Origin of the sequence: Nocardia sp. NPDC056564 (genome assembly GCF_042793755.1) — a bacterium.
In the GTDB taxonomy this organism is placed as follows: domain Bacteria; phylum Actinomycetota; class Actinomycetes; order Mycobacteriales; family Mycobacteriaceae; genus Nocardia.
In genome coordinates, this window is sequence record NZ_JBHTUR010000024.1 from 1 (window position 1) to 55,211 (window position 55,211).

General features: G+C 68.5%; 60 protein-coding genes (1 of these 60 running past the window's edge). 33 read left to right on the top strand and 27 right to left on the bottom strand.

The genetic code is table 11. The annotated features are described in order from the left end of the window. From ACFQ9K_RS38665 to ACFQ9K_RS38700, 8 genes are all read left to right on the top strand, one after another. The coding region (locus ACFQ9K_RS38665) for a thioester reductase domain-containing protein (RefSeq protein WP_378984313.1) at positions 1-1,790 on the top strand (1,790 nt) is incomplete at its 5' end. Then, entirely contained in the window at positions 1,787-3,547 is a 1,761-nt protein-coding gene (locus ACFQ9K_RS38670; RefSeq protein ID WP_378722588.1) for a fatty acyl-AMP ligase, read from the top strand. The genes ACFQ9K_RS38665 and ACFQ9K_RS38670, both read left to right, overlap by 4 nt. After that, a complete protein-coding gene (locus ACFQ9K_RS38675) occupies positions 3,544-4,503 on the top strand; it encodes a hypothetical protein (RefSeq protein WP_378722589.1) in 960 nt (319 codons plus the stop codon). Before ACFQ9K_RS38670 ends, ACFQ9K_RS38675 begins: the two co-directional genes overlap by 4 nt. Before the next feature lie 2 nt (positions 4,504-4,505). Beyond that, complete coding sequence (locus ACFQ9K_RS38680; protein WP_378722590.1) at positions 4,506-6,242, top strand: HAD-IIIC family phosphatase; 1,737 nt, start codon at positions 4,506-4,508, stop codon at positions 6,240-6,242. Continuing rightward, positions 6,235-6,483 (top strand): acyl carrier protein, encoded by a 249-nt coding sequence (locus ACFQ9K_RS38685; RefSeq protein WP_378722591.1) that lies wholly within the window; start codon positions 6,235-6,237, stop codon positions 6,481-6,483. Before ACFQ9K_RS38680 ends, ACFQ9K_RS38685 begins: the two co-directional genes overlap by 8 nt. Next, entirely contained in the window at positions 6,480-8,027 is a 1,548-nt protein-coding gene (locus ACFQ9K_RS38690; protein WP_378722592.1) for an SDR family NAD(P)-dependent oxidoreductase, read from the top strand. Before ACFQ9K_RS38685 ends, ACFQ9K_RS38690 begins: the two co-directional genes overlap by 4 nt. Then, complete coding sequence (locus tag ACFQ9K_RS38695) at positions 7,990-8,949, top strand: ABC transporter ATP-binding protein (RefSeq protein ID WP_378722593.1); 960 nt, start codon at positions 7,990-7,992, stop codon at positions 8,947-8,949. The genes ACFQ9K_RS38690 and ACFQ9K_RS38695 overlap by 38 nt, the downstream gene beginning before the upstream one ends. Continuing rightward, positions 8,936-9,724, top strand: coding sequence for an ABC transporter permease (locus ACFQ9K_RS38700; protein WP_378722594.1), 789 nt, complete (start codon positions 8,936-8,938; stop codon positions 9,722-9,724). The genes ACFQ9K_RS38695 and ACFQ9K_RS38700 overlap by 14 nt, the downstream gene beginning before the upstream one ends. Positions 9,725-9,729: 5 nt before the next feature. Here the strand turns inward: ACFQ9K_RS38700 and ACFQ9K_RS38705 are convergent, their stop codons facing one another. The 4 genes from ACFQ9K_RS38705 to ACFQ9K_RS38720 all read right to left on the bottom strand — a co-directional run bounded on the left by ACFQ9K_RS38705 (position 9,730) and on the right by ACFQ9K_RS38720 (position 12,442). Continuing rightward, complete coding sequence (locus ACFQ9K_RS38705) at positions 9,730-10,212, bottom strand: hypothetical protein (RefSeq protein WP_378722595.1); 483 nt, start codon at positions 10,210-10,212, stop codon at positions 9,730-9,732. A 425-nt stretch (positions 10,213-10,637) separates the two neighbouring features. Beyond that, a complete protein-coding gene (locus ACFQ9K_RS38710; protein ID WP_378722596.1) occupies positions 10,638-10,880 on the bottom strand; it encodes a hypothetical protein in 243 nt (80 codons plus the stop codon). Positions 10,881-10,995: 115 nt separating this feature from the next. Further along, positions 10,996-11,436 carry a YybH family protein gene (locus ACFQ9K_RS38715; protein ID WP_378722597.1) on the bottom strand — a complete coding sequence of 147 codons (441 nt, stop codon included), beginning with the start codon at positions 11,434-11,436 and terminating at the stop codon, positions 10,996-10,998. A gap of 166 nt (positions 11,437-11,602) precedes the next feature. Next, positions 11,603-12,442: a helix-turn-helix transcriptional regulator gene (locus tag ACFQ9K_RS38720; RefSeq protein WP_378722598.1), complete on the bottom strand. Its 840-nt coding sequence runs from the start codon at positions 12,440-12,442 to the stop codon at positions 11,603-11,605. Positions 12,443-12,544: 102 nt separating this feature from the next. Here ACFQ9K_RS38720 and ACFQ9K_RS38725 point away from each other — a divergent pair, with 102 nt between their 5' ends. Further along, positions 12,545-13,261 carry an SDR family oxidoreductase gene (locus tag ACFQ9K_RS38725; protein ID WP_378984316.1) on the top strand — a complete coding sequence of 239 codons (717 nt, stop codon included), beginning with the start codon at positions 12,545-12,547 and terminating at the stop codon, positions 13,259-13,261. Between the two features lie 100 nt (positions 13,262-13,361). Continuing rightward, positions 13,362-14,228, top strand: a complete 867-nt coding sequence (locus ACFQ9K_RS38730; RefSeq protein WP_378723874.1) for an LLM class flavin-dependent oxidoreductase — start codon at positions 13,362-13,364, stop codon at positions 14,226-14,228. Positions 14,229-14,283: 55 nt separating this feature from the next. Here the strand turns inward: ACFQ9K_RS38730 and ACFQ9K_RS38735 are convergent, their stop codons facing one another. After that, entirely contained in the window at positions 14,284-15,711 is a 1,428-nt protein-coding gene (locus ACFQ9K_RS38735; protein WP_378723877.1) for an FAD-dependent monooxygenase, read from the bottom strand. Positions 15,712-15,777: 66 nt separating this feature from the next. Between ACFQ9K_RS38735 and ACFQ9K_RS38740 the strand changes: the two genes are divergently transcribed. After that, positions 15,778-16,410: a TetR family transcriptional regulator gene (locus tag ACFQ9K_RS38740; protein WP_378723880.1), complete on the top strand. Its 633-nt coding sequence runs from the start codon at positions 15,778-15,780 to the stop codon at positions 16,408-16,410. Between the two features lie 36 nt (positions 16,411-16,446). Here ACFQ9K_RS38740 and ACFQ9K_RS38745 read toward each other — a convergent pair whose 3' ends face one another. Further along, positions 16,447-17,691: a cutinase family protein gene (locus tag ACFQ9K_RS38745; protein WP_378984319.1), complete on the bottom strand. Its 1,245-nt coding sequence runs from the start codon at positions 17,689-17,691 to the stop codon at positions 16,447-16,449. A gap of 88 nt (positions 17,692-17,779) precedes the next feature. Then, positions 17,780-18,268 carry a DinB family protein gene (locus ACFQ9K_RS38750; RefSeq protein WP_378723885.1) on the bottom strand — a complete coding sequence of 163 codons (489 nt, stop codon included), beginning with the start codon at positions 18,266-18,268 and terminating at the stop codon, positions 17,780-17,782. Positions 18,269-18,623: 355 nt separating this feature from the next. On the opposite strand from ACFQ9K_RS38750, the gene ACFQ9K_RS38755 reads away from it, so the two are divergent. The 3 genes from ACFQ9K_RS38755 (at position 18,624) to ACFQ9K_RS38765 (ending at position 20,921) form a co-directional block, all read left to right on the top strand. Next, positions 18,624-19,589 (top strand): ADP-ribosylglycohydrolase family protein, encoded by a 966-nt coding sequence (locus ACFQ9K_RS38755; protein WP_378723888.1) that lies wholly within the window; start codon positions 18,624-18,626, stop codon positions 19,587-19,589. A 98-nt stretch (positions 19,590-19,687) separates the two neighbouring features. Further along, positions 19,688-19,897 (top strand): hypothetical protein, encoded by a 210-nt coding sequence (locus ACFQ9K_RS38760; RefSeq protein ID WP_378723891.1) that lies wholly within the window; start codon positions 19,688-19,690, stop codon positions 19,895-19,897. Positions 19,898-20,045: 148 nt separating this feature from the next. Continuing rightward, on the top strand, positions 20,046-20,921 hold the full coding sequence (locus ACFQ9K_RS38765; RefSeq protein WP_378723893.1) for a sterol desaturase family protein: 876 nt from the start codon (positions 20,046-20,048) through the stop codon (positions 20,919-20,921). A 72-nt stretch (positions 20,922-20,993) separates the two neighbouring features. Here ACFQ9K_RS38765 and ACFQ9K_RS38770 read toward each other — a convergent pair whose 3' ends face one another. From ACFQ9K_RS38770 to ACFQ9K_RS38820, 11 genes are all read right to left on the bottom strand, one after another. Continuing rightward, entirely contained in the window at positions 20,994-21,416 is a 423-nt protein-coding gene (locus ACFQ9K_RS38770; RefSeq protein ID WP_378723896.1) for a hypothetical protein, read from the bottom strand. After that, positions 21,413-22,357: a metallophosphoesterase family protein gene (locus ACFQ9K_RS38775; protein WP_378723899.1), complete on the bottom strand. Its 945-nt coding sequence runs from the start codon at positions 22,355-22,357 to the stop codon at positions 21,413-21,415. Before ACFQ9K_RS38775 ends, ACFQ9K_RS38770 begins: the two co-directional genes overlap by 4 nt. Next, positions 22,354-22,827 carry a cupredoxin family copper-binding protein gene (locus tag ACFQ9K_RS38780; RefSeq protein WP_378723901.1) on the bottom strand — a complete coding sequence of 158 codons (474 nt, stop codon included), beginning with the start codon at positions 22,825-22,827 and terminating at the stop codon, positions 22,354-22,356. Before ACFQ9K_RS38780 ends, ACFQ9K_RS38775 begins: the two co-directional genes overlap by 4 nt. A gap of 85 nt (positions 22,828-22,912) precedes the next feature. Then, the gene (locus ACFQ9K_RS38785; protein WP_378723904.1) at positions 22,913-23,599 is read right to left on the bottom strand and encodes a ubiquinol-cytochrome c reductase iron-sulfur subunit; all 687 of its coding nucleotides are present in this window, start codon (positions 23,597-23,599) and stop codon (positions 22,913-22,915) included. Then, positions 23,596-24,159: an RNA polymerase sigma factor gene (locus ACFQ9K_RS38790; protein ID WP_378723907.1), complete on the bottom strand. Its 564-nt coding sequence runs from the start codon at positions 24,157-24,159 to the stop codon at positions 23,596-23,598. Before ACFQ9K_RS38790 ends, ACFQ9K_RS38785 begins: the two co-directional genes overlap by 4 nt. A 182-nt stretch (positions 24,160-24,341) precedes the next feature. Next, on the bottom strand, positions 24,342-24,809 hold the full coding sequence (gene msrA / locus ACFQ9K_RS38795) for a peptide-methionine (S)-S-oxide reductase MsrA (protein WP_378723930.1): 468 nt from the start codon (positions 24,807-24,809) through the stop codon (positions 24,342-24,344). A 44-nt stretch (positions 24,810-24,853) separates the two neighbouring features. Further along, on the bottom strand, positions 24,854-25,309 hold the full coding sequence (gene msrB / locus ACFQ9K_RS38800; protein WP_378723910.1) for a peptide-methionine (R)-S-oxide reductase MsrB: 456 nt from the start codon (positions 25,307-25,309) through the stop codon (positions 24,854-24,856). A 97-nt stretch (positions 25,310-25,406) separates the two neighbouring features. Next, on the bottom strand, positions 25,407-26,177 hold the full coding sequence (locus ACFQ9K_RS38805) for a 2-phosphosulfolactate phosphatase (RefSeq protein WP_378723912.1): 771 nt from the start codon (positions 26,175-26,177) through the stop codon (positions 25,407-25,409). A 22-nt stretch (positions 26,178-26,199) separates the two neighbouring features. Then, a complete protein-coding gene (locus ACFQ9K_RS38810) occupies positions 26,200-26,499 on the bottom strand; it encodes a hypothetical protein (RefSeq protein WP_378723914.1) in 300 nt (99 codons plus the stop codon). 91 nt (positions 26,500-26,590) lie between these two features. Continuing rightward, on the bottom strand, positions 26,591-27,256 hold the full coding sequence (locus tag ACFQ9K_RS38815) for a peptidylprolyl isomerase (RefSeq protein ID WP_378723917.1): 666 nt from the start codon (positions 27,254-27,256) through the stop codon (positions 26,591-26,593). A gap of 57 nt (positions 27,257-27,313) precedes the next feature. Continuing rightward, positions 27,314-28,099: a DsbA family protein gene (locus ACFQ9K_RS38820; RefSeq protein ID WP_378723920.1), complete on the bottom strand. Its 786-nt coding sequence runs from the start codon at positions 28,097-28,099 to the stop codon at positions 27,314-27,316. A gap of 172 nt (positions 28,100-28,271) precedes the next feature. Between ACFQ9K_RS38820 and ACFQ9K_RS38825 the strand changes: the two genes are divergently transcribed. Next, the gene (locus tag ACFQ9K_RS38825) at positions 28,272-28,670 is read left to right on the top strand and encodes an NUDIX domain-containing protein (protein ID WP_378723923.1); all 399 of its coding nucleotides are present in this window, start codon (positions 28,272-28,274) and stop codon (positions 28,668-28,670) included. A gap of 67 nt (positions 28,671-28,737) precedes the next feature. Here ACFQ9K_RS38825 and ACFQ9K_RS38830 read toward each other — a convergent pair whose 3' ends face one another. The 3 genes from ACFQ9K_RS38830 to ACFQ9K_RS38840 form a co-directional block, all read right to left on the bottom strand. After that, on the bottom strand, positions 28,738-29,361 hold the full coding sequence (locus ACFQ9K_RS38830; RefSeq protein WP_378984323.1) for a DUF6636 domain-containing protein: 624 nt from the start codon (positions 29,359-29,361) through the stop codon (positions 28,738-28,740). A 139-nt stretch (positions 29,362-29,500) separates the two neighbouring features. After that, positions 29,501-30,580: an ADP-ribosylglycohydrolase family protein gene (locus tag ACFQ9K_RS38835; protein WP_378718273.1), complete on the bottom strand. Its 1,080-nt coding sequence runs from the start codon at positions 30,578-30,580 to the stop codon at positions 29,501-29,503. A 43-nt stretch (positions 30,581-30,623) separates the two neighbouring features. Further along, positions 30,624-31,766, bottom strand: coding sequence for an LLM class flavin-dependent oxidoreductase (locus tag ACFQ9K_RS38840; RefSeq protein WP_378718272.1), 1,143 nt, complete (start codon positions 31,764-31,766; stop codon positions 30,624-30,626). Positions 31,767-31,953: 187 nt separating this feature from the next. Here ACFQ9K_RS38840 and ACFQ9K_RS38845 point away from each other — a divergent pair, with 187 nt between their 5' ends. After that, positions 31,954-33,672 carry a DUF3556 domain-containing protein gene (locus ACFQ9K_RS38845; RefSeq protein ID WP_378718270.1) on the top strand — a complete coding sequence of 573 codons (1,719 nt, stop codon included), beginning with the start codon at positions 31,954-31,956 and terminating at the stop codon, positions 33,670-33,672. Between the two features lies 1 nt (position 33,673). On the opposite strand, the gene ACFQ9K_RS38850 is transcribed toward ACFQ9K_RS38845, so the two are convergent. Continuing rightward, positions 33,674-33,988 (bottom strand): NIPSNAP family protein, encoded by a 315-nt coding sequence (locus ACFQ9K_RS38850; RefSeq protein ID WP_378718268.1) that lies wholly within the window; start codon positions 33,986-33,988, stop codon positions 33,674-33,676. Between the two features lie 149 nt (positions 33,989-34,137). Here ACFQ9K_RS38850 and ACFQ9K_RS38855 point away from each other — a divergent pair, with 149 nt between their 5' ends. Both ACFQ9K_RS38855 and ACFQ9K_RS38860 read left to right on the top strand, forming a co-directional pair. After that, the gene (locus ACFQ9K_RS38855; RefSeq protein ID WP_378718266.1) at positions 34,138-34,299 is read left to right on the top strand and encodes a hypothetical protein; all 162 of its coding nucleotides are present in this window, start codon (positions 34,138-34,140) and stop codon (positions 34,297-34,299) included. Between the two features lie 145 nt (positions 34,300-34,444). After that, on the top strand, positions 34,445-35,380 hold the full coding sequence (locus ACFQ9K_RS38860) for an RDD family protein (protein WP_378718265.1): 936 nt from the start codon (positions 34,445-34,447) through the stop codon (positions 35,378-35,380). Positions 35,381-35,386: 6 nt separating this feature from the next. On the opposite strand, the gene ACFQ9K_RS38865 is transcribed toward ACFQ9K_RS38860, so the two are convergent. Next, the gene (locus ACFQ9K_RS38865; protein WP_378718263.1) at positions 35,387-36,055 is read right to left on the bottom strand and encodes a VOC family protein; all 669 of its coding nucleotides are present in this window, start codon (positions 36,053-36,055) and stop codon (positions 35,387-35,389) included. Positions 36,056-36,255: 200 nt separating this feature from the next. On the opposite strand from ACFQ9K_RS38865, the gene ACFQ9K_RS38870 reads away from it, so the two are divergent. The 7 genes from ACFQ9K_RS38870 (at position 36,256) to ACFQ9K_RS38900 (ending at position 44,015) form a co-directional block, all read left to right on the top strand. Further along, positions 36,256-37,437, top strand: a complete 1,182-nt coding sequence (locus ACFQ9K_RS38870) for an ROK family transcriptional regulator (protein WP_378718261.1) — start codon at positions 36,256-36,258, stop codon at positions 37,435-37,437. Between the two features lie 36 nt (positions 37,438-37,473). Then, the gene (locus ACFQ9K_RS38875; RefSeq protein WP_378718260.1) at positions 37,474-38,814 is read left to right on the top strand and encodes an extracellular solute-binding protein; all 1,341 of its coding nucleotides are present in this window, start codon (positions 37,474-37,476) and stop codon (positions 38,812-38,814) included. Positions 38,815-38,821: 7 nt separating this feature from the next. Continuing rightward, positions 38,822-39,781, top strand: a complete 960-nt coding sequence (locus tag ACFQ9K_RS38880; RefSeq protein WP_378718258.1) for a carbohydrate ABC transporter permease — start codon at positions 38,822-38,824, stop codon at positions 39,779-39,781. 31 nt (positions 39,782-39,812) lie between these two features. Further along, entirely contained in the window at positions 39,813-40,703 is an 891-nt protein-coding gene (locus ACFQ9K_RS38885) for a carbohydrate ABC transporter permease (protein WP_378718257.1), read from the top strand. Beyond that, complete coding sequence (locus tag ACFQ9K_RS38890) at positions 40,703-41,989, top strand: 6-phospho-beta-glucosidase (RefSeq protein ID WP_378718255.1); 1,287 nt, start codon at positions 40,703-40,705, stop codon at positions 41,987-41,989. Before ACFQ9K_RS38885 ends, ACFQ9K_RS38890 begins: the two co-directional genes overlap by 1 nt. A 44-nt stretch (positions 41,990-42,033) precedes the next feature. Beyond that, complete coding sequence (locus ACFQ9K_RS38895; RefSeq protein WP_378718253.1) at positions 42,034-43,086, top strand: N-acetylglucosamine kinase; 1,053 nt, start codon at positions 42,034-42,036, stop codon at positions 43,084-43,086. A 116-nt stretch (positions 43,087-43,202) separates the two neighbouring features. Next, entirely contained in the window at positions 43,203-44,015 is an 813-nt protein-coding gene (locus tag ACFQ9K_RS38900; protein WP_378718252.1) for an SAM-dependent methyltransferase, read from the top strand. Positions 44,016-44,029: 14 nt separating this feature from the next. Here the strand turns inward: ACFQ9K_RS38900 and ACFQ9K_RS38905 are convergent, their stop codons facing one another. Then, positions 44,030-44,770 carry an LGFP repeat-containing protein gene (locus ACFQ9K_RS38905; RefSeq protein ID WP_378718251.1) on the bottom strand — a complete coding sequence of 247 codons (741 nt, stop codon included), beginning with the start codon at positions 44,768-44,770 and terminating at the stop codon, positions 44,030-44,032. 96 nt (positions 44,771-44,866) lie between these two features. Further along, complete coding sequence (locus ACFQ9K_RS38910) at positions 44,867-45,595, bottom strand: LGFP repeat-containing protein (RefSeq protein ID WP_378718250.1); 729 nt, start codon at positions 45,593-45,595, stop codon at positions 44,867-44,869. 151 nt (positions 45,596-45,746) lie between these two features. On the opposite strand from ACFQ9K_RS38910, the gene ACFQ9K_RS38915 reads away from it, so the two are divergent. Next, a complete protein-coding gene (locus ACFQ9K_RS38915; RefSeq protein WP_378718248.1) occupies positions 45,747-46,766 on the top strand; it encodes an NADP-dependent oxidoreductase in 1,020 nt (339 codons plus the stop codon). Here ACFQ9K_RS38915 and ACFQ9K_RS38920 read toward each other — a convergent pair. Continuing rightward, positions 46,763-47,590, bottom strand: coding sequence for an SAM-dependent methyltransferase (locus ACFQ9K_RS38920; RefSeq protein ID WP_378718246.1), 828 nt, complete (start codon positions 47,588-47,590; stop codon positions 46,763-46,765). The two genes, ACFQ9K_RS38915 and ACFQ9K_RS38920, sit on opposite strands and share 4 nt — an antisense overlap. Positions 47,591-47,994: 404 nt before the next feature. On the opposite strand from ACFQ9K_RS38920, the gene ACFQ9K_RS38925 reads away from it, so the two are divergent. The 6 genes from ACFQ9K_RS38925 to ACFQ9K_RS38950 all read left to right on the top strand — a co-directional run bounded on the left by ACFQ9K_RS38925 (position 47,995) and on the right by ACFQ9K_RS38950 (position 54,256). Continuing rightward, positions 47,995-48,273, top strand: coding sequence for a hypothetical protein (locus tag ACFQ9K_RS38925; protein WP_150407093.1), 279 nt, complete (start codon positions 47,995-47,997; stop codon positions 48,271-48,273). A 199-nt stretch (positions 48,274-48,472) separates the two neighbouring features. Further along, the gene (locus tag ACFQ9K_RS38930) at positions 48,473-50,191 is read left to right on the top strand and encodes a thiamine pyrophosphate-binding protein (protein ID WP_378718245.1); all 1,719 of its coding nucleotides are present in this window, start codon (positions 48,473-48,475) and stop codon (positions 50,189-50,191) included. After that, positions 50,188-50,859 carry an SRPBCC family protein gene (locus ACFQ9K_RS38935; RefSeq protein WP_378718243.1) on the top strand — a complete coding sequence of 224 codons (672 nt, stop codon included), beginning with the start codon at positions 50,188-50,190 and terminating at the stop codon, positions 50,857-50,859. The genes ACFQ9K_RS38930 and ACFQ9K_RS38935 overlap by 4 nt, the downstream gene beginning before the upstream one ends. Further along, positions 50,859-51,875, top strand: a complete 1,017-nt coding sequence (locus tag ACFQ9K_RS38940; protein WP_378718242.1) for a 3-oxoacyl-ACP synthase III family protein — start codon at positions 50,859-50,861, stop codon at positions 51,873-51,875. The genes ACFQ9K_RS38935 and ACFQ9K_RS38940 overlap by 1 nt, the downstream gene beginning before the upstream one ends. A gap of 5 nt (positions 51,876-51,880) precedes the next feature. Continuing rightward, on the top strand, positions 51,881-52,873 hold the full coding sequence (locus tag ACFQ9K_RS38945) for a pyridoxal phosphate-dependent aminotransferase (RefSeq protein ID WP_378718240.1): 993 nt from the start codon (positions 51,881-51,883) through the stop codon (positions 52,871-52,873). A gap of 201 nt (positions 52,874-53,074) precedes the next feature. Continuing rightward, a complete protein-coding gene (locus ACFQ9K_RS38950) occupies positions 53,075-54,256 on the top strand; it encodes a hypothetical protein (RefSeq protein WP_378718239.1) in 1,182 nt (393 codons plus the stop codon). 24 nt (positions 54,257-54,280) lie between these two features. On the opposite strand, the gene ACFQ9K_RS38955 is transcribed toward ACFQ9K_RS38950, so the two are convergent. Next, positions 54,281-54,622, bottom strand: a complete 342-nt coding sequence (locus ACFQ9K_RS38955) for a cytoplasmic protein (protein WP_378718238.1) — start codon at positions 54,620-54,622, stop codon at positions 54,281-54,283. A gap of 197 nt (positions 54,623-54,819) precedes the next feature. Between ACFQ9K_RS38955 and ACFQ9K_RS38960 the strand changes: the two genes are divergently transcribed. Beyond that, on the top strand, positions 54,820-55,211 hold the 5' portion of the coding sequence (locus tag ACFQ9K_RS38960) for an arylsulfotransferase family protein (protein WP_378718237.1). It continues 781 nt past the right edge of the window; only the first 392 of its 1,173 coding nucleotides appear in the window; the start codon lies at positions 54,820-54,822; its stop codon lies off the right edge, out of view.

Consider the following 55,211-nt stretch of genomic DNA (forward strand, 5'->3'; position numbering starts at 1 on the left):
GCGTCAGCCCGGAAGACTATCTGGCCCTTGCCGATCGGGTGCCCTACCGGATCGAGGCGCTGCGCCGACCCGGCGGCCGCTACGACGTCGTGGTGACCGGGTGGGACGTCGCGTTGCCGTCCATCCCCGTGGCGCGCGCGGCCGAATGGCCGGACGACCTGGTTATCTCGGATCCGTTGCGGGTCAAGGCCCGCGACGATCTCGTCGTCGATGTGCGCGCCCACCTGGCGCGGCGACTACCGCAGCACATGGTCCCCGCGGCCGTCCTCGTGCTGGACGAATTCCCGTTGACCGCCAACGGGAAGCTGGACCGCCGGGCGCTGCCCGCCCCGGTTCTGCGTCGCAACACCCTGGAGTACGAGCCGCCGCGCACGCCGCTCGAGCAGCGCGTCGCGGGCGTCTTCGCGCACGTCCTCGGCATCCCGCGGGTCGGCCGCGAGGACAACTTCTTCGACCTCGGCGGCCACTCACTGCTGGCCGCGCAGCTGATCCTGCGGCTGAAGCAGAGCTTCGGCGAGGACATTCCGCTCGGCTCGCTGTTCGCCCGGCCCACCGTGGCCGGCGTGGTCGCGCTGCTCGCCGGCGAGGCCGCCACCGAGTCGGCGATCGATCTCGAGGCCGAGGTGGCCGCCGCGATCGAATCCTGGCCTGCCGCACCGTGGGCCGTGACTCCGCCGACGACCGGCGAGGTACTGCTCACCGGTGCTACCGGGTTCGTCGGCGCGTTCCTGCTGCACGAACTGCTGGCGCGCACCGACTCCCGCGTGCACTGCCTGGTGCGGGCGGACAGCCGGGAAGCGGCCCGCGCGCGCCTGGCGGCCACCTTCGACAGCTACGAACTGCCCCGGGACTCGTTCGATCGGGTCGTCCCGGTCCTCGGCGATCTGGCCGCACCGCGACTCGGCCTGTCCGAGAAGCAGTTCCTGCTGCTGGGCCGCACGATCGAGGCGATCTACCACAACGGCGCGCAGGTGAACTTCGCGCTGCCGTACCGGGTGCTGGCGGCGGCCAACGTCCATGGCACCCAGGAGCTGCTCACGCTGGCCCGAACCAGCGGAGCACCACTGCATTTCGTCTCCTCGCTGTACGTGCTCGGCCCCGGCGACGCGGTCGACGGGCGGGTCGCCGAACCCCGCGTCGCGCAGGATCCCACCCAACTGTCCCTCGGCTACCTGCGCAGCAAGTGGGTGTCCGAGCGGATGGTCACCGAGGCGGGCGAGCGCGGCCTGCCGGTGAGTGTGTTCCGGCTCGGCCGCATCGGCGGCGACAGCCGCACCGGCGCCTGCCAGACCAGCGATTTCTTCTGGCTGCTGGTCAAGGCCAGCCAGGAGGTCGGTCTCGCGCCGGAGGTGGACTTCGCGGTGGACCTCGCGCCCGCCGACTTCACCGGCGCGGCGATGGTCGAACTGGCCCGCGACCCGAAGCCGGGCGCGCACATCTACCACCTGCGCAACCCGGAGCCGTGCACCTTCACCGACGCCATCGGCTGGCTGCGGGAGAGCGGCCTGCCGGTGGAACTGGTGGCGCTCGACCGGTGGCGCGACGCGATCGCCGCGCATGCCGCGAGCGCGGGACCGGGTTCGGCGTCGTTCAGCGTGCTGAGCCTGTTGAGCGCCAATGACGGTCTCACCCCGCTCATCCAGTTCGACGTGGACCAGGCCGTCACCGCGCTGGACCGGGTCGGCGTGGCGTGCCCGCCGGTCTCCCGTGACCTGTTCATCCGCTACCTGGATTACTTCCGCAAGGTCGGCTTCCTCGCCGCGCCGTCACCACAGGAGGTCGGAGTATGACCACAACACTGCTCACCGGGGGCGCGCTGGAGTACGACACCCTGGTCCGCGCGCTGACCAACCAGGCCGCGCACCGGCCGGACAAGGTCGCCTACAGCTTCCTCAGCTACCCGGACTCGACCGCCAAGCACGGTGCGACCGAGTCGCTGACCTACGCCGAGATCGACCGTGCGGCACGGGCATACGCGGCCACGCTGCTCCAGGTCGCGCACCCCGGCGATCGGGCGGTGCTGCTCCTGCCGCCGGGCCTGGAGTACGTGAAGGCGTTCTTCGGCTGCCTCTACGCCGGGATCATCGCGGTGCCGCTGTATCCGCCGAGCGCGCACAATTCCAACGGCCGCATCGACGCGGTCTGCGTCGACTCCGACCCGGCCTGCATCGTGACCACCGACAGCTCGCTCGCCAATGTCACCGCCTGGCTGGACAATTCGCCGACCGACACCACCCGGCTCGTCGTGACCACCGGCGAGGTCGACGAAAAGCTCGCCATCGACTGGGAACCCGTCCTGGTGGACCGCGAGCAGATCGCGTTGTTGCAGTACACCTCCGGCTCCACCCGCACCCCGGCCGGGGTGATGGTGCCGCATCGCGGACTGCTGGACAACGCCCGGCAGGTCTACGAAATGATGTACCACGTAGGCATTTCCGCCGAGGACGAGGTCGGTTTCGTCAGCTGGCTGCCGCTGTTCCACGACATGGGCCTGATGGTCGGCGTGATCATGCCGATCATCAACGGCCACGGCGTGGTGCAGATGTCGCCGACGTCGTTCCTGCGCCGCCCCGAACGCTGGCTCCAGGCCATCAGCGACAACCCTGCGCAGGTCTTCGCCGCCGCCCCGAATGTCGGCTACGAGCTGTGCGCCGAACGCATCGGCCCGAAGGAACTCGACGGCATCGACCTGAGCCGGTGGCGCTACGCCCTGTCCGGCGCGGAACCGGTGCGGGTCAGCACGATCGAGAAGTTCCACGCGGCGTTCGCCGAGCACGGGCTGGCCCGGTCGACCCTGATCGCCGGGTACGGACTGGCCGAATCGACGCTGATCGTCTCGGTCAACTGGCGGACGCGGTCCGGGGTGCAGACCCTCACCGTGGACCGCGACGCGCTCGCCACCGGCCGGGTGGTCGTCGCCGAGCACGGCGCGGACATCGTCAGCGGCGGCGCGGCGGCCCCGGGCACCACCGTCCAGATCGTGGACCCGGAGACCGCGGTGGCGCTGCCCGATGATCGGCTCGGCGAGATCTGGGTGTCCGGCCCGGCCGTCTGCGCCGGCTACTACAACCGCCCCGAGGAGACGGAACACACCTTCCGCGGCGAACTCTCGCCGCGCGACGGCAAGTACTACCTGCGCACCGGCGACATCGGCTTCCGGCACGACGGCGAGATCTACCCGACCACCCGGCTCAAGGACCTGATCATCATCGACGGCCGCAACTACTACCCGCCGGACCTGGAGGACGCCGCCGAACAGGCGCATTCGCTGGTGTTGCCCGGCCGCTGCTCGGCCTTCTCCGTCGAGATCGGCGTGCAGGAGAAGATCGTGGTGCTCGTCGAGGCCCGCATCCCGTCCGGGGACGAGGCGCTCGCCAAGGAACTGCGGGACGCGGTGCGCCAGGCCATCTTCAGCATCCACGACGTCGGTGTGCACGAGGTGGTGCTGCTCGGCCCCGGCGCGATTCCGCGCACGTCCAGCGGCAAGATCCAGCGTTCGGCCTCGCGCACCGCCTACCTCGACGGCACGCTCCGGGGAGCGAAATGACCACGGCCCTGGCGACGCACGGCGACAAGCTGACCTGCTTCACCGCGGCGTTGGCGAGCGCCCTGGTGGCGCGTGGCGAAACGCGTTGGTGGCGGCCGCTACTCGCGGGCGGCCCGACCCTGTCGGTCAGTCCCGTCGAAGACGACCTGCTGCTGTTCGAGCACGACGCGGTCCCGCCGCTGCCCGCCCTCGGCCTGCGGGTGAACGGCGACGACGACTGGGCCACCGCCTACCACGCCCTGGAAGAGCAAGTGGCCGAGCACGGTTCGGTGGTGCTGCTCGCCGATATCTTTCACCTGCCCTGGCAGCACGGGTATCAGCGCTGGCACGCCCCGCACTGGCTGGCCGTCGTCGAGACCATCGAGGGCTGGGTGATCGAGGACCCGCTGACCATGACCACCGAGCTGGGAAAGCAGGCCGGGCAACGGATTCCGGTGCTCGCCGCGGCCGAGCTGCGTGCATGGTCGGTCGGTCTCGGCCAGGACCACACGGTCGCGCTGCTGCGCGAACGCGCGATGGCCGGTTCGTCCGCGATTCACGCAGGCAAGACCTACCGATGGCTCGAGGCGCATCCGGTCGCGCCGCTCGCCTCCGGCGCGGACCGTCTGGTGGGTGCCGACGCGCTCATCGCGCTGGCCAGTCGCTACCAGTTCGCCTCGACACCGAGCGATTTCACCCAGATCGACGATCTGTGGCAGGCGTTGCGCCAGCGCGAGTTGCTGCTGTGGGCGTCGGACCTCGATGCCGACCTGCTGGACGCGGCGGGGCGCGAGCACTGGGAACGTGCGCTCGTCGAGTGGCGCAAGCTGCCGCCGCTGCTGATGCACGCCAGGATGCGCGCCGCCGCGGGCGGCACCGTACCGACCGCGCACATCGCCGAGACGCTGTTGTCGCTCGCCGAATTCGAGGGCAAGCACTCGGCTTTCGCGCACAATCCGCGTACCGGGCGGGAGTAGTCATGACAACCGATGTGGCAGTGCGGCTTTCGCCCGCCGACGGCTACCTGGTGTGGACGCAGCGCGCGAAAGCGCTGACGCACGAGTCCGGGATCGCGGTGCGGGTGGCGCTGCTGGCCACCTACACCACCGATTTCCTGGCCGAGCTGCTGCCGCTGGCGGGCGCCCGCGCGGGACTGCGGCCCGAACTCCTGGAGTTTCCGTTCGGTCAGGTCGAGCAGGTGCTGCTCGCGCCCCGAACACCCTTCCGCGAAGGCGATTACGTAGTCCTGGCCGCTACCCATCACGACGTCACCGGCACGGTCGACGAGACCGTGAACCGCTGGGTCGGGCTCTGGGACGCGGCCGCGCGTTCCGGTGTCCGGGTCGTCCAGCTGGGTTTCGCACCGCCCGCCGTGGACGCCTACGGTCCGGCCGCCTGGCGCACCCCGCAATCGCTGTCGCACCGCATTCGGGAGATCAACACCCGCTTGGCCGAACAGGCCTCCGGGCGAGTGCTTTTCGTCGATATCGAACAGCTCGCCGCCCAGGTCGGCCTGCGGCAGTGGGAAGATCCGCGCAGCTGGTACCGCGTGCGCCAGCCGTACGCGCCGGACAGCCTGCCCTGGCTGGCCGCCGCCATCGCCGACACGATCGCCGCCGACCGCGGGCGTAGCGCGCGGTGTGTGGTCGTGGATCTCGACGGCACCCTGTGGGGCGGCGTCCTCGGCGACGACGGCATCGACGGCATCCGCGTCGGCACCGGCCCCGACGGTGAGGCGTTCGCCGACTTCCAGCGCTACCTGCGCGCGCTGACCGAGCGCGGGGTGCTGCTCGCCGTGGCCAGCAAGAACGATCGCGACCTCGCCCTGCGCGCGATCGCCGAGGCGCCCGGCATGGTGCTGCGGGTCGAGGACTTCACCCATATCGTCGCCGACTGGCGGCCCAAATCCGAACAGCTCCAGGAGATCTCGGACCGGATCCGGCTCGGCCCGCACAGCATCGCCTTCGTCGACGACAACCCGGCCGAATGCGCCCAGGTGGTCGCCGCGCACCCGGAGGTGCGCGCGCTGTGCCTGCCCGCCGCACCCGCCAGGTTCGCCACCGAACTCGCGGCGCTGCCCTGGCTGCATCCCGGCTCGCTGTCCAGCGAGGACTTCACCAGGCAGCGCTCCTACCGGGCGCTGGCCGCCGCCGAGCGCACCGCGACGGATGACCTCGACGAATTCCTGGCCGGCCTGGAGATGGTGGCCACGATCGACCCGATCGACAGCACCACCCTCGACCGGGCCGCGCAGCTGATCGCCAAGACCAACCAGTTCAACCTGACCACCCGCAGACACACCCAGATCCAGGTCCGGAAGATGGCCGAGGACCCGCGATGGTTCGCCGCCACCCTGCGCCTGCGGGACCGCTTCGCCGACCACGGCATCGTCGGCGTGCTGCTGGCCGAGGTGGTGGGCGACGGCCGCGCCGTCGAGATCGACACCCTGCTGCTCAGCTGCCGGGTGATCGGCCGGAACGCGGAAGACAATCTCCTGGCCGCCGTCGCCGAATGGGCGCTGGCACAGGGCAGTTCGCGATTGGTGGGCCGGTATCTCCCGACCGCCCGCAACGCGCTGGTGCGCGACCTGTACCCCGGGCACGGCTTCGCCCTCGAAGCGGAGTCCGAACAGGGGTCGGTATTCGGTTACGACCTTTCGGGCGGCGCACTCGCGCGCAGCCCGCATGTGCGAGAGGCGCAGAGGCAACATGGCTAGTGATCTGATGGAGCAACTGCTCGAGCTGTTCGCCGAGGTGGTCGGCGAGCCGGCCGCGCACGGCGCCGACACCGTGCGCGACGACATGGACACCTGGGACTCGCTCGCCCAGGTGCGCCTGGTCTACGCGGTGGAACGCGCCTTCGCGGTGGAACTTCCGGAGAGCACGCTCACCTCCGAACCCTCCCTCGCCGAGATCGCCGCGTCCGTCGCGGCCGCACGGCGGGAGCGGGTGTCATGAATTCCAGGGTCTTCCGGGTCACCGACACGGATGTGGCGGCCTACGCCGCCGCGGTCGGCGACCGCAATCCGCTGCACGTGGACAACGACTTCGGGCACCGATCGCCCTACGGCCGGCCGGTCGCGCACGGCGCGCTGGTGGTCACCCTCGCGCTGGCCGCGCTGGCCGAGACCACCGATCCGATGGCGGTGCGCGAGATCCGGGCGACCTTCCGCCAGCCCACGATTCCGGGCCGCCGCTATGAGGTGGACTGGACGGTGTCGGAGAGCGAGGCTCGCGGGCGGGTCAGCTTCGGCGGGATCGAGGTGGTCGGCATCCGCTGCCGGCTCGGCTCGGTGCTGCCGTGGTGCGGTCCCGCCGCCGAGGATCAGCCGCGGCGGGACGCGCCGCGGGTGCTCGGATTGGCCGATGTGGCCGGTGATTCCGCGCAGGCGCCCGGCCGGGAGAAGGGGTCGTATTCGGTCGACTATCCGTTGATCGCGGGCCTGGTGTCACGGGTCATCGGCGGCCGGGTGCCCGAACATGTTGCGGCCGTGCTGGGCTGGGCGAGCTACTGGACCGGGATGTGCACGCCCGGCCGGGACGCGCTGCTCGTCGCGTGCACCGTCGTGCTGCACGGATCCGGTTCCGGCGCGGTCGAATTCGAGACGAACGAACCCGAGGTCGACCGGCGATCCGGCCTCGTCACGCTGCGCGCGGGCATGCGCTGCGGGGCCAGCGCCGATGTCACCGTGCAGAGTTTGATCAGAGAGTCGGTGCCGGGACCGGATCCGGCGGAACTGGCCGCGATCCTGCCGCCCTCGGCGGCGCTGGCCGGACGCACCATCCTGGTCGTCGGCGGCAGCCGCGGCCTGGGCGCCGCGGTATCGCTGGGTTTGGCCAGCCAGGGCGCGCGCGTGCTGGTGAGCTGCACCAGGGCGCCCGAGGTGCTGGCGGCCGCGTCGCACGCTTACCGGGACCGATTGTGGCCGGTGCTCGCCGACGCCAGCGACGGCTGGGCTTTGGGCGCGGCACTGCCGGAAGGCCCGCTGGACGGCGTGGTTCTCCTTGCCGCACCGGCGATTCCGACGCTGCCGCTAGCGCCCGACGCGGTCGAGACCGCCGCGCAGTTCATGGCGGCGAGCACCCGCCTGGTGTTCGCGCCGCTGTCGGTGTGCGCGCCGCGGCTGCGCAAAGGCGCGACGGTCGTGCTGATCTCGTCCGAGGCGGTGCTCGCGCCGCCGCGCTGGTGGCCGCACTACGCGGCGGCCAAGGCGGCCGTCGAGGGTCTCGCGGAATACGTTGCGCGACACCATCCCTGGAATGTCGTGGTGGTCCGCCCACCGCGGCTCTGGACCGATCTGACCAACACCCCGGGCGGGCGTGCCGTGAGCAACCCCATCGCGCCCGTCGCCGCCGACATCGTCAACGCGTTCTCCGCGGGCGACGTGGTCGCCGGGGAAGTCTCGGTGCTCGGCGCCGCAGGCTGGGGCGCACCATGGCCAATTCTGAGTGAGGAGGTGCGCGATGCTGGAGATCGCAGGCCTGAACAAGTCGTACGGTAAGAAGCAGGTCCTCACCGGGATCGATCTGATCGTGCAGCCGGGCGAGATCGTCGGGCTGCTCGGCCCCAACGGCGCGGGCAAGACCACCACGGCGTCGATCGTGTCCGGTCTCACCGCGGCCGATTCCGGCACGGTGCGCATCGACGGCATAGATATTCGCGGCAATCCCCGCCAGGCGCGGCGCAAACTCGGGTTCGCGCCACAGGAACTCGGCGTGTACCCGACGCTCACCGCGGCGGAGAACCTGATCTTCTTCGGCCGGCTCATGGGCGTCGGGCGCAAGGACCTGACCGCGCGCATCGCCGAGGTCGGCGAGCGACTCGGGGTCACGCCCTTCCTGACCACGCGGGCGCATCAGCTCTCCGGCGGTCAGCAGCGCAGGCTGCACACCGCGATGGCGTTGCTGCACGAGCCGGACGTGCTCTGGCTCGACGAGCCGACCGTCGGCGCCGACGTCTCGGCGCGCCAGGACCTGCTCGTCGAGGTGCGCAACCTGGCCGATCAGGGCGCTGCCGTCGTCTACGCGACGCACTACCTGCCCGAGCTCGAAGTGCTCGACGCCCGCGTGGTCGTCCTGCATCAGGGCCGGATCCTGGCCCAGGGGAGCGCCGCGGATCTGGTCGAGCGGCACGCGCAATCGGCGGTGAGCCTGGAGTTCTCCGCGGCCATCCCCGCGAGCCTCGGCGGCTTCCTCGCCGCACCGGGCGCGGTGGTGCTGGAGTCGAAGCGGCTGAACATCCCGACCAATACGCCCGGCCAGCTGCTCGCGCAGCTGTTCGCCACCCTGGACACCGATACCGACCAGCTGCTGGCCGCGGAGATCCACCACCCGAACCTGGAGAACGCGTACCTGGCGATCATGCGCGCGGCGCAGGACGCGGACGAGCCGCCCGTGGAAGGGATCCGAGATGCTGTTGCATGACTCCGCTGTCGACCGGGTACGCGCGTTGTCCTGGGCCGATCTGCGCCGCATTCGATCCGATCCGGCCCAGCTCATCGTGATGATGGTGCTGCCGATCGGCATGATGGCGTTCCTGACGCCGGCCAACCGGGCGCAGTTGCGGCTGACCGGGTACTTCGACGCGACCGGCATCGAACAGTCCGGGCCGGGCACCATCGTGTTGTTCGCGTTCTTCATCACCACCCTGCTCGGTGCCTCGTTCTTCCGCGAACACGAGTGGGGGACCTGGGATCGGCTGCGGGCAGCGCCGGTGCGGGCGGTCGAGGTGATCATCGGGAAATCGTTCCCGTCGGTGCTGTTCTCGGTGTTCCAGCTGACCTTCCTGTGGGTGGTCGCGTTCGCGTTCTGGGATCTGCACAGCAAGGGGTCGACCTGGCTGCTGGTTCCGCTTACCGCGTCGCTCGCCGTCGCCACCTGGGGATTCGGCATCGCGCTTGTGTCGTTGTGCCGCAGCATCGATCAGCTCGCGATCATGGCGCAGGTGGGTTCGCTGGCCATCGGCGGACTCGCGGGCACCATCACCCCGCGCGACACGCTGCCCGCCTGGGCGCGCGCGTTGTCGCCGTACACGCCGCAGTACTGGGCGTTGAAGGGGTATCAGGACGTCATCCTGCACGGCGCCGGGTTCGGCGACATCGTGAAACCGTGCCTGATCCTGATCGCCGTCGGCGTCGCGGGCGGACTGGTCGCCCTGTTCAAGTTCCGGCTCAATCACACCAAGATCGGGCGGAGCTGAGGCGGTTACTCGATCGGCTGGGTGATCGCGTTGTGCTCGTCGTTGATCAGGTGGAACGCGGACGCCAGGTCGTCGAGCGCGGTCTGCCAGAGCGATTCGGTGCCGTCGCCGTGCGGGTTGCCGCTGCTCAGCGAGAGCAGCACCTGCGCGGCCTCGGCGGCGCGGGCCGCGGCGTCGAGCAGCACCGGGGCCTGGTCCGAGGTGTCGCGCGGGGCCAGCGCGTCGATCCGGTTGTGCAGCCAGTGCGCGTCGAAATGAGCCTGTTCGGTGGCGTTTTCGCCGTCCAGCGCGGGCTGGGTGCTGGCCGCGGTCCAGCGGCGGGCCAGTTCGTTCTGATCCGGCGCGTTGGTCACCGCGCTGCGCAGTTCGCTGCTGAACACGCGCTGCAACAGCGCCGCCAGCTTCGCGCGTTCGACCGCGGTGTCGTGGTGCGCGGGGGCATCGGCGTCGCCAGGGTCGATATGCAGCACCGCGAGAATTGCCCTCAATTGCGCGATCGTGGCCACTCAACCCCTGCCTTGTCCTGACTCGCCGAGCCGCTCTCGGCTACCACCCGACCCCCGGTACCCCGAACGATTAACCAAATGATAGCCGCACGGTGTCAGTGTGGCACCGCAAACGCCGTGCGAATCGCGCGCGCATGGACTGCTGCGCAACCGATCTCGATGTCGGACTCTGGTTGAACGTCGAATCATCGCGCCCGGGATGCCGGGCGTCGCCGACACCGTGCCTGACGGTCGGGAAGCCGCGCTGGTGCGGGTGTGTGGTCCGGCGCTCCTGGCCGGACGCGCCGGTGCGTCGATGCGTGCTCATCGTGACCTCATTCCGAAACGTCGATGCCTTCACATCTAAGTTCGGTTTGCTGCCCCGTCTGGATTGTCGGCACGCCCGAGCAAATTCGGGACCGGGCGGGTCAGGGGCGGCTGTAAGTCGACGCGACCATGTCCAGCACCAGATCCTGGAGTAGTCGGCGGGTCGCGTGCGCCTGCTCGATCAACGGCTCCGACGAGCCGCCTTCGGCCAGGTCGACGAGCTGATTCATCAGATGACACACGGCAACCAGCCGTCGCACGGCTTGCCGCCGCTCCCCGCAGGTGAGGTCGGTACGCATGATGTCCCAATCGCGCCACGCCCGGAGATCGTTTCGTGTCGCCACGCCGACCCCGGAACCCATTCCCCGCAGTGGTTTTCCCGGCCGTTCCGGATTGTGGTATCCGCAACCGGTAGCTCGCTGGGTTGCCGCGGGATTCGGTGCGCGCGGCTGAGTCCGGTCAGGGGGTGAGGTTCAATACCGCGGTGCCGTCGGTGAAGTCGGTCGGCACCGAGGTGTGGTCGTGCACGATGCGCCACCGGCCGTCGCGCTTCTGGAAGCAGGCGGTCCAGCGTAGCCAGATGTCGGTGTCCTGGCCGTCGGTCATCGTGCCCATCATGTGATTGAGGCTGCGGCTGAACGCCAGGTCGGTGCCGAGGGTGATATCCAGTTCGCGGATCTCGAAATAGATCGGCCCGGCGAAGTTCGCGAACGTCTCCTCCCACGGTTTGCGGTAGGTGTCCGTGCCGACGTAGCGCAGCGGCGGCACGATGTCGAACGACACCGTGTCCGCGGCGTGAATCGCCATCGCCGCGTCCACGTCGCGCGTACGAAACGCCTCCACCCATCGATCGATCAATCCCCGGATCTCCGCCTCGTCGGCCGTCGTCGAAGGAGTCATCGTCCACCTCGAGCTTCCCCCACGGCCACCCCGACGACCAGCAGGTAGGTTGTTCGACTGCACCGTCACCCTGCCAGAGGGCACCGACAGGTTCGGCCGCACGATCGCTGCCGGGTTCCGGAGTGTGCGGTGGTCACGGGGGTGCGCGAGCGCGACACCTGGTCCGCTAGCCGGTCAGGGACTGGGTGCCGAGGACGGTGAGCAGGGCGAGGCGTTCGGCGTCTTCGGTGCCAGGGGCGGCGGTGTAGATCATGATGCGGAGGTCGCTGCCCGCCACCGTGAGGACGTCGCAATCCATGGTGAGCGGGCCTACCCGGGGGTGGTCGATCGTCTTCTGGGCGGCCTCGCGGCGGCCGACCGCGCCGGAGTCCCATAGTTCGGTGAAGCGGGTGCTGTTGGCGCGCAGGTCCGCGATGAGTCTGCGCAGGCGCTGGTCGGCCGGATACTGGGCGGCGGCGGTGCGCAGGTCGGAGACCAGCGAGATTTCGTGGGCGAGCGTGGCCTCGGGGGTGCGGCGGGCGGGGATGCCGGGGCCGGCGAAATGGCGCCACGCGCCGTTGCGGTTGGGGTCGTTGGGTGCGGGTGGCTCGCCCATCAGCGCCGCGTACGGTTGGTTGAATTGCAGCAACGTCCAGGCGGCGTCATAGACCGCGACGGGCGTTCCGGTCAGCCGGTCGAGCACCCGCTGCACGCTCGCGGTGACGTAGGTGGGCACGGTGTCCGGGTCCGGCAGGGCCAGACCCGCCAGCCGGAACAGATGCGCGCGCTCCACCGCGGATAACCGCAACGCCCTGGCCAGCGCCTCGACCACCTGCGTCGACGGGTTGGACGCGCGGCCCTGTTCGAGCCGCGTGACGTAGTCGACCGAGATGCCCGCCAGCATCGCCAGCTCCTCGCGGCGCAGACCGGGCGCGCGCCGCTGCCCACCGGTGGACAGCCCGGCCGCCTCGGGGGCGACCCGGTCGCGCCAGCGCCGCACCGCCTTCCCGAATTCCGCTGTCGCCATGCTGGCCAGTCTGCCCGCGCGGCGGCTCGCGTGCCTGGTATCAGCAGTCCCAGGATGGCCAGACGACTGGCTGACCTGGCGGTTCGGCGCGAGGCTCGACGCATGACAACGACACTGATCACCGGAGCGAACAAGGGCCTCGGCTTCGAGACCGCCCGCCGGCTAGTCGCGGCGGGCCACACCGTCTACCTCGGCAGCCGGGACGCCGAACGCGGCCGCCGTGCCGCCGAACAACTGGGTGCGCGGGCGGTGGTCATCGACGTCACCGACGACGCGTCCGTCGCCGCGGCGGTGCGGACCATCGACGCCGACGGCGGGCTGGATGCGCTGATCAACAACGCGGGCATCGCCGGCATCGAAGCCCGGTCTCAGGACGGAGCCGAGATCGGCGCCGCGGTGGTGACCGCCGAGGAGATGCGGACGGTGTTCGAGACGAACGTCTTCGGCGTCGTCCGGGTGACCCACGCGTTCCTGCCGCTGCTGCACCGCTCCGCCGCGCCCGTCGTGGTGAATGTGAGCAGCGGGCTGGCATCGCTGGCGAACGCCGCCACTCCGGGTGCGCCCGCCTACTTCTATTCCGGCGTCGCGTATCCCGCGTCCAAGACCGCGGTCAACATGATCACCGTGCAATACGCCAAGGCATTGCCGAATATCCGGATCAACGCGGTGGAGCCCGGCTATACCGCGACAGATCTGAACTCGCACAGCGGAACTCAGACCGTCGCCCAGGGCGCCGAGATCATCGTCCGCATGGCGCAGGTGCCACCGGACGGCCCGACCGGCGGCTATTTCGATGCCGCCGGAACGTTGCCCTGGTAGTCCGGCGAGCGGCTGGATCGGCGCGTCCGCCGAGCTGAGCACCGTTGCGGCAGAATTCATTCCGCTTGCCTGCCGCGGTCCGACCCCGCAGTATTCCGGTATGCGATTCTCGATCAACATTCCGAACTTCGGGGACTTCGCCGACGCCCGAACGGTGGCCATGGCCGCTCAGGCGGCGGAGGAAGCAGGCTGGGACGCGCTCTTCATCTGGGACCATGTGGTTCTCGACAAGAAAGAACGTCGAGGCCAGCCATTCGGCGACCCCTGGATGCTCCTGACGGCGGCCGCCTTGGCGACCTCCCGCCTGAAGCTCGGCACCCTGGTCACCCCGGTAGCCCGCCGGCGCCCGGAGCAGCTCGCCCGCCAGGTCGCCACCCTGGACGCGCTGAGCGGCGGCAGAGTCATCTTCAGTGCAGGACTGGGCGGACCGATCGAGGACGAATTCGGCAGCTTCGGCGAACCGACCGACCCAGTCCTGCTCGCCGAGCGCCTCGACGAGGGCCTGGATCTGCTGGAGCGCTACTGGTCCGGTAAACCGGTCGACCACGACGGCAAGCACTATCAGGTCCGCGACGTCACCCTGCTTCCCGCCGCCACCCAGCGCCCCCGCCCGCCGGTCTGGATCGCCGGCTTCTGGCCCCACCGTCGCCCCATCCGCCGAGCCGCCCGCTGGGACGGGGTCGTCCCCCTGTTCAGCGGCGGCCACGGCACCATCCCGCCCCTCGACGAATTCCGCGATCTCCTCGGGTATCTCGGCGAACAGCGAAAAGACCCCGCCCTCAACAACTTCGACGTGATAGTAGGCGGCATAACCCCGGGCGACCCCGCCAAAGCCCGCGACCTGATCGCCCCCTACGCCGAAGCCGGCGCAACCTGGTGGGACGAACGCCAACTGATGACCACGCCCGCCCTGCACCGCCTCGCCCCGGTCATGCGCCGAATCAACCAGGGCCCGCCCACGCTGTAGTCAGCGGCGGCGGGCTCCTATCGTCGCGGCAAATTGGCGACCGACGGGTCGGTGTTCAGCCGAACCAGCGGGTGAGGGCCGCCTCGAGTGGCTGCTCGTCGGCGGCGGACCAGGCGATGTAGCCGTCGGGCCGGATCAGGACGGTGGGGGTGTCGTCGTCGGCCTTGGCGGTGACGTGGTCGACGCGGTCGGACCAGCGGTCGATCGACCGGGGTGTGTCGTCGAGTGAGAGCAGCAGGCCACGGCCGGAACGCATCAGCGTGCTCACCCGGGTCTGGCCGTCCGGGGTGGTCAGGTCGAGGTCGATCATGCGTGGGCCGAGTCCGGCGTACTGGATGTCGAGCCCCGACATCATGCCCGAGATGAAGTAGTTGGCGTCCGGCAGGCGGAGCAGGTCGGTGAACATGTCGCGGACCGCGCCGATGTTGTCGTCCTGGGTGGGATTCAGGATCACGCCCTGTGCGCGGGTGGTGCGCAGCACGCGCGCGGCGACCGGGTGACGCTCGTCGTGATAGCTGTCGAGCAAGCCCTCGGGAGCCCAACCGTGCACTGTCGCAGCGAGTTTCCAACCCAGGTTGACGGCGTCCTGGATGCCGAGGTTCACCCCTTGGCCGCCGATCGGCAGGTGGATGTGGGCGGCATCCCCGGCGAAAAGCACCCTGCCCTCGCGATAGTGCTCGACCTGCCGGGTGGCATTGCTGAATCGGGAGGCCTCGCGCAGCTCGCCCAACCGGGTCTCCGGTCCATACACCGCCGCTAGGGCTTCGTTGACTTCCGCTGCGCTGATCGGCTTTTCGCGATCGGGTCGGGAATCGGAGGCCTTGCCGAAGATGAGCCGGTACAGCTCGCCCTCGATGGGATGCAGGGTGGTGAAGTAACCGTTGGCGGACTTCATGTATCGGCTGAAATGTTCGGAAGTGGTTGGCACGGCGTCGGATCGGGACGCGAGCGTGAGATCGGCGACCACCGACGACATCGTGCCCGCGGTCCCGGGGAAGGGGACGCCGAGCAGCTTGCGCACCGTGCTGTGCCCGCCGTCGCACGCGACCAGATAACTGCCACGAACGTCGCCGACCGTGACTCCGGCGGAATCCTGTTCGACCGCGGACACGTCGACCCCGCGCAGCACCGGCACGCCTTGGTCGAGGAGGAGCTGTTCGAGGAACGCCTCGAGCCGCGTCTGCGGGATGCCGACCGGATACGGGTGACGAGTCCGCCACGGCCGGCAATCCAACTCGACCGGAAGGCCGGCGAAATGCCCGCCGAACTGGCCGCGCGGCACGGAAAGGTCGAGCAGCGGATCGAGCATTCCGCGCAGGTCGAGCACTTCCGCGGTCCGCGGTTGCAGCCCGCCCGCCCGGGACTGGGCACTCGGGGTGAGCCGCTTCTCCAGCACCACCACCGGTACTCCGGCCAGGGTCAGCTCGTTGGCCAGCATCAATCCGGTCGGGCCTGCGCCGACCACGATCACTTCGGTTTTCACGTCATCCTCCAAAAGTAGACTCGATGCAACAATACACTTGATCTACCAATGCGCTAGAGTGTGTTCATGACCGAACCGACGGGCCTGCGCGAACGCAAGAAGATCCGCATCCGTGAGCACATCGCGGCAACGGCGATCGGCATGTTTCTCGAATCAGGCTTCGATCAGGTCTCCATCACCGACATCGCCCGGGCGGCCGACGTCTCCCGCCGCACCCTGTTCGCGTACTTCGCCACCAAGGAAGACCTGGTCCTGCAACGGTTCGCCGACCACGAGGACGAGGCGGCCCGCACCGTTCGCGCGCGCCGTCCCGATCAACCACCCCTGGACGCGTTGCGCGAAGCCCACCTGGACGCGCTGCGCCGGCGCGACCCGAACACCGGCCTCAACGACACCCCCGAAATCATGGCCTTCCTCCAATTGGTCTTCGGCACCGAGACTCTCGCCGCCAGGCTGATGCGCTACTCCGCCCGCGGCGTCGCGACCTTGGCGGAGGCATTGCGCGACAACGGCTTCGACCCCCTGACCGCCCGCCTCCTCGCCGCCCAGATCATCGTGGTCTACCGCGAGCTCATCCTGATGAACCACGAAGCCCTGCGCGACGGCGAGTCCGCCGCAGCCCGCTACCCGGCCGCCGTCCGAGCCACCGACCACGCCTTCGACCTACTGCGTGATGGCGTGAAATCGCCTCCCGCGTAAGCGTTCCAGCCGAGCACGGTCAGCGCTGCGGGCCACTCACCGCCATTGGATCGCCGGGGACCAGCGCCAATTGAAGAATTCCAACGAGAACGTCCCCGGTTTGGGCGCGGTCGGGCAGGTGACGGTGAACGTGCCGTTGCGCGGGATGGAGATCTGAATCTCGCCCAGGTAGTTCGTCTTCCAGTTATGGGTCGCGTCGGTCGCGTTCCAGCAGCGCACCGCGCGCGGGCCCGCGCCCGCGGCGTCGGCGACAGTGACGGTGACGGTTTTGGCGTCCGCTTGGGCGATCGTTACCGCTTCCCGAGCCGGGGGCGCCGGGGCGGGGGGAGTCGAGGGTTTGCCGGGAAGTTCCGCGGGTGCCGGGCCGGGCGGATCGGTCGGCTGGATGATCCTGGCGGCTTGGACGCCGGCCCAGGTCGCGAAGTCTTTCACGCCTTCGAAAGGGTGTCCGAGGTAAAGGAAGTGCATGTCCTTATTGGTGACCGCTTTCGGCTTGCCATCCTGGCCGAACAAATCTTTGCCGTCGCACACGGGGTCGCCGTACACGCAGATCGAGACCACCGGGTCGTTGGTCTCGAAGGCCGCTCGCTGCCCGAGCGAGCCGCCGATCGACCAGTGGTCTTGATCCTGCGTGAGTTTGCCCTGGCTGTAGATCGCCTCGGTCGTGCGTGGCGACGGTCCGTTGTAAGCGGGCTCGGCAATGAGCACGACCGCCGCGATGCGGCTGCGATCGACCGGCCCGTTGCCGTGGAACACCGACTGTGCGAGATCGCCCATGATGTGGCCGCCCTGCGAATAGCCGACCAGCACGAACTTCTTCGAACGGCATTCCGCCGCTTCTTTTTTCAGCTTCTCGTAGGCGCGGGAGTAGCCGAGGTCCTTGCTCATTCGGTAGGCCGAGATGTCGTAGGCGACCCTCGCCGTCACCGCACCGGTGTCGAATGGTTCGAGGCCGGTGGCCGGATAGTTGATCGCGCCGACCTCCAGCGGACCGAGCCGGTCGGCGATCGCGGTGATCGCGGCATGCACCTGGGGGCCCACTTGGGCGTCCAACTCGTCCTTGCCGACACCGTTCGGGGGTGACCAGGCGGGCCCCTGGCCGGTCCCCGCGGCGCCGATCACGGCCGTCGGGAGACAACTGTCGGCCGACGCGATACCCGGTGCCAGTGCTGTGCTGCAGGACGCGAACATGGCGACGGAGACCGCCCATCGGCGTAGGCGCTGCACATCAGACGCCGGGTGGGCTCTCTTCCGATCCCCGCCCGGCTGATGCGTACTCACCCAACGAGTCTCGCACCGCCGGTGTGGGGTGTCTGTCCGCCGAATGCCGGACAGGGACCGGCCGGACAGAGCGCAGCGGGTTCGGCGATCAGGTTGTGGGCTGATCGATCTGTTCGCGGAGGATGTCGCCGTGGCCGGCGTGGCGGGCGAATTCTTCGATCATGGCCAGGAGGGTCCAGCGCATGCTGACGGTGCCTTCGCGGGGGTTGTGTTTGGTGGCGTCGAGGTCGAAGCGCGCGGCGATCTCGCGGGAGCGTTGGCTGGCGCGCTCGAATTCGGCGATCACGTCGGCGACGGATTCGTGGGCGGCCACGGTGAAGGTGCCTTCGTCGCGTTTCGAGTACCCGTCGCACTCGGATTCGTCGAGTCCGGCCCAGAACCGTTGGAACCAGATGCGTTCCGCCGCGGCGGCGTGTTTGATCACCGAGATCGGGGTCGTCAGCGAGGCGACAAGTCGGCGGCGGGCGTCGGTATCGGAGAGCCCGCGGACGGTGGCGATGAGTGCCGCCCGGTTGTGATCGAGCGTGTTCTCGATGAGCTCTCGCTCGGTACCATCGGTGATTCTGTTGGTAGTCATAGTGTTTCGCTCCATTCGTGCGTTGATAGCGGCTCCGGGTCGGCTGTGACGGCCGGAGCATGATGGGCAGGCGTGGCTTCAGCTGCGGATCTCGAGACCGGCTCGTCGCATCCGATGACGGAGCCGAGCCGGGGAAGGGGAGCATTCGATGCGCTCGCCGCGAAATGCGTACTGAGAGTGGCAACGCGGGCAGATTCACACCGCAGCCAAAGGGACCGAGCACCGAACGCGGTGCTGCCGAGTCACAGTATGGCACAGGCCGTCGCAATCGCTTACGTCGAGCCTTGAACCCCACCGGCGCCTCGGGGCAAGGGGTTGCGGCCGACCAAGGGCGTGGTGGTTACGATCATGGGCGATGCATGTCGACTTGATGCTTGATTCGCTGGATGGGCTGTCGGTGGGGGACTCGTTGGGGCAGGAGTTTCCGGTGATGCGGCGGTCGATTCGGGATGTTCGGGGTGGAAATCTCTCGGCGGGGCCGTGGGGGTGGACGGACGACACCGAGATGGCCTGCACGGTGGTGGCCGAGCTGGGTGCTCGGGGTGGGATCGATCAGGATCGGCTGGCCGCTGGGTTTGCGCGGCGGTTCGATCCGGGGCGGGATTACGGGTTCATCGCGGTGAGTACCTTGCGCCGGATTCGGGACGGCGCGGACTGGCGGGAGGTGGCGGGGGCGGCGTACGACGGGCAGGGGTCCTGTGGCAATGGTGGTGCGATGCGGGTCGCTCCGCTGGGCGCCTATTTCGCCGATGATCCGAAAAGAGTAGTAGCTGAGGCGGTTCGGTCGGCGCAGGTGACGCATACGCATCCGGAAGGTGTGGCCGGGGCGGTAGCGGTCGGGCTCGCGGCGGGGCAGGCAGCGCATGCGCGGCTGGCCGGAACGCGGCCGACGCCAACGGAATTCATCACCACGGTGCTCGATCATCTGGGCGACGGCGAGACGAGCCGGCTGATTCGCCACGCCCGTGCCCTGCTCGGTACCTCCGTCGAACAGGCGGCGGCGGAACTCGGCAACGGATCTCAGGTCACCGCGCAGAACACGGTGCCGTTCACGATATGGGTCGCGGCAACGCATCTGGCCGACTATCCGTCCGCCATCACCGCGTGCCTCGCGGCGGACGGTGATATCGACACCACCAGCGCCATTGTCGGCGGCATCGTTGCCGCCTACACCGGCACCGGCGCCGACTCGGGCCCGATCATCGGCGTCCCGCCCGCCTGGCTTTCCGCACGAGAACCACTGCCGGACTGGTTCGATCCGAACCGCTGGCCCCGGCGCCGCAAAAGCCGCCTTCGACGCTGGCTGTCCGGCGCATCGTGAGCCGAACCGGTGACACCGTCGGGTACGAATAACGCGAGTCGATCGGCCCCCCGCGTTCGCCACCGTCCGTCCGCGCCGACTTGGATTATTGTGGCAGCGTGGGGTTTACCGAATACGCGCCAGGCGACGTCGTCCATTTCCCGGAGGGTCCGTTCAGCGGGATCTGCGGCGTCGTGCGCGAGGTCTACGTGCGCCGGGCCAAGCTGCGCGTCGAATTCGGTGAGGGCCTCGTCCATCGGGAGGGCAACGTGCTGCGGGAACGCAGGCACAGCCTGACCGTCGACTACGACGAGGTCGAATTAGGCTAGGCGACAGACGAACCCGAACCTTCGCGCCGCCCGCCGGACCTGACGGCCCCGGACCCGCGAGAAGCGCAGGCGATCCGGGGATAGAATCGACCCGTCGCGGGTAGGCCCACTACCGCGCACATCTGGGCGAGTTCGAGGGAGGTCGGCCATGCCGGCCGAATTCCTACAGCACGCGACCACTGCTGCGGTCGGTGCCGTGCCGATCTATCTGGTCTTCATCGCGATCGAGGTGATCGCGATCCGCCTGCTCGATGCGCGCCCGGGCGCTCGGCGGGCCAAAGGATATCGCCTCGTCGACACCATCGACAGCTTCGCACTCGGCCTCGGCTCGGTGATCATTCACGGCATCACGCAGATCGGCCCGCTGGTCAGTGGCATTTCGGCGCTCTACGCCCTGACACCGTTGAAGATGCCGGCGTCGCAGTGGTGGAGTTGGGCGCTCCTGCTGATCGGCTACGACCTGCTCTACTACCTGCGCCATCGGGCCAGCCACCGGGTTCGATTGATGTGGGCCGGGCATCAGGTGCACCACTCCAGTCAGTATTTCAATCTCGCGGTCGCACTGCGCCGGAAATGGGCGCCGCCATGGCAATTGGCCTTCAATATTCCGCTGGCGCTACTCGGCTTCTCGCCCGCGATGATCGGCGTCGTCATCACCGTCGATCTGACCTACCAGTTCTTCCTGCACACCGAGACCATCGGCCGGCTACCCCGCTGGTTCGAGTTCATCTGCAACTCGCCCTCGCACCACCGAGTCCACCACGGCAGCGACCCCGACTACCTCGACCGCAACTACGGCGCCTTCCTGATCATCTGGGACCGCATGTTCGGCACCTTCGTCCCCGAAACCCACCCCGCCACCTTCGGACTAGCCCACCACATCGACAGCATGAACCCCCTGACCATCGGCGTCAGCGGCTATCGCGACATCCTGCGCGACCTGCGCGACTCCCACACCCTCCATGAACGACTCGCGTGCGTGCTCCGCCCACCCGACTGGACGACCCACCGCGGCCGGACCTAGCGCCCCCGGCCGGGGTAGGCAAAGCACATCGAGGAGAGCGTCCAACCTACGCCGCCGGTGTCGCAGACTTTGTCAGACCGGACTCTCGTGCATGGCGTTGGCCGGTTCGGCGATGCGCTGGCGCAGCATCAGTAGTGAAACCACACAGAGGACGAGGGTGGTTGCTTCGGCGATCACGCTCAGGGCCGCTTGCGGGGTGGGTTGCCATCCGATCTCGCTGAATCCGAAAAGGCCAGTGGTGCGGGACAATACGAACGCGGTCAGCGCGCCTACGGCGAGCAGGGCGGCGGCCACGCGCAAGGTCCAGGGGCCGAGGAGCAGGACGAGCGCGAGTGCGAACGAGGCTGCGGCTTGGAGCAGAAACGACGGGCCGATGAGGTGGATGTAGCGGTAGCCGTGGGCGTAGAGGTCGGCGTGGAGGTAGCCGCTGACCGCGAGGCCGACGCTGATGCCGGCGCGTAGCAGCAGATCGGCTGCTGAGAAGTTCTTGCTCATTTGAGGGTCTGCTCCTTGATCGCCAGCAGCTGCTGTCCCTTGTGATAGGTGACCTCGCGAATCCCTAAGGAGTCGTGCAGTTTTCCGGCGGGCAGGGTCACCGGCTTGGGTACCGGTCCGTCGCCGGGCCTGGGTAGGGGATAGGCCGTGGTGGTGCCGCTGTAGAAGGTGATGTTGCCCTCGGTCTTCGTGAACAGCTGGTGCACATGCCCGTTGAGGCAGGTGACCGAGGAGAACCGCTTCAGGTAGCTCAGTGCCTGAGCGGCATCGTCTGTACCCCAACCCCATTGGGGGTACATGGCGAACAACGGGATATGACTGAACACCACGATCGGTGTGTCGCTGGACAACCCGGCCACGTCCTTGCGCACGAACTCCAGCTGGTCCTGCCCCAGATGCCCGAGATTCTGCAGGTTCAACGTGTTCACCAGGGCGATCAGGTGCACGCCCGCGATGTCGAAGCTGTACCAGCCGTCGCCGCGGGTGCCCCTGCCGAACGCGGACAGGTACCGCTGCCCACCGTCGTCGGTCGAATCGTGTTCTCCCGGAACGGTGAACACGTGCGGGGTGTTCAGCCCCTTCATCATCTGCGTGACCTGGTCGAACTGTTCCGCGGTGGCCAGGTGGGTGAGGTCTCCGGTGTGGATGACGAAATCCGGTTGGTAGCCGAGCGAGTTGACCTGGTTTATGGCCTCGGTGAAGGTATCGGTCACATTGGCGTTGGCCGTCCCCTGGAATCCGATGTGACTGTCGCTGAGCTGCGCGAACCGCAGCGTCGGCCGAGTGTCCGCCGCGGCGCTCGGCGCGCTGCCCGCGACGTGGGAGATGACCTCGCCGCCGACCACGGTCAGCCCGACCGCGGCGCCGAACCAGGCGCTGTGCCGAATCAGTTGCCGCCGGGTCATGCCGTGCGGGTCGCGGTGTTCCTGCTGCTCGCTCATGGGGTGACCACCACCGTCGCCTTCATGAACGGATGGATCGAGCAGATGTAGGCGAACGTGCCCGCCTTGCTGAAGGTGAACGAGTAGGTGGCCCCGGCACCCATTCCGGGCGAGTGGAATCCGCCGTCTGTGGCGGCGACGGTGTGCGGCTCCTCGTCGTGATTGACCCAGGTAACCGTCGTGCCCGCCTTGACCGTGAGCGTCGCGGGCGTGAAGGCGAAGCCGTCGATGTTCACGGCGTTCGGCCCGGTCGGCGCGGCACCCTGCGTCGGTGGCGGCATCGACATCCCCGGCATGGCTCCGGCTGTCGGGCCGCCGGGCGGGAAGCCGGGAGTCGCTGTGCCGGAAGCGAATACGGGTGTCGGCGCGGTAGTGTCCGGGCGCGCGCCACCGCACGCACTCACCGTCGCCACCAGTGCTGCCGCCGCGACCGCGACCATCATTCGTCGGCCGCCAGGAATACGTCTCATCGATCCGGTCCTCCATCCGGGGATGACCCGCGGGGTGCGGGCCTCTCACCGACAGATAGCGACCGGGGTTACACCGGCGGCGGTGTCAGCCGGGCTGGGTCGGGGCGAATACCTCGATCGTGCCGTTGTTTTCGCGCACCTCGAGCCGCGGCAACGGCGTGGGCGCGATCGGCAGCTGATGCTCGAGCACCTGCCCGTCGGCGGCGAACGAGGTGGTGTGACAGGGGCAGCGGAGCCGGGCGACGGGCGCGTCGAGCCACAACTTGCAGCCCTGATGGGTGCATACACCGGACACCGCCGTCGCAATCCCGTTGACGCGCCGCACGAATCCGCTCAGCGTACCGACATCGAAGTGGATGATGCCGACCTCCGGCAGGTCGGAACTCGCCGCGATCGCGTGCCACGCGCCATTGTTCGGTGTCAAAGACTGTTGTGCCGCAGGCGCATTCGTGGGCCGATCGCCCACGGCGTGGTCGATCGCCGCACCGGCGGCCGCCGCTACCGCGGCCGCGGAAGTGCCGATGAGCACGTTTCGCCGCGCGGTCGCTCCGTCCGGCCGGGATTCCGTTGCGGCGTCCTCCATTTCGGCGGCGAGCCGCCGGTGGAGATCGGCCAGGAATTCCTCGCTGGGCGCCTGACTGCCGAGCCGCGCGGCCCGCAGATCGATGGCGGTCCGCATCTGCTCGGCCTCCTCCGCATCGGGCCGAAACGATCGGGGACGGTGTCCGGCCAGCAACCGCTCGACGTACCACCGCACGTCTCGCCCGCTCACGGGGCACCTCCCGTACTCTTGCGCGCCGCCATCTGTAATGCTCGATGCTGCAGCACTTTGGCGTTCGCGACGCTGACGCCCAGCGTGCTCGCCGCGTCGCGCACCGACAACCCTTGCAGGAACCGTAGTTCCAGAATCCGGCGATAGCGATCCGGCAGCCGCTCGAGCACGGCCTGTGCGCGCGCCGCGGAACCCTGGTCCGGCGGTTGCGGCGCGGGCCGATCGTCGACGATGTCGTCCTCGATCGTGGTGATCTCCCGTCCCATCCGTGTCCGCCAGTACCCCGCCAGCACGGTGCGCGCGGTGGCCCGCAGGTAGGCGCGCACCTCGGCCACGCTCGCCGACACCCGTAGCGGCCGCAGCGCGGCCATGAATACCTCCGCGGTCAGGTCCTCGGCGTCCGGCCGGTTGCCGACCTTGGTGAACATGAGCGCGAACACCCAGGAGACGTTGTCCCGGTACACGGCCTCCCAGTCCGGGTAACCGTCGCCGGAGACCAGCCGCAACTCCCGGTCCGCCCCGGGTTCCTCCCGTGCGGACCCGGCTCCCGTTCGTCCCACGATGCCTGCCTTCTGCGCCCGGTGTAACCGCGCTCCCTACTAGGTAGAGCACGGGGTTACACCCGCGGCAGTTCACCGGTGAGCACGGGCCGGCCCGCAAACGACAACTGCGCCACCTGAATCAGGTGGCGCAGTTGGTTGCGCGTCACTGGGTTACGCTGCGCCCCAGCGTCTTCGACGCGTTACTGCGCGGCGTTCTCCCGCTTGGGCAGCTTCCAGCCCGGCCGGGGGAAATGGCAGGTGTATCCGTCCGGGTACTTCTGCAAGTAGTCCTGGTGCTCGGCCTCGGCCTGCCAGAACTCGCTCGCCGGCGTCACCTCGGTGACCACCTTGCCCGGCCACAGGCCGGAGGCGTCCACGTCGGCGATAGTGTCCAGCGCGACCTGCTTCTGCTCCTCGTCGAGGTAGAAGATGGCCGAACGGTAGCTGCTCCCGATGTCGTTGCCCTGCCGATCCTTGGTGGTCGGATCGTGGATCTGGAACAGGAACTCCAGCAGCGCACGGTAGTCGGTCTGCGCGGGGTCGTAGATGATCTCCACGGCCTCCGCGTGACCCGGGTGGTTGCGGTAGGTGGGGTGATCGTTGCGGCCGCCGGTGTAGCCGACCCGCGTCGACAACACCCCGGGCTGCTTACGGATCAATTCCTCCATGCCCCAGAAACATCCGCCGGCCAAAATCGCCTTGCGCGTGTCGGTCACGCGTCCTCCTTCGTGAACAGGGTCCGATACTGCGCATACCCTTCCGCCTCGAGGTCGTCGAGGTGGACGAAACGCAGTGCCGCCGAATTGATGCAGTACCGCAGGCCGCCTTCGGCCTTCGGCCCGTCGGTGAAGATGTGCCCGAGATGGCTGCCACCGTGCGCGGACCGCGCCTCGGTGCGGATCATCAGATGGCTGAAGTCGCGCTTCTCGACCACATTCGCGGCGTCGATCGGCTTGGTGAAACTCGGCCAGCCCGATCCGCTGTCGAACTTGTCGACCGAGGCGAACAACGGCTCGCCCGACACCACGTCGACGTAGATGCCGGGTTCGTGATTGTCCCAGTATTCGCCCGTGAATGCGCGTTCGGTCCCGTTCTCCTGGGTGACGTGGTACTGCTCAGGGGACAGGGCGGCGACGGCCGCGGGATTCCTGTTGTATTCCGGTGCCACATGACCTCCTCATATCGGCCCCACGTATAACCCGGGCTCCAGGTGGGAAAGTCCCCGCGTGGCCGGACGTCACACTTCGGTCATCATTGTCCGCCACTCAGTGTGCCGCGTCGACGAATGCCCCGTCTACCAGCAGTGGAACGGTCCGGCCCGCGTCGATTTCGATCGCGATCGCGACATCGTCGGGGAATCCGAGGTCGGCCAGCTCGCGGCCGGAGGCGCAGTGCGAGATCAGCGACGGCACGTCGGCGGTCGCGGCATAGGTGGTCGCGGCCGCCGAGGCCTCCGGTGACAGCGGTCCGGCCCCGTTCGCGGCGAGCGCCGAGCTGACCGCGCCGGCCCCGAACCAGTCCTCGATCGCGGGCCGCAGCACGTCCTGACCCGGCCAATGTTCGCCGGCGGCGATGACCGCGACCGGCCGCTCGACGGTGCCCCAGCCCTGCCGGATGATCCACCGGGCGACCGCGGACGCGTTGCGCAGGCAGGCCGCGAGCACCGGCACTCCGGTGACCGCGGCCGAAATCGCCGATCCGTTCGGCGACGGCAGCACCAGGCGGGCCGGAGCGGGCGCCCGGCGTAGCGCCGCGGGCGACAGCGACCACGGCTGCTGCGCGGACACCGCCGTGCGCCCGACGGCCAGCCGAGCGTCCCGGTCGGTCGCGAACGCCGCGGCGGTCTCGTCCCGCCACGGGTAGGGGAATACCCGGGTGCCCGCCTCGACCGCGACCGACACCGACGTGGTGAACGACAGCACGTCGACGACGACAACTGCCGCGCTATCCGCCCCTGACGCCCGCGCACCCGCCAAACCCCAGTCGACCCGCACGCCCCACGGACGTTGTCTCGACCACTCGGGAATCTCCGGCATCAGCTCTGCGAATTCTCGACCATCAGAGGAAGTACGCGGTCCCCGAGGAACTTCCGGTTCCGTAGCCCATGCTCTTGAGCCAATTGCGGAAGTTGATCAGGGCATTGCCGACCGGGCCCGGATCGGAGCACGAGCCGCCGACCGAGGAGAAGGTGCACCCGTCATCCGCCACCGCGGACGTGCCGAGCTGGTTGCCGGCGGGCTGCCCGCTGTCCGCGGACGCGGGCGCCGATCCGGCCAGCACACCGGCGACCACGCCACCGGCCACCAGCACGCCGCTGATTCCACGTTTCCATTGCACACTGTCCTGGGATGTACTCATTCGTACGAAGCTACCGCACCGTGCGGTGAAAGCGTTTGTCGCGCAGCGCACCCCAACTATGGGGTCTCGCGGAATCCGCCGATCGGTGTAGCTAGCCCAACCTGGCGTTATTGATCAGAACCGGCTGGGCCGGCAGTCCATCCCGCTCGCCGCGTTCGGTCGGCGTGATGCCGGCGGCGACGATCCGATCCAGCACGTCCATGCCGCTCACGACCTGGCCGAGCACCGAATAGTTGGCCGGAATATGCGCGAACGAGTGGACGATGAAGAATTCGCTGCCGTTGGTGCCGGGGCCCTGATTGCCCATCGCGACCGTGCCGCGCTCGTAGGTCTCGGTGCCGTCGACCTCGTCGGGGAACTGGTAGCCGGGGCCGCCCTTCTCCACCTCGTAGATATCGCCGCACTGCAAGACGCCGAGGCGGGCGCTGTCGGTGAGCCGCCAGCATTGGCTCTGATCGTAGAAGCGTTGCAGCACCAGGCTTGCCATGTTCTGCGCGGCGCACGGTGCGGCCCCGGCGCGGTTCAGTCGCACGGTGACCGGCCCGTAGTTGAACTGGAAGGTCACGTCCATGGTGCCGACGGCCAGCGCGACCGGCGGCGGCGACACCACCGGCCGGGCCGCGGCGTTGTCCGGCGCGGTCGGCGTAAAGCTGCACGACACCACGGGCGCACCGGCCGAGGCCGGGGCGGTACCCGCGACCAGGCCGGACAGCGATAGGACGGAGATGGCGAGCGCAGCGCCCCAGCGTGAATTCATAGCGTGCAAACTAGCCGATAGTGCCGAATAACGTTCACTAACGCGGCAATCCACTCACTATCGCGCAGCGGTGATCAGGGGAGTGAGGCCTTCGGGGCCGAAGAGGGGCTGGGGTTCGGTGACTTGCTTGCCGTTGACGAATACCGAGGGGGTGGAGGTGATGCCGCCGGCCAGGAGTTCCTTGGTCTTCGTGCGGAGGTAGGGGTCGTACTTGCGGTCGGTAATGCATTGGGCCACTGCGGGATCGGTGTAGCCGGCGTCCCTGGCGAGCTCCAGCAGGCGCTCGTCGGGCAGGCCGTCACCGCCCTCGGCGGGCTGATTCTGGAACATCGCGGCCAGCCAGCCCTGGTACTTCGACGGGTCGGCCTCGGCGACGCAGTAGGACGCGTTGCCGGCCCGGGACGAGTACTGGGTCGTCGACGCGCGGTCCAGGAACGAGATGATGTTGTACTCGACGATGGCCGAACCGCCGGTCGCGGCGTCCTCGAGCGCCTTGGCGTTGGCCTTCTCGAACATCTGGCAGGCCGGGCATTGCAGGTCGGCGACGACGCGCACGACGACCTTCGCGGCCGGGTCGCCGATCCGGATCGCGCCGTTGTCGGTCACCCCCGCGGGGGTCGCGGGCAGTTGCTCGGCCACGGGGAGCGGGCTGGCGTTCTGGACCGGTTTCGGCGTGCCGATGACGTCCTTGGTGAGGTCGCGGGCGACGATCCCGACGCAGACCGCCGCGACGAGGGCGAAGAGCACGCCGCCCGCGATCAAGGCGGCCAGCACCTTGCGGTTGTGCGCCTCGCGCTCCGGCTCCGATGGGAGGGTGGACCAGCCACCCTGCGTGGTGTTCACGTGTATTCCCCCGTGCCTCTCGCCAATTCAACAGTTTCGCTCCGTCACGATAGTGGTTGCCGAACCTGTTTGGTGACGCTGACCGGGTGCAGTACACGTCCAGTACCGCTGAGCCGCCCGGCGGGGAATACTCGCTTGACCCCGGTCCCCGCCGGAAAAGTAGGGTGGGCCCGTGATTCGCACAGCCGCGTTGGCCCACGTCAGGGATCGTCGTCTGTTGCAGGCGCGATCGATCGGCAAGGACATCTTCTACATGGCGGGTGGGAAGATAGACCCCGGCGAGACGCCCGAGGGAGCACTGCGCCGCGAGGTGCGCGAGGAACTCGGCGTCGGCGTCGTTTCCTTCGACGAACTGGGCGTTTTCACCGCCCAGGCGGTGGGCTACGCGCCCGGCACGCAGCTGCACATGACCTGTTTCACCGCCGAACTGGACGGCGAACCGCAGCCGACCAGCGAGATCGCCGAGCTGCGCTACTTCACGGTCAGCGAGTACGCCGCGATGGACCACGTCGCGCCCGGCTCGATGCTGGTATTCCGCAAGCTGCACGAGCTCGGCATCGTCGACTGGTAGATGCCGAGCGTATAAGCCTGCGGCACAGAACTATTGGGCGGCCGCAGGCTACTGCTCGTGCCGTCGGTCAGAACAAGGACTGCGCGTCGGCCGCGATGAAGAATCCGTGCCCACCCTGATCGCACCTGATCCCGGCCTGCGTCGACGTGCATGCGGTGCCGCGGACGATGAGGGTCTGCCCGTAGCCGAGCACCTTGCCGCCGCCCTTGCTACCGCCGTCGAGCGGCGGTCCGACGAAGATGCCTTGGCTGGTGCAGAGGAACTTCGCCTTGCCGCCCACGACCTGCGCCGCCACCGCACGATTGGCGCGAGTGCCGCAATCGGGCAGTTCGGCCGGAACCACCGACGCGTGCTCCAGTTGGCAGCCGGTGCCGAGGGAGTCGGCCTCGACGAAGCCGCACATGATGTTTCCGCTCGGCGACTGGAAGTAGTACTTGTCCCCGCTCTGATAGTCGCGCGCGTCGACGGTCGCGTCGTCGCGGCTCGGCAGCTTCGTGGTGGCGTCGGCGCCAGCCGTCTCCGGTGCCGCGGTCGAACCGCTCCGCGGCGCACCCGTCGGCCCGGTGCCTGCGGCACCGGGAACACTCGTGCCAGGCGCGGTGCTCGCGGCCGGGCTCTTCGCGGTGTCCGAACACCCGGTCAGGGCGCCGATCGCGGCCACGGCCGCGAACGCCAGAACAATTGCCTTCATCTCGTCTCCTCCGTCGATTCCACCCCCACGATCTTGTCGATCATCGATGAGCCGAGCCGAGTCGTTACTTCGGCATGGCAACGGACGGCGGTCCACGCCGGAAATCCGGTTCGCGGACAGCCGTTTTCGGTGCGCCGGGTTAGTGGCTCTCGTCGATCGGGTAGCGTGCTTCGAGCCCCGACCGGTCGCCGACGCCGAAGTTCATGACCAGGTCGTCGGCGACCTGGATCAGCACATCGCGTCCCTCGACCGTGGACACCAGATCCATCGGCAGCGCGGAGACCCCGTGCACGGCGCCGATCAGGTTGCCCGCGACCGCGCCGGTCGAGTCCGAATCGCCGGAGTGGTTCACCGAGAGCAGCAGCGCCGCCCGGATATCGCCGCTCTCGACCGAGTGCAGCGCGCAATACACCGCGATGGCCAGGCATTCCTCGGCGATCCAGCCCGCCCCGACGCGCTCCACCTGTTCGGCGGTGGGCGCCTCCGCCGCCGACTCGACGGCCCGGGTCAAGGCCGCCACCGTCTCCTCGCTCGACGGAATCCCCGCGAGCTGACCGATCGTCTCCCGCACCGCGATCGGCAACTCGACTCCGCTGACCACCCGATCGAGAATCGCCGCGAACGCGCCCGCCGCGAGGTACCCCGTCGGATGTCCATGCGTCAGTTGCGCCGCCCGCGCCGCCAGGACAAACGCTTGATCAGCGCCCATTCCGGCCAATCCGAATGGCGCGGAACGCATCACGGTGCCGCAGCCTTTCGAATGCGGATTAACCGGCCCTTCCGCCCCGAACGGCTCCGGCGGATGATATTCGCGCGCCTGCCGGGCAAGCCCGGACATGCACGCGTTTCCCGGCGCCCGGGACGCATACAGAAACGGCAGGCTCGCCAGCCAGCCATCGGTGTGGTCCGCGGGCCCGCTTTCTTGCTGAGTCCGCAACCAGCGCAGATAAGCCCGCCGCAACGCCGGCACCGGATCCGCCCCCGCCGCCGACCGCAACAACCCTTCGGCGGTGAACAACGTCATCTGCGTATCGTCGGTAATCTCTTGCGGCGCACCCATATTCGCCTGCGGCACAAACCCGGTCACCCCGCTTTCGCCGTGCCGCCCCCGAATCTGCTCCAGCTTCAAGAACTCGATAGGCCACCCCAGCGCGTCGCCGACCGCCCCACCCAGCAGGGATCCCCGAACCCGCTCGAATATCGTCGCGTAATCCACCATAAGGTCCCATCATTCCCGACCCGCCCGCCCCTGTCCCAGGACCTCACCCGGCCCGGCGCAACCGCGCGGCCAGCCAGAGCACGACACCGTAACCGAACGCCGCGTCGGCGCTCGATACCAGCGCGGCCGTCGGGAACACGACGGCATGCCGCAATCCCGCGTCGGCCAGTTCGCGAATGCGGGTGAGAACCTCTGGGGGAGTGCCGATCATGAGCCATTCGTGCAGCACCTCGTCCGGCACCTGCGCGATCGCCTCCTGCACGTCGGCCTTGGTCAGCCGATGCGGCATGAGATCGATCAGGCCGCGGAATCCCTCGCCGAACGGATGTTTCGCACCGCAGCGCGCCCACACCGCGTCCGGCGCCAGCAGCGCCATGTAGCGAATCCCGGGGTGGCGCATCAGTCTCCGGATGCCTGCGGGCGTGCGCGCGGTGAGCATGGAGATCATGGTGGCGGGGACGATCGCCTCGGGATCGCGCCCCGCGGCGCGGGCGGCGGTGTGCACCACCTGCAGTCGTCGCCCGTACTCGTCGGGCGACATCGCCTCCCACGGATACCAGCCGTCGGCGTAACGCCCGGTCAGTTCCAGCATGCGCGGACCGTGCGCGCCGAGCCAGATCTGCGGCATCCGGTCCGCCGGCGCGGTCAAATCCATTGGCGCGCCGTCGATCCGGTAGTACTTGCCGGTGAAGTCGAAGGGCTCCGTCGCGGTCAGCGCGGTGCGCAGCACCTGGAGCGCCTCGGCCAGCCGGGAGACCGGCCGGTCCCAGGCGAATCCGTAGGGATCGAGGTTTTCCCGTTCGCCGCAACCGAGTCCGAGGATGGGCGGCGTCTTCGTCAGGTGCGCCAGCGTGAGGAACGTCTGCGCGAGCAGCACCGGATGCCTGCGGATCGGATCGGTGACCCCGACGCCCAGCTGCACCCGGCCGGCGCCGGCGGCCAGAGTGGCCAGCAGCGGTGCGTAATCGAACTGCTCGTCCGGGCTGCGGACCACCTTCGCCTGCGGGGTGAAGTCGGTATCCCAGATGGCCCTGGGGAACACGCTGATCAAATGATCCGGCGCCAGGATGGAATCCAGCCGACCCAGCTTGGCCAGCCGCACCAGGAGGCGCGAGGCGCTCAGCGGCGGATTGACCCCGGCCATGGTGCCCACCGCGAACGACCGGGAACTGTGCGAGTCCGACACCGTGGTCTCCTCTCGGCCGGTGCCGCATCGGGCACCCCCACCCGATTATCCCGGCTACCCCAGGTCCGCGTCCGGCGAATCCGCCGGGCAGAATTGACACACGTTGCAGTTCCTGCGAATGTTCGAGGGACCGCGAGGTCCCCGATTCGGCTGGGCGCCTCGGTGTCGTCGAGTCGGAGCGTGCGCTATGGGCTTTCTGCAACCCGAACTGCCGGTGGTCGATCTGGCGGAGTGGAGCAAGGGCACCCGCGGCGAACGAATCCGGCCGATGGCCAGGCACTGGGCCGAGGTGGGCTTCGGGACGCCGGTCGCGCTGCACCTGTTCTACGTCGCCAAGATCGTCCTCTACGTGCTCGGCGGCTGGCTGATCGTGTTGGCCACCAAGGGCATCGACGGGTTCACCGCCGTCGATGCGTGGTGGTCGGAGCCGATCGTCTTCCAGAAGGTCGTGCTGTACACGCTGCTGTTCGAGGTGGTCGGGCTCGGCTGCGGATTCGGGCCGCTGAACAACCGGTTCTTTCCGCCGTTCGGCTCGATCCTGTATTGGTTGCGGCCCAAGACCATTCGGCTGCCGCCCTGGCCGGGCCGAATTCCGTTGACCAAGGGCGACACTCGTTCGGTACTGGATGTCGTGCTGTACGCGGCGTTGCTGGTGCTGACCGTGATCGCGTTGCTGTCGGACGGGACCGACCCGGTGCGCGAGCTGGATACGACGGTGGGGCTGCTGCCGGTGTGGCAGATCCTGGCGGTGCTCGGTGTGCTCGCGGTGCTCGGCCTGCGCGACAAGGTGATCTTCCTGGCGGCCCGCGGCGAGGTGTACGCCACCCTCGCGGTCACCTTCCTGTTCACCGGCGTCGACATGATCGTCGCCGCCAAGGTGGTCTTCCTGGTGATCTGGATGGGCGCCGCGACCTCCAAGCTGAACAAGCACTTCCCGTTCGTGGTGTCCACCATGATGTCCAACAGTCCGGTGTTCCGGCGAAAGGCGTGGAAACGCAGGTTCTTCGAGAACTTCCCCGACGACCTGCGCCCCGGCAGGCTGTCCCGGATCTTCGCGCACGGCGCGACGGTCGTCGAGATGCTGGTCCCGCTGGTGTTGTTCTTCTCCCACGGCGGTCTCGTGACCACGATCGCGGCGATCGTGATGGTCGGCTTCCACCTGGGCATCCTGACCGCCGTGCCGATGGGCGTGCCGCTGGAGTGGAACGTCTTCATGATCTTCGGCGTGCTGGTGCTGTTCGTCGCGCACGCCGATCTCGGCCTCGGCGACCTGCACCACCCCGCGCCGGTGGCGGTGCTGTTCGTGGTGATCGCCGGCACGGTGATCGCCGGAAACCTGTTCCCGCGCAAGATCTCCTTCCTGCCGGGCATGCGCTACTACGCGGGCAATTGGGATACCACCATGTGGTGCGTGAAGCCGTCGGCGGCGGCCAAGATCGGGCAGGGGATCGTCGCGATCGCCAGCATGCCGCAGGCGCAGCTGGAGCGGTTCTACGGCAAGGACCGCGCGGTGATCCCGATGTTCATGGGATACGCCTTCCGCGCGATGAACACCCACGGCCGCGCCCTGTTCACCCTCGTCCATCGCGCCATGGCGGACGGTCGCGAGGACGAGTACACCATCACCGACGGCGAACGCATCTGTAGCACCGCCATCGGCTGGAACTTCGGCGACGGGCACATGCACAACGAGCAGCTCATCGCCGCGATGCAGCGGCGCTGCCGGTTCGAGCCCGGCGAGGTGCGCGTCGTGCTGCTCGACGCCCAGCCGATCCACCGGGGGACGCAGGAATACCGGCTCGTCGACGCCGCCACCGGCGAGTTCGAACGCGGGTTCGTCAACGTCGCGGACATGGTGACCCGCCAGCCGTGGGCCGACGACGTGCCGGTGCACGTCCGCGACTGAGCTACGCCGGATCCGGGAGCATGGGCCGCATGAACGTGCGCTCGTAGCGCAGCACGCACCCGCTCTCGTCCCGGATGCGATCCGCGGCGATGAAGTCGGGGTCGACGCCGAACAACTCCCGGTACTGTTCGTAGGCGCTGAGACTGGCGAAACTGAATAGCGCCATCGCCTTGTCGCTGGCCCCTTCGCCGGGCAGGAAGTAGCCGTGGTGGGTGCCGCCGTGGCGCCGCACCAACTCCATCCATCGGCGCCCGAATCGTTCGAAGGCCTCGATCTTCGCGGGATCGATCACGTACTCCACTACACAGGTGATCACCAGGTCAGCGTACGGGCGTCGCGGTGGCCGACCGACGAACCGCTGTGTTCTGGATCACACATTGTTTGGGTGGTCGGGTCCGGGGCATATCGCCGGACGGTGCACAGCGCGCCGGCGAAAACAGTGCTTCGGAAGGATCGGTATCTGTCGTGGGTTTGCTACTGGTGGGAATCGGTACTGCGTCGGCCGTCGTGATCGCGACGCACGGCGTAGTGGTCGCCGCGCACCTGGCCCAGCGCCGCCCGGCCCCGCGTCGCCGGGCCGTCGCCGTGGACGTGCACACCACGAACACCCCGCGCGTCTCCGCGTAGCGCGCCCGGCTCGGCTCGAGCCACGACACCTCATGGACCGCCGTCGTGTCGGTTGTTCGGCCGATGGTGCGGCCTCGTCGCAGCGAGCAATCTGTTAGAGCAAACACAGAGCGCCGGGTCCCGGCACTGCGAAGAGGTGCACACGATGGCCGAGCACATCCCGCCACCCGACCGGGCTCCGGCGAGTCGGCGAATCGCCGCCTGGGCAATCGATTTCGGCCTCATCATCTGCGCGGCGGTGCTACTCGGCTCGGTGACCCACTATCGGATCGCCGACTACCTCTCCAGCTGGCCGGGGCTCGCGCAGGAGGGCGGCTGGCGCCTGTTCCGCGCGAACGGGGATTGGGGCGGTGCGGGAAAAGCGTTCGGGTGGGACGTCTTCGGTGAGATCCTGCTGCTCGTCACCGAGGCGTTCGTCGCCTTGGTGCTGATCGTGTTCGCCTACCAGTTCGCCGCGCTCGCCTGGAAGGGGCGCACGCTCGGAAAGTTCTTGCTGGACATCCGGGTGCAGTCGCTCGCGGATCCGCAAGGCGCGCTGAGCAAAGGGCAGTCGGCCCGGCGGGCCTGCGCGAGCACGATGGTGGATGTCGGGTTGTACTCCGCCGCCTGCATCGCGCTGCTCGCGGGCAAGTTCGTGCTCTCCCTTGTGCTCTGGGTGGTCGCCGTGGTGGCGCTGATCGGCAACGCGGTCCCGCTGGCGGGCGGTCGGACGGTGATCGATCGCCTCGCCGGCACGACGGTCGTTCGCGCGGGGTTGTACCAAAAGTCTTGGCAGGCAGCCAAAGACGCGGCCATCGTCGAACGCGGCGCGCAGGCCGGTCTGGCCCGGATGCACGCGGTCACCAGCGCCATGCGGGAACAGGCGCAGCATCTCGCCGAGGACGAACGACTCCGGCAGCTGCGCGAATCGAACCAGGCCGCACAGCTGCGCCGGATCGGGCAGGACGCGGGCAGGCATACCGGCGCGACGGCCAGGCAGCTGCTCAATTCCGAACGCGGACAGCAGGCTCAGGACACGGCCAAGCGCGTCGGCTCGAATCTCCGCGCGGCGTACGCCAAGCGCCGCGGCTCGCACAGCTGATCCGGGTCATCCGGCGATGCGCGCCGTCTCGCCGAGGGTGCGGACGGCGCCGCTCTTCGGCGCATCGATGCGCACCGCCACCGCCGCCCTGGCCGGCCGGTCGGCCTCGGTCGGGAACCAAATCCGTTCCCGGTCAACCAGAATGATCAGCCCGTCATGGTCACCGACCGGAGTGAAGGCGGGCAGCCGCGGCGTGAAGGCGGCGAGACCGTACGTCTCGGTGAGTTCGCCGACCGCTTGCTGAACGTCGGGCACGCCGATCCCGACCTCGCTGATCGACAACAGCCTCGGGGTCGCACCGGTGCCGGTGGGAACTCCGGCATCGGCCGCTCGCGCGATCAGCTCCAGCACGATGCCGTCCGGTCCGCGGAAGTAGAGCGAGCGCGAATCCCAGCCGGGCGGCCCCTCGATGATCTCGGAGCCGTTCGACGTGATCAGCTCGACCCGGCGCCCCAACCACTTCCGCGCAAGCCCGAACTCGTCTGGGGAAATCCCGAACGCCAGATGATGCGCACCCGAGAAGGTTTCGCCACGGGTCAGGACGAGCGTGCCGAGGCCGATTTCGACCGTTACCTGATCGCCGCCGACCACGACCGGTAGTTCGAGCACGTTTCGATAGAACTCCGCCGCCGCATCGAGATCCGTTGTGCTGATGGTTACTTCGCGAATTCTCATGACTTTCCCTTCGGTCGGTCACGAGGTTAGATCCTCAACAACGGTTGAGGTCAATCGGCGCCCTGTGCCGCATGACGTTTGGGTATCCGCTATGCGGACAGCGATTGACAGGCTGTCGAACCGGACATACAGTCCCTCCTCAAAGTAATTGGAAACTTTCCTAATAGTTCACCCGGTGCGGGGTGAGGGGAGGGGGTCGCGTGGCCACACGGCAGACCCTCGCCGGCACGCCCAGCCTGCTGCGCGCGATCAACGATCGCGCCGCGCTGGAGCTGCTGCTCGCCAACGGCCCGCTGTCCCGGACCCAAATCGGCACGCTCACCGGCCTTTCCAAGCCGACCGCCTCGCAGCTGCTCGGCCGGCTGGAGGCGGCGGGGCTGGTCGTCCCGGTCGGCACCATGGCCGGCGGCCCCGGGCCGAATGCGCAGCTGTACCAGGTGAATCCGGCGGCCGGGTATGTCGCCGGACTCGATGTGACGGCCTCCAGGATCCGCATCGCGGTCGCGGACATCACCGGTCGCACGCTCGCCGAACACGAGGTCTCCACCAAGGGCTGGCCCGCCGCCGAAACCACCGCCAGGGTGGGCGAGGCGGTCGGCGAGGCGGTCGAACTGGCCGGGCTCGCCGAGGGCGTCTGCTGCGAGGTGGTGATCGGCATCGGCGGCGCGCTCGATCCGGCCACCGGCAAGCTCCGCTACGCGACCCACCTGCCCGGCTGGCACTCGCCGCGCCTGGTCGCCGAGCTGGAGGACGCGATCGGCTGCTCGGTGTCGATCGAGAACGACGTCAATCTCGCCGCGATCGCCGAGCAGGCGCACGGCGCGGCCCAGGGGTGCGAGGACTTCGTGCTGCTCTGGACCGGCGTCGGCGTCGGCGCGGCCATCGTGATCGCCGGCCGGTTGCACCGCGGATTCCACAGCGGTGCGGGCGAAGTCGGCTACATGCCGCTGCCGGGTGCGCCGATCGTGCACGACGTGCGCCGGAAGAACTCCGGTGGCTTCCAGCAATTGGCCGGTGCGCCCGCGGTGCTGGCGCTGGCCAAGCAGCACGGACTGTCCGCGCCGACCGCCGCCAGGGTGGTGGCCGAGGCGCTGGAGACGCCGGGCTCCGGCGACGCGTTCCTGGTCGAGTTCGCGGGCCGCCTGGCGCTCGGCCTGGCCTCGATCGTCTCGGTGGTCGACCCCGAGCTGCTGATCCTGGCCGGCGACGTGCCGACCGCCGGTGGCGAACGGCTGCGCGCGCTGGTCGAAGAAGCGTTGACCGAACTCACCTTTCCGCGTCCCGAGGTGCGTTCGAGCACGCTGCCGGGCTCGCCGGTACTGCACGGCGCGCTGGAACGCGCGCTGGCCACTACGCGGGACTCCGTGTTCTCGACCCATTGATCCGCCGCACAACAGCAGTACCCAGGAGAACCGCACATGCGCAGAACAACTCGCCGCACCCTCGCCGCCCTCACCGCATGCGCGACCACCGCGCTGTTGCTCACCGCCTGTACCGGCCAGAGTTCCACCGGCGGTGACGACGGATCGGCCGAGGGCAAGGACGTCACCATCACCTTCTGGCACGGCTGGAGCCAGGACACCGAGGTCAAGGCGATCGAGGACAACATCGCCGCCTTCGAGAAGCTGCATCCGAACATTCACGTCAAACCGGTCGGCAATATCGCCGACGACAAGCTCGAGCAGGCGCTGCGCGGCGGCGGCCGCGACGCCCCGGACGTGGTGTCCTCGTTCACCACCGACAATGTCGGCAAGTTCTGTGCCGCCAAAGTGTGGGCCGATCTGGCGCCGTTCATGCAGAAGGACGGCATCGATCCGGCCACGACGTTCCCGGCCGGGATGCTGAAATACAGCCAGTTCGAGGCAAACCAGTGCGCGCTGCCGCTGCTGGGCGATTCCTACGGCCTGTACTACAACAAGACCGCCTTCGCTGCCGCCGGAATCACCTCGCCACCAAAGACATTCAGTGAGTTCGAGGCGGCGGCGCGCAAGCTGACCATCCCCGAGGGGGACAGCTTCAAGCAGCTCGGCTTCCTGCCGAATTACCACGGCTACGAGACCGCCGCCACGCGCTACCTGGCTCAGTACGGGGTCGACTACTTCGGCGCGGACGGGAAGTCGAACATCGCGACCGATCCCAGGGTCGCCGCGATGTTCGCCTGGCAGAAGGACCTGATCGCCAAGCTCGGCGGGTACGACCGGCTGGAGAAATACCGCACCACCTTCGGCGAGGAGTTCAGCGCCAAGAATCCGTTCCACACCGGGCAGGTGGCCATGGCGCTGGACGGCGAGTGGCGTACCGCCTCGATCGCGGAGAACCCGGTGAGCTTCGAGTGGGCCACCGCGCCCTTCCCGGTGCCGGACGATCAGGCCGCCACCTATGGCCGCGGCTACCAGACCGGCACCATCATCGGCATCGCCAACTCCAGCCGAAAGCAGACCGCCGCTTGGCAATTGGTGAAGTACCTGACCACCGACACCGATGCGGTGGTCAGCTTCGCCAACGCCATCCACAACGTGCCGAGCACCATCGAGGCGCTGAATTCGCCGAAGCTGACCGCGGATCCGAACTTCCGGACCTTCATCGACATCGCCAAGAACCCGAACTCGTCCACCACGCCGTCCAGCATCAACGGTGGCGCGTACCAGCTTTCGCTGCGCAACTTCGGCTACGAGTACGAGGCGGGCAAGGTCGATCTCGCGGCGGGCCTGGCCGCGACCGCGAAGGAAATCGACGAGGCGATCGTCCAGGCGAAGTGATGTAGCGATGGCATCGATGACCGCGACCGTTCCGGCGGCGCTGAAACGCAAGCGCCGCCGGGGGAATCTGCGCACCCTGGCGTTCCTGTCGCCGTGGCTGATCGGGTTCGGCTTCTTCTTCGCCTACCCGCTGCTGTCCACCCTCTACTTCTCCTTCATGAGGTACGACGGGTTCGCCGCGCCGACCTTCACCGGGCTGAAGAACTGGGACTACGTCCTGGCCAAGTACCCCTTCTTCTGGCAGGGGCTGGGCAACACGCTGTGGCTGGTGCTGATCATGGTGTCGCTGCGCGTGGTCTTCGGGCTCGGCATCGGGCTGCTGGTCACCAAGATCAAGACCGGGCTCGGGTTCTTCCGCACGGTGTTCTACCTGCCGTTCCTCGCCCCGCCGGTCGCGGCCACCATCGCTTTCGCCTTCCTGCTGAACCCGGGGACCGGGCCGGTCAACCATCTGCTCGGCAATCTCGGTCTGCCGCAACCGGGTTGGTTCACCGATCCGGAATGGTCCAAGCCCGCGCTGACCATGCTGGCGCTGTGGGGGATCGGCGATCTGATGGTCATCTTCACCGCGGCGCTGCTGGACGTGTCGCGGGAGCAGTACGAGGCGGCCGAGCTGGACGGCGCCGGCCCCTGGCAGCGATTCCGGTATGTCACGCTGCCGAACATCATGCCCATCGTGCTGTTCGCGGTGGTCACCGGCGTGATCCAGACCATGCAGTACTACACCCAGGCGATGGTCGCCGGGAAGGTCGCCAGCGGCAAGGCGGGCAACTCGGGCGAGGCGTTCGAAGCCGGCTATCCGCACGGCTCCACCTGGACGCTGCCGCAGATGGTCTACAACCTCGGCTTCCAGCGCTTCGATCTGGGGTCCGCGTGTGTCGTCGCGGTGATCCTGTTCGCCCTGTCGATGGCGTTCACCGCGCTGCTGCTGCGGCGCAAATCCGGCTTCTTGCAGGAGGACGCATGAGTGGGTCAGGGCAGGCGAAAGGTGCAGCGCGATGACCATGACGACAACGCTCCCGGTGCCGGTGTCCGTGCCGACGGTCGAGGCCGAGGGTGCGCGCCGGAAGCGGCTGCTGAACTGGATCGCCGTGCACGCGTTCGCGATCGCGGGCGCGGTGCTGTTCCTGATGCCGTTCGTATTCGTCTTCTTCACCTCGGTGATGTCGGACCGGCAGGCGCTCACCGCCGATCTGTGGCCCGCCGAGTGGCACTGGGGGAACTACGTAAAGGTCTGGGACACACCGGGATTCCTCACCTGGTGGCGCAACACGCTGGTGTACGCGGTGGCCGGTACCGCGCTGACGCTGCTGTCCAGCGTCCCGGTGGCGTACGCGCTGGCCAAGTTCCGGTTCCGTGGCCGCAATCTGGCGCTGATGGCCGTGGTTTCGATGATGATGCTGCCGCCGCAGGTGACGGTCATCCCGATGTATCTGATCTGGGCCAAGCAGTTTCATCTCACCGGTTCGCTGTGGCCGCTGATCATTCCGCTGGCGTTCGGTGACGCCTTCTCCATCTTCCTGCTGCGTCAGTTCCTGCTGACCATCCCCAACGACTATCTGGAGGCCGCCCGCATCGACGGCTGCGGCGAGCTGCGCATCCTGCTGCGGATCGTGCTGCCGATGGCCAAGCCCGCCATCGCGGCGGTCGCGCTGTTCCAGTTCTTCTATTGCTGGAACGACTATTTCGGCCCGCAGATCTATGCCAGCGAGAACCCGGGCGCCTGGACCCTGAGCTACGGCCTGGAGTCGTTCAAGAGCGCGCACCACACCAACTGGAACCTCACCATGGCCGCCACCCTGCTGGTGATGGCGCCGGTGATCATCCTGTTCTTCTTCGCACAGAAAGCCTTCATCGAAGGCGTGACACTGACAGGGGTCAAGGGCTGATGGGCGCACTCAAGCTAGCCATAGTCGGTGGTGGTTCCACCTATACGCCGGAGCTGATCGACGGATTCGCCCGTCTGCGGGCGAGTTTGCCGATCGAGGAAGTGGTTCTCGTCGACCCGGCCGCGGATCGGCTGGAGCTGATCGCGGGGCTGGCCCGCCGGATCTTCGCCAAGCAGGGCCACGGTGCGCGGGTCAGCACCGCCGCCTCGATCGCGGACGGCGTGGACGGCGCCGACGCGGTGCTGCTCCAGTTGCGGGTCGGCGGGCAGGCCGCGCGCAACGAGGACGAGAGCTGGCCGCTCGAATGTGGCTGTGTCGGACAGGAAACGACCGGCGCCGGCGGGCTGGCGAAGGCGCTGCGCACCGTCCCGGTGGTGCTGGAGATCGCCGAGCAGGTGCGCCGGGCCAACCCGGACGCCTGGATCATCGACTTCACCAACCCGGTCGGGATCGTCACCCGCGCGCTGCGGGACGCGGGACACAAGGCGGTCGGCCTGTGCAACGTCGCCATCGGATTCCAGCGAAAGTTCGCCGCGCACTTGGGCGTTGACCCCGAGTGTATTCGGCTCGACCATGTCGGCCTCAATCACCTCACCTGGGTCCGTGGCGTCACCGTGCTCGACTATCCGGGCGCCGGCACCGGTCACGAGGCGTTACCCGAGCTCCTCGCCGGCTTCGGCGAGGAGATCGCCGCCGACGTGCGGCTGCCCCTTCCGCTGATCCGGCGCCTCGGTGTCGTCCCCTCGTACTACCTGCGCTACTTCTATCAGCACGATGTGGTGGTCGAGGAGCTCGCGACGAAGGGTTCCCGGGCCGCCGAGGTCGCGGCCATCGAGCGGCAGCTGCTGACCATGTACGCCGACCCGACCCTGGACACCAAGCCCGAACTGCTCGGAACCCGCGGCGGCGCTTTCTATTCCGAGGCCGCGGTCCATCTGCTCGCCGCCCTGCTCGGCACCGGCGACACCGGCATCCAGGTGGTCAACACCCGCAACGAGGGCACCTTGCCGTTCCTGCCCGACGACGCGGTGATCGAAGTGCCGGCGGAGGTGGGCGCCGCAGGGGTGCGCCCACTACCGCAACCGCCGGTCGAACCCCGCTACGCGGGCTTGATCGCCCACGTCACCGCCTACGAGCAGCTCGCGTTGCGGGCCGCGCTCGACGGTAGTCGCGACCGAGTCTTCGACGCGCTACTAGCTCACCCGCTGGTCGGCCAGAACGAACTGGCCGAGCAGCTGACCGACCGGCTGATCGCCCACAACCGCGCTTACCTGAGCTGGGTGTGATCATGCCGACAAACACCGTGCACTGTTGGCGGGGGAAGCGTCTGATGAAACTCCCACAGAATGAACAGGTTCCGGGCGTCCTGGCCATCGACGCAGGCAACAGCAAGACCGATGTGACCCTGGTCGGGCGCGACGGTGCGATCCTGGCGACCGCGCGTGGCGGCGGTTATCAGCCGCATCGGACCGGCGCGCGGAAGGCGATCGAGGGACTCAGCCCGCTGGTCGAATCGGTTGCCCGGCAGGCCGGGCTGACTCGCGGCGGCATCCTCACCACCCGGGTCAGCGCCTGTATGGCCAATGTCGACCTGCCGATCGAGGAGCAGCGGATCCATGCCGCCATCGCGGCCAGGCCGTGGGGCCTGACCGTCGGCGTGGTCAACGACACCTTCGGCCTGCTCCGCGCGGGCACCGACGGCCCGCGCGGGGTGGCGGTGGTCTGCGGCGCGGGGATCAACTGCGTCGGACTGCTGCCGGACGGCCGCACCGCGCGTTTCCCGGCTCTCGGTGTGCTGACCGGTGATTGGGGTGGCGGCGGCGGAATGGCGGCCGAGGCCATGTGGCATGCCGCGCGCGCCGAGGACGGACGGGGCGAGCCGACCGCGCTGTCGGCGGCGATCGGCGAGTACTTCGGCCTGGCCGGCGCCAACGCGGTGGCCGAGGCGATCCACCTCGGGGAACTGCCGGAGAAGCGGCTGCACGAGCTGGTCCGCGTGCTGTTCACCGTGGCCGAGGCGGGCGACCCGACGGCCCTGCGCCTGATCGATCGCCAGGCGGACGAGATCACCCGGCTCGCGCTCGTCGTGCTGCGCAAACTCGACATGCTCGACGAGCAGACGCCGGTCATCCTCGGTGGCGGCGTGCTCGCGGCCCGCCAACCGCTGCTGATCGACAACGTGACGCGCAGGCTCACCACCGCCGCACCCCTGGCCGAACCCCGAATCGTGGTCGCCCCACCGGTTCTCGGGGCCGCCCTGCTCGGCCTCGATCACCTCGGTGCGACACCGGCCGCCCACCAGCGACTCCGCGCGGCCTACCCGACCGTGTCCGCCACCGACGGCCGACCGGAGTACCCGAGCGAGATGGGCCAGCCGGCCTGATCGTTCGCGATGACAGCAGCTCGATCCGGTCCGGCGTGCGCACTTCCCAACTGGCCGGTTGCCCGAATGCGGTATACCTCGTTAGTACCGATTCCTACGCGCAAGGAGACTTCGGCGTGTCCGACGGCCCGATCGACCTGCAGACCGACATCGCGCATCCGGCCAGGATGTACGACTATTTCCTCGGCGGCAAGGACTCCTACGATGCCGACCGAATCGCCGCCGAGCAGGCGCTGCAAGACTTTCCGCACGTTCAGCTGACCGCCCGCACCAATCGCGAGTTCATGCGGCACGCCACCCGCTACCTCACCGGGCAGGGCATCCGGCAGTTCCTCGACATCGGCACCGGCATCCCGACCGAGCCGAACCTGCACCAGGTCGCCCAGGAGCTGGCGCCCGAGTCGCGGGTCGTCTACGTGGACAACGATCCGCTGGTCCTCGCGCACGCGCGGGCGCTGCTGGTGAGTTCGCCCGAGGGCCGCACCGCCTACCTCCAGGCCGACGCCGCGGAACCGGAGGCCATTCTCGCCGCGCCGGAACTGGCTGCGACACTGGATCTTTCGCAGCCGATCGCGGTATCCCTGATGGCCGTGGTGCATTTCGTGCCCGGTGACGTCTACCAGATGGTCAAGACACTGCTGGAGCCGCTGGCGCCGGGCTCGTACCTCGCGATGTCCCATGTCACAACGGATTTCGACGACGGGGACCAGGATCCGCAGGGCATGGCGCGACTGTTGCAGGTCTACGCCGACCGCGGCATCCCGGTGCGTCCGCGCTCGCGCGCCGAGGTCGCCCAGTTCTTCGCCGGACTCGAACTGGTCGAGCCCGGCGTCGAGGTGATCCACCGCTGGCGCAACGAGGGCATCGCCCCGCCGCAGAGCTACGACAAGCGGATCTCGCTCTACGGCGCCGTCGGCAAGAAGGTCTGATCCGGGCGAATCCGTCAGGGGCGCCAGGTGATTCGGCCGCCCTGGAAGTCCTGCGCCTTGCCGCCCTCGAAATCGTATTCGTCGCCGGTGGGGTAGCCGTAGATGCCATCGGCGCCGGCCCTGGCCTCCCAGCTGGTGCGGATGGAACCCCAGACGGCGTGCGCGCCGGTCTTCTGCGACCAATAGATCGTGCCGTCGTTGAACAGGTTGTAGCGGCCGCCGCCCTTGGCGGGCGCCTCGTCGGTGACCGGGAAGCCGAGCGGGCTGTTCTCCGCGCCGAGCGCGTACCACTTGTCCCGGATGACGCCGCTCACCTGATGGGCGGCGGTGCCGACGGACCAGTAGATCGAGCCGCCCTGGAAGTGGCTGAACCGGCCGGGCTTGGCCGGGGTGGACTGCTCGCTGGTGACGGGATACCGCAGGCCGCCGGTCTCCGCGCCGAGTCCGCGCCACTTGTCCAGGATCGGGCCGGTGAGCGCGTGCGCGCCGGTGTCGGGGTGCCAGTAGATCGCGGCGTTGCGGTCGAAGGTCTGGAACTTGCCGCCATTGGCGGCGTCGGCCTCGGGTGCGGTCGGGTCGCCGAACGCCCCGCCGCCGCCGGCCGCGTCGTATTCGGCCTCGATCGCGCCGCCGACCTCGAACGGGCCGATCGGGCGCGCGGTCGCGGTGCCCGCGGTGAGCAGCACCGCCAGCGCGACGGTCGCGGTGGCCAGCGTCGCGGTGCTGGAGCGGCGGTGGGTACGAAGGCGGGCCAAGAGAACTCCTCAGTCAGGCTTTACCGGGTGACAAAGACAGGGCGGAGCGTTGGTAGGCGATGATGGCATGCGGCATCGGCCCACGCGCCGGGCGGGTCAGGGTTGCCAGGTGATGCGGCCGCCCTGGAAGTCCTGTGCCTTGCCGTTCTGGTAGTCGTATTCGTCGCTGGTCGGATAGCCGTAGCCGCCGTTGACGCCCGCCCTGGCCTCCCAGGTCGTGCGGATCGCGCCCCAGATCACGTGTGCGCCGGTGGCCGGGGACCAGTAGATGGCGCCGCCGTCGAACAGGTTGTAGCGGCCGTTGTTCTTGGCGGCGGCCTCGTCGGTGATCGGGAAGCCGAGCGGGCTGTTCTCCCAGCCGTAGGCACTCCACTTCTCCCGGATCGCGCCGCCGACCTGATGCGCGGCGGTGCCGATGGACCAGTAGATCGAGCCGCCCTGGAAATGGTTGTAGCGCCCGGGTTTGGCCGGGGTGGACTGCTCCCTGGTCACGGGGTAGCCGAGGAAGCCGTTCTCGAAGCCGAGGTTGCCCCATTTGTCGCGGATCGCGCCGCCGATCTGGTGCGCGCCGGTCGCGGGATGCCAGTAGATGGAGGCGTTGCGCTCGAAGGCCTGGTACTTGCCGCCGCGGCCGGCGTCGGATTCGGGATTGACCGGGTCGCCGAAGACCGCACCGCCGCCGGCCTGGTCGTACTCGACCTCGATCGCCCCGCCGACATCGAAGGGCCCGATCGGCCGTCCGGCGGCGGTGCCCGCGGTGAGCAGGACCGCGATTCCGGCGGTGGTCATGGTCAATGCGGCTCGGGTGCGACTTAGGCGTGCCAAGAGAAACTCCCTATGCAAGTGGTCGTCGTATACGAAACGGTCGGCTCGGCAAATCGGGCATGGTGAGGCTGTGTCGGACTATCCGACACTCGCCTATCGGTCCCATCGCCGTCACCGTTAGCCCGGCGGGCCCGGGGCTAAGCTCGGATCCATGGTCGAGACGACGAGAATCGTGCTTGCTTCACGCCCGGAGGGCGCACCCACCGCAGCGAATTTCCGCACCGAAACCGCGGAGTTGCCGCCGCTCGACGCGGGGCAGGTGCTGTTGCGTACGTTGTATCTGTCCCTCGATCCGTACATGCGCGGCCGGATGAGTGCGGCCGAGTCGTATGCGAAACCGGTCGAGATCGGCGCGGTGATGGTCGGCGGGACGGTGGCCGAGGTGGTCGATTCACGCGCCTCCGATTTCACCAAGGGCGATGTGGTGCTCGGGTATTCGGGATGGCAGACGCACGACGTGGCGGACGCGTCCGCGCTGCGCAAGCTCGATCCCCGGACGGCGCCGGTGTCGACCGCGCTGGGTGTGCTCGGTATGCCCGGCTTCACCGCGTACTCCGGGCTGCTGAAGATCGGACAGCCGAAGCCGGGGGAGACCGTCGTGGTCGCCGCCGCCACCGGGCCGGTCGGTTCGGCGGTCGGGCAGATCGCCAAGGTCAAGGGCGCCCGCGCGGTCGGCATCGCGGGTGGTCCGAAGAAGTGCGCGTATCTGATCGATGAGTTCGGTTTCGACGCCGCGATCGACCATCGTGCCCCCGATTTCGCCGAGCAGCTGAAGGCCGCGGTGCCGGACGGCATCGACGTCTACTTCGAAAACGTCGCGGGCACGGTCGCGGATGCGGTGTATCCGCTGCTCAACACCTACGCGCGTGTTCCGGTCTGCGGCCTCATCGCCAACTACAACTCCGCGGGCGCCGCCGACGGCCCGGACCGGTTGCCCGCCTTCTACGGCCGGATCCTGATCAAGAGCCTCACCATCCGCGGCTTCATCCAGAGCGAGTTCGTCCGCGAGCTGTACCCGGACTTCCTGCGGGACATGGCAGGCTGGATCGCCGACGGCAGCGTCAACTACCTCGAGGACGTCACGGAGGGCCTGGACAACGCCCCGGCCGCGTTCGTCGGCATGCTCGAGGGCCGCAACTTCGGCAAGGTCGTGGTGCGGGTCGCAGACTAGGGCTTGCGGCCGATGCCCGCCCAGTACCAGGCGGATTCGGGGTCGGTGGGCGCGTCGCCGGGCGCCGGATGCCAGGTGACCACGGGCACGACCCCCGGCTCGACGAGTTCGGTTCCGGCGAAGAGGGTTTCGGTCTCGGCGTGGGTGCGCGGGTAGAAGGTGATGCCCGCCTGTTCGGCGGAGCCGACCACGCGGGACATCGCCCGCTCGTCGAAATCGGCGGTGGGGTGGCTGATCACCAGGTAGCTGCCGGACGGCACCGCGTCCAGGAGGTTGGCGATGATGCCGTGCGGGTCGTCTTCGTCGCGGAAATACATCATGATCGCGACCAGCATGATGCCGACCGGCCGGGTGAGGTCGAGGGTGGCGCCGAGGGATTCGTCGCGCAGGATGCCGTACGGGTCGTGCAGGTCGGCGTGGATGAACGCGGTCTTGCCCTGCGGGTTGCTCGACATGAGGGCACGGGCGTGCGCGAGCACGATGGGGTCGTTGTCCACGTAGACCACCCGGGCTCCCGGATTGAGCCGCTGGGCCACCTCGTGCGTATTGCCCGCGGTGGGGATGCCGGTGCCGATGTCGAGGAACTGGGTGATCCCGGCCTCGCGGGTCAGGCAGTCGACCGCGCGGCCGAGAAACGCGCGGTTGGCGCGGGCCATGGTGCGGATGGCGGGGATGTGGCCGGCGATGGTGTCGGCCAGGGCGCGATCGGCCGGGTAATTGTCTCGCCCGCCTAGCCAGTAGTCGTAGACGCGCGCCTCGTGCGCGACGCTGGTGTCGATCCTGGTCGGTAATCCGTTGGCGGTCGGTGATTGGCTGTCCGGCATGGTGATTCCCTCCTGAGGCGGGTCCCGGAGAGTCGGTTCCGGTGGCCGCCGAGTCGCCCACGGCTGGCGACTTCTACTGCGAAACGTGCCCGCCAGGATATTCCAGCGAACGCCTGGCATGCGGTGCTTCGGCGGGATATAGGTGGGTTTACGGGCAGTCCTCCGGTTTCCTTGATCATTTCCGGGAACGGCCGCCGGAACGGTCGCGCGATGGGTGGCAAACCGGTCGGTCGCTTGTTGGGCGGTATGTCGTTTATGCGGTGTGTCGCGGGGCATACGTGATCTTGATGAGGTTGAATTGCCCAGGTCACGAGTTTTTCTTCGATATTCGAGTCTTGCGAGCCACACGCGATTCCTCGTGTCCGGACCCACCTCAGCCTGCGAAAAGGAGCATGAACGTGAGCATGATTCTGGCTGCGTTACACGACACCGTTCTTGCGGAGGTCGGCAATCCCACACCGGAGGCGCCTCCGCTCGCGGATAAATTGATGCAAATGGGCCGCTACTTCACCTGGCTGGTCCAACTCTCCGGCATCACCGCCATTACCTACGGCGGCGGGCGGTTCGCCTGGGAGAAGTGGAACGGCGGCGGTTTGCAGTCGCCGAAGATGATCGCCAGTGCGATGGCCGGCGGTGCGGTGGCGACCAGCGCGGGCACCATCATGAACTCCGTGATCGGCTGAGCCGGTACGGCATGTGGTCACCGGCTCGGCGAGGTCGGTCTCGTTGAGCCGGGTCCTGTTGTGCCGCTGCCCGATTCGTTTGGTCATCCGACCAACAACTGGTCGCTTGTTCAAAGTTGTTGCGCAGCAAGATAATTGCCAAGAAGTATGACGTACGTCACATTGTCGTAACCGAACTGTCCCAGATACATTGTGGGCGATGAATCGCACGCGATCAATTCTAGGAACGGCGAGCGAAACTGCCGTCGAGTCCCGAATCACCGTCGCCGACCGCATTGTCGACGTGCTCGCCGACCGCACCGACCACGTCTTCGGCGTCGGCGGCGCGAATATCGAGGACATCTACGACGCGGTGCACCGCAGTACCGCGCCGATCACCGGGATCGTGGCCAAGCACGAATTCGGTGCCGCGACGATGGCCGATGGCTATGCGCGCAGCACCAACCGGCTCGGTGTCGTCGCGGCCACGTCGGGTGGCGGTGCACTGAATCTCGTTGCCGCGCTGGGGGAATCATTCGATTCTCGAATCCCGGTGCTGGCCTTGATCGGCCAGCCGCCGCTCGCGCTCGAAGGCCGAGGGGCGTTCCAGGACACCGGCGGTGGGTCCGGCCGGATCGATGCGGAACGACTGTTCGGCTCGGTCTCGCGCTTCTGTGTCAAGGTCACCAGCGCCCAGGATGTCACCGCCGCTCTCCTCGACGCGATGCAGGCCGCACAGACAGGCGGCCCCGCGGTGTTGTTGTTGCCGAAGGATATTCAGGCACAGGAGCTGTCGGCGGCGGACTCCGCTGTGCTGAACGGCCCGCTGTCGGGCGACAGCCTGGTCTGCGACGAGCTCGACCAGGCGCATGACGAGGCGCTCGCGCTGGTCCGTTCCGCCGCGGGCGGTGGTCCCACGGTGATCATCGCGGGACCGGAAGTCGCGCGCGCGGATGCCCGCGCCGAGCTGATCGTCCTGGCCCGGGCGTTGCGCGCCGCAGTGGCGGTGACGCCGGATGCCAAGGACGCCTTCCCGAACGACCATCCGCTGTTCGCCGGGCTCACGGGCAGCATGGGGCATCCGCGGATGGCCGAGCTGATCGCCGATGCCGCGCTGTGCGTGCTGGTGGGCACCCCGATGCCGGTGCTGGCCAGGGCCGGACTCGAAGCGGCCCTGGCGAATTGCCCGCGGGTGCTGCACCTGGGCGCCGAACCGGCGTTCGTGCGGACGCATGCCTGGCTGCGCGGGCCGCTGCGGACCCGGCTGCCTGCGGTGGCGTCGGCGGTGGCGCCGGACCCGGGATACGCACCGCCCCGGCCGATTCCTGCGCGCGCACTCGACGTTCCGCCCTCGCCGGGACCGGGGGTGCGCTACCGCGACGCGGTGGAGGCGATCAATGCCAGGCTCGTTCCCGGCACGGACGTGGTGGCCGACGCGGGCAATACCGGCGCGGCCGCGGTACACCACCTGCCGGTGCCTGCCGATGGCCGCTTCCTCATCGCGCTCGGCATGGGCGGCATGGGTTACGCGTTCGGCGCCGGCATCGGCAGCGCGCTCGGTCGTCGCCGCCGGACGTTCGTGATCGCGGGCGACGGCGCCTATTTCATGCACGGCCACGAAGTCCACACCGCCGTGGAGCATCACGTGCCGGTGACCTTCGTGATCTTCAACAACAACGCGCACGCGATGTGCGTGACCCGCGAACAGCTGTACTACTCCGGCGATTACACCTACAACCGCTTCGGCCCCGCGCGCATCGGCGCCGCGGTCGCCGCGATGTTCCCGCATCTCCCCGCCTACTCCACCGACACGCGCGCATCCCTCGAAGCCGCGCTGGACGAAACGCGCGACGCGTCCGGACCCGTGTTCATCGAAATCCTCTGCGACCCCGACGAAATACCTCCGTTCGCCCCATTTCTCAAGGAGCTCTCCGCATGACCGACACCGCACCGACCGCGATCACGGCCGAGCCGATCGAGGCGCCGGACATCGATGTGCCCGGCGTGTACCGAGTCGAGGACATCCCACTGAAACAAGCGATGCCGATCGTCCTCGACATGACCCGTGCGGTGTACCCGCACGACGATGTGTACGGGGAGTTCTGCACCGTGCACGAGTATGTCGCGGCGCCGCCGGACGAGGTATTCGACTATCTGTCCGACACGCGCAGTTTGTGCGAATGGACCTACAGCATGCGGGGTTTCGAGCAGACCGGCGAGCCGGGTCTGTGGGTGTCCGACGACCGGATCGGCGACAACACCCGGATCTACACCCGCACCGTCGCCAATGCCGCCGCGCGCACCGTGGACTACCACTGTGCCTGGGATCAACCCGCGCACCTCTGGATGATCTATATGATGCGGGTCGCCGACGCGCAGGTGGTGCTGAACAAGCCGGGATCGGTTGTCCTGTGGACCAATTGCCATCACCCGTTCTACGACGAGAACGGCTATCCCGGCACCGCGCCGCCGGAGCGCCCGGTCTGGGTGGGCGATTTCTGGAACATCTTCTACGCGGGCCATCGGTTGGAACTGGCCAATCTCAAGGCGATCTGCGAACACCGCCATGCCAAGGGCCTGCCGATCAAGCCGGAATGGATGAGCTGATGAGCACCGGCACGATCAGCCTCGCCGACGTCTCCAGCTACCTGCCGAAAAACCGCGTCGCCGCGGACTATTTCCGGCGCTACGCCGACCCCGACGACGCCGACTCGGGCGCCATGTTCAAGGCGCCGTCGTTTCGCAGGCACCTCGCCCCTGGCGAGACACCGGCGGATATGGCCGAGCAAGCCATCGCTCCGATGTTGGCGCGGCGGGGCGACGAATTGCTCGACGAGGTGGACATTCTGATCGTGCACACCCAGCTGCCGGAGACCTTCATCGTGGGCAACGGGGGAGAGATCGCGGCTCGGTTGGGGATCACCCCGGAGTGGCTGATCGACCTGCACAACGGGGGATGCGCCGCGTTCATCCACGCCATGAAGCTGGCCAGCCGGCTGATGGCGAGCAGCGACGCACGCTCCGCGCTGATCGTGACCGTGCAGAACGCCGCCGGACAGGTCTTCACCCAGGAACAGGTGCGAGGCAAGCCGCAGGCCGCCATTCCCGGGGACGGGGCAGGTGTCGGGTTGCTGGTGAAGTCGGACGACTCACCGATTCTCGACATCGAGACTCGGCACCTCCCGGAATTCGCCGGGCAGATGACCGTGGTCGCCGATCCGCCGCGCAAGTATTGGGAGGCCGGTGACGGCCAGATCCACGTCGGCTTCACCGAGTCGAAGATCGCGAAAGTCCTTGCGCGCGGCAACCGTATCGTCCCGGAGGCGGCGCACGCGGTGTGCGGGCGCATCGGCGTGCGGCCGCAGGACTTGGACGTGCTGGTGACCAATCAGCCGAACCGGGCGTTCCTGCGCAACTGGCGTGATGCCCTGCAACTGCCGGTGGAGAAGCATCCCGACACCTTCGACGAGTGCGGAAACCTGTTCGCGGCGGGCATGCCCGTGACGTTCGATCAGGCCGTCGAGGCGGGGCGGGTGCCCGCCGGTTCGCTGGTCATGTTCGCCGGCTTCGCGCACGCCGGAGACTTCGCCGCGGCCGCCGCGGTGCGCTGGGGCGGACGCTGAGGGCCGTGCGAACTGTGCAACTCGGTCATCAGCTCGCGCTCAACGAGAACCCTTATGGCCCACTGCCTTCGGTGCGGGCGGCGTTGACCGGCGCGCTGGTCGCCGCGAACCGCTATCCGGAGTTCCTGCCGCGCAGGCTGCCCGGGCTGATCGCGCAACGGCACGGTTACCCGGCGGAGCGGGTCGTGGTCGGCGCGGGCGCGACCGGCGTGATCATGCACATCCTGCAGGAGTTCGTCGCGCCGGGCGCCGGGGTGGTGATGGCCACGCCGACCTTCGACGGCTATCCGCTGCTGACCGGCACGGTCGGCGGCCGGGTGGTGGAAGTCCCCTTGACGCCGGAGGGGCACCAGGATCTGGCGGCCATGTCGGCCGCCGTCGACGAGCGCACGGCGGTGGTCGTGCTGTGCAGTCCGCACAACCCGACCGGAACCTGCGTCGGGCACGGTGCGCTCGCCGAGTTCCTCGCCCGCACCGATCCGTCGGTCACCGTCGTCTTCGACGAGGCGTACATCGACTTCGTGCCGTCCGCCGACCGCGTGGACACCGGCGTGCTGGTCGATCGACATCCCAATCTGGTGGTGACGCGCACCTTCTCCAAGGCCTACGGTCTGGCCGCGCTGCGCGTCGGCTACGCCTTCGGCTCGGCGCCGACGATCGGGCGAATCCGCCGCTGGCAGTTGCCGTTCGGCATGACCGCCCTGGCCGAGGCCGGTGTCCGCGCCTGTTACGCGGCGGAGGACGAGCTGGCCCTGCGCACCGAAACCATCACCCGGGAATGCGGGCGGCTCACCTCCGGCCTGCGCGAGCTCGGCTATCGCGTCCCGACCAGCGCCGCGAACTTCGTCTATCTCTCCGGTTGCGCTCCGGCCGAACTCGACCGGCTTCGCGCGGTGTTCACCCGCGACGGCATCCAGGTGAAACACTGTTCCACCGGAATCCGGATCACCGTGGGTGACGCCGCGGCGACGGCGGCGGTCGTCGGAGCGGCGCGGTAAGAACCGATAGAATAAGCGAAAAGTTTGCCGGGTGGTCAGATTTCGCGACCGGAACCGGCCGGCGAGATCATGCTGTGCGTTGTGAACGTGCACCGTCGACCGGGTTTTCGACCCGGACGGACCGCCGGTACCGGATTCATTGCCGGCTGGCCGGCGGTGGATATCCATCCGCTCCGGCCTCGTGATCGCCTGTGGTGCCGGGTGCCGGTGCTCAAGGTGATCCGGTCGATCGTCGTGCCCGAGGTCGAGGAGGTGCGCAGTCGGCTCGCCGAGTGGAGCGTCGCGCACCCGGACGACGTCCGGGTGCGGTTACTGGATGTGGAGCGGGGCCGGACCGGACGGCCGGCGCACGAGTGGGCGGCCGCGTTCCTGGAAGCGCTGGTGCGGAGCTCTGCGGAGGGCGGTCCGGCGGACGGCTCGTCGTTGCCGGATACGCGCGATCTGCGCGGGTTACCGTTCCGGCTCACCCTCGGCGGCGACTGGGCGCGGCTCTACTACTCGCACGCGCTGGGTGACGGCACGGCCAGCTGGGATTTCGTGGGATGGCTGCTGGCGCAGGACAATCGACCAGACTTCGGCGCCGATCGGTGCGCAGGCCCGCTGACCCGCGGACTGCTGGCCACCTTCTGCCGCCCCGGATCGAAGCTGCCGCAGGCAGTCTCGATCCACCGGCAGCTGGGGCGCCTGCGCACCGGCGGCACCGAGAAGGTGGTGCACGTCGCCGGTCCGCCGTCCGGCACGACGACGGTGGCGGCCACCAGTTCCGCGTCGTTTGCGCAGGGGGTTCGGCGGTTTCGTGCGGCGCGGGGATCGGCGGCGTCGGTCATGTCGATCATGACCCTGCGGGCACTGCTGCTGTGCCGACATCATGGGCTCCAGGTCGACGGCACGGTGGTCTTCATGGTCGACCTGCGGCGCTATCTTGCCGACCGCGGGCCGGTCGACGGCAACTTCAGCTGGTCGAAGTCCGTGCCGATCCTGGACTCGGACACCCCGACCGAGCTGAGCGCGCGGATCGGCGGCATCGTCGACAGCGGGCTGCCGCTGCTCATCTTCGGCCGGGCCGTGCAGCGCGCGCGGACGCATGGCTCCGGTCGGCCATCGGCGCGCGCGGACGGGCCTGTCCGCCTGATGATGTCGTACGGGACCAGGTGGTCGACCGCCCCGCCGCCCGCAGGGTCGGCGCCACCGCGGATCACGGTCTCGATCGCACCGCCGGGGCCGGCCTTCATCGGCGTCAACGTCGTCGAGGCCTATGGCCGCATCCACGCGTCGGTGAATCGGTGCGGGGGAGTCGATCGTGCGCTCGTCGGCCGGATCGCCACCGACTTCGTCGCAGACCTGGGTACCGGCCCGATCGACGAATCGCTGTGGGGGCGATGACCGCCCATCGGCCCGGCCGCACCGTCAGGCGGAGCTCGGACCCAGCACGGAGTCGGTCCGGCCGGGCGGTGCTTCCTTCAATTCGATGAACAGCGCGTGTGTTTCGGTGTCGCCGATGTTCTCGCCGGAGTGCTCCCGCGCACCGACCCAGCGCACCTGCCCTTGCGTGAGGGCGGCCTCCACCTGCCTGCCGTCGGCGGTGATCCGGCGGCGAAACGACGTCAAGGGATACAGCACGCTGTCCGGGTGATCATGCGGCTGGGTCCGGTCGCCGGACCGGTCGCGGTATTCGAGGACGCGCACGCGTTCATTCTCGAAGATCACCCGATACAGATCGGGGTTGATGACAGCGGGGTCAGTGCTCATGGCGACACCTCCGGATCGGCATGGGCGACTTCGCGGCAACCGCCGCGGTAGTCGTCGGGGCGCGGTAAAGTACATGGTTCACGCGATATTTGCCGCTCGCGGCCGGTGTCGCCCTTGCGCTGGATAAAACTGATCAATCGCACAGAGGCACCAGGAAGATGAGTCGTTTCGGGCCGGTTCGCTTCATTCTTATTGTGGTGGCCGCTGTTTCGCTGTTCGTGGGAGTGGCGATGCCCGCGGCGGCGAGCCTGCCGTTGCTGCCGACTCCGCCGATCGGGACGGCGTCCTACACGGTCGAGGTGGATCGATCGGGCAACGCCCCGGCGTACATCTTCTACACCGCCGGTGTGAGCGCGGCGGCGCTGGTCCCCGCGGTCGGTGCGGCACTTGCCGGGTTGCCGGGCGGTGCGCCCGCCAACGTGATCGCGGATCGCTCCGGCCGCGAGATCTGGCGCTACACACCACCTCCCGGCCTGGGGGTGGCGAACTTCCGTACCCAGACCTATCGGGGCCAACCGGTGCTGACCTGGTGGCAGGGCACGACCGTCGGCGGGCACGGCTCCGGCGTCGATTACCTCGCCGACGACCA

Excerpts from the sequence above, each read along its gene's own strand:
- ACFQ9K_RS38670 (WP_378722588.1), top strand. The coding sequence starts at position 1,787 with ATGACCACAACACTGCTCACCGGGGGCGCGCTGGAGTACGACACCCTG.
- ACFQ9K_RS38675 (WP_378722589.1), top strand. The coding sequence starts at position 3,544 with ATGACCACGGCCCTGGCGACGCACGGCGACAAGCTGACCTGCTTCACC.
- ACFQ9K_RS38680 (WP_378722590.1), top strand. The coding sequence starts at position 4,506 with ATGACAACCGATGTGGCAGTGCGGCTTTCGCCCGCCGACGGCTACCTG.
- ACFQ9K_RS38685 (WP_378722591.1), top strand. The coding sequence starts at position 6,235 with ATGGCTAGTGATCTGATGGAGCAACTGCTCGAGCTGTTCGCCGAGGTG.
- ACFQ9K_RS38690 (WP_378722592.1), top strand. The coding sequence starts at position 6,480 with ATGAATTCCAGGGTCTTCCGGGTCACCGACACGGATGTGGCGGCCTAC.
- ACFQ9K_RS38695 (WP_378722593.1), top strand. The coding sequence starts at position 7,990 with ATGCTGGAGATCGCAGGCCTGAACAAGTCGTACGGTAAGAAGCAGGTC.
- ACFQ9K_RS38700 (WP_378722594.1), top strand. The coding sequence starts at position 8,936 with ATGCTGTTGCATGACTCCGCTGTCGACCGGGTACGCGCGTTGTCCTGG.
- ACFQ9K_RS38715 (WP_378722597.1), bottom strand. The coding sequence starts at position 11,436 with ATGACTCCTTCGACGACGGCCGACGAGGCGGAGATCCGGGGATTGATC.
- ACFQ9K_RS38720 (WP_378722598.1), bottom strand. The coding sequence starts at position 12,442 with ATGGCGACAGCGGAATTCGGGAAGGCGGTGCGGCGCTGGCGCGACCGG.
- ACFQ9K_RS38725 (WP_378984316.1), top strand. The coding sequence starts at position 12,545 with ATGACAACGACACTGATCACCGGAGCGAACAAGGGCCTCGGCTTCGAG.
- ACFQ9K_RS38730 (WP_378723874.1), top strand. The coding sequence starts at position 13,362 with ATGCGATTCTCGATCAACATTCCGAACTTCGGGGACTTCGCCGACGCC.
- ACFQ9K_RS38740 (WP_378723880.1), top strand. The coding sequence starts at position 15,778 with ATGACCGAACCGACGGGCCTGCGCGAACGCAAGAAGATCCGCATCCGT.
- ACFQ9K_RS38750 (WP_378723885.1), bottom strand. The coding sequence starts at position 18,268 with ATGACTACCAACAGAATCACCGATGGTACCGAGCGAGAGCTCATCGAG.
- ACFQ9K_RS38755 (WP_378723888.1), top strand. The coding sequence starts at position 18,624 with ATGCATGTCGACTTGATGCTTGATTCGCTGGATGGGCTGTCGGTGGGG.
- ACFQ9K_RS38765 (WP_378723893.1), top strand. The coding sequence starts at position 20,046 with ATGCCGGCCGAATTCCTACAGCACGCGACCACTGCTGCGGTCGGTGCC.
- ACFQ9K_RS38770 (WP_378723896.1), bottom strand. The coding sequence starts at position 21,416 with ATGAGCAAGAACTTCTCAGCAGCCGATCTGCTGCTACGCGCCGGCATC.
- ACFQ9K_RS38775 (WP_378723899.1), bottom strand. The coding sequence starts at position 22,357 with ATGAGCGAGCAGCAGGAACACCGCGACCCGCACGGCATGACCCGGCGG.
- ACFQ9K_RS38780 (WP_378723901.1), bottom strand. The coding sequence starts at position 22,827 with ATGAGACGTATTCCTGGCGGCCGACGAATGATGGTCGCGGTCGCGGCG.
- msrA (WP_378723930.1), bottom strand. The coding sequence starts at position 24,809 with ATGGAGGAATTGATCCGTAAGCAGCCCGGGGTGTTGTCGACGCGGGTC.
- ACFQ9K_RS38805 (WP_378723912.1), bottom strand. The coding sequence starts at position 26,177 with ATGCCGGAGATTCCCGAGTGGTCGAGACAACGTCCGTGGGGCGTGCGG.
- ACFQ9K_RS38810 (WP_378723914.1), bottom strand. The coding sequence starts at position 26,499 with ATGAGTACATCCCAGGACAGTGTGCAATGGAAACGTGGAATCAGCGGC.
- ACFQ9K_RS38815 (WP_378723917.1), bottom strand. The coding sequence starts at position 27,256 with ATGAATTCACGCTGGGGCGCTGCGCTCGCCATCTCCGTCCTATCGCTG.
- ACFQ9K_RS38830 (WP_378984323.1), bottom strand. The coding sequence starts at position 29,361 with ATGAAGGCAATTGTTCTGGCGTTCGCGGCCGTGGCCGCGATCGGCGCC.
- ACFQ9K_RS38835 (WP_378718273.1), bottom strand. The coding sequence starts at position 30,580 with ATGGTGGATTACGCGACGATATTCGAGCGGGTTCGGGGATCCCTGCTG.
- ACFQ9K_RS38845 (WP_378718270.1), top strand. The coding sequence starts at position 31,954 with ATGGGCTTTCTGCAACCCGAACTGCCGGTGGTCGATCTGGCGGAGTGG.
- ACFQ9K_RS38860 (WP_378718265.1), top strand. The coding sequence starts at position 34,445 with ATGGCCGAGCACATCCCGCCACCCGACCGGGCTCCGGCGAGTCGGCGA.
- ACFQ9K_RS38865 (WP_378718263.1), bottom strand. The coding sequence starts at position 36,055 with ATGAGAATTCGCGAAGTAACCATCAGCACAACGGATCTCGATGCGGCG.
- ACFQ9K_RS38875 (WP_378718260.1), top strand. The coding sequence starts at position 37,474 with ATGCGCAGAACAACTCGCCGCACCCTCGCCGCCCTCACCGCATGCGCG.
- ACFQ9K_RS38880 (WP_378718258.1), top strand. The coding sequence starts at position 38,822 with ATGGCATCGATGACCGCGACCGTTCCGGCGGCGCTGAAACGCAAGCGC.
- ACFQ9K_RS38885 (WP_378718257.1), top strand. The coding sequence starts at position 39,813 with ATGACCATGACGACAACGCTCCCGGTGCCGGTGTCCGTGCCGACGGTC.
- ACFQ9K_RS38890 (WP_378718255.1), top strand. The coding sequence starts at position 40,703 with ATGGGCGCACTCAAGCTAGCCATAGTCGGTGGTGGTTCCACCTATACG.
- ACFQ9K_RS38895 (WP_378718253.1), top strand. The coding sequence starts at position 42,034 with ATGAAACTCCCACAGAATGAACAGGTTCCGGGCGTCCTGGCCATCGAC.
- ACFQ9K_RS38915 (WP_378718248.1), top strand. The coding sequence starts at position 45,747 with ATGGTCGAGACGACGAGAATCGTGCTTGCTTCACGCCCGGAGGGCGCA.
- ACFQ9K_RS38920 (WP_378718246.1), bottom strand. The coding sequence starts at position 47,590 with ATGCCGGACAGCCAATCACCGACCGCCAACGGATTACCGACCAGGATC.
- ACFQ9K_RS38925 (WP_150407093.1), top strand. The coding sequence starts at position 47,995 with ATGATTCTGGCTGCGTTACACGACACCGTTCTTGCGGAGGTCGGCAAT.
- ACFQ9K_RS38930 (WP_378718245.1), top strand. The coding sequence starts at position 48,473 with ATGAATCGCACGCGATCAATTCTAGGAACGGCGAGCGAAACTGCCGTC.
- ACFQ9K_RS38935 (WP_378718243.1), top strand. The coding sequence starts at position 50,188 with ATGACCGACACCGCACCGACCGCGATCACGGCCGAGCCGATCGAGGCG.
- ACFQ9K_RS38940 (WP_378718242.1), top strand. The coding sequence starts at position 50,859 with ATGAGCACCGGCACGATCAGCCTCGCCGACGTCTCCAGCTACCTGCCG.
- ACFQ9K_RS38955 (WP_378718238.1), bottom strand. The coding sequence starts at position 54,622 with ATGAGCACTGACCCCGCTGTCATCAACCCCGATCTGTATCGGGTGATC.